A 57,671-nucleotide genomic window follows, 5' to 3' on the forward strand; every position below is an offset into this window, starting at 1 on the left:
GAACTGCGCCAAGGGTTGCGCCAAGGACTGGAGCAATTGCGCCTTCGTGACATCCGAGGCCATGACCGCGCACAGGTCTGCCAGCATTTTGGATTGTTGGGTGTTCAGGTACATGGGGGTCTTCTCACAAGCACTTCAAATTAACAAATCCAAGGGCAAGGTCAAGAGAGATTACCCGCTGTATGGGCGCCTTGAACTGGACCAACCATCAATTTTGAGGGTGTTCGCTACCGGCAGAAAACCCTAAAGTCCTCTGGTGTGTTTTTCAACTTTTGAATATCAAGGAAGCGCGATGAAAACGAAACTCTGGTTGGGCAGCTTGTTGCTGTTGTTGTCTGGGCTGGTGCAAGCCAACGACCCGGTGCCGCTCAAAGTGTTGGTGGGTTTTGGCGCTGGCGGCTCGGCCGACCTGGCCGCACGTCTGTTGGCCGAACGCCTCAAGGACGAATTGGGCCGCCCTGTGGTGGTCGAAAACCGCGTGGGTGCGGGTGGCCGCATCGCCGCTGAAGCCCTGAAGAATGCTGCACCCAACGGGACCACGGTCATGCTGGCACCGATTGTGGTGCCGGTGCTGGCGCCGCTGGTGTTCAAGAAACTCAACTACGACGTGCAAAAAGACCTTGCACCTGTGGCGCACATTGCCGACTTCCAGTTTGGTGTGTCGGTCAAGGCCGACAGCCCGATTCGCAGCATTGCGGACTTGGTGCCCGTGGTCAAAAAGAATCCCAAAACCGGCTCATTTGGCTCACCCGCCCCAGGCAGTTTGCCGCATTTCTTTGGCGTGATGATCGGTCAGAAGACCGGGCTAGATTTGACCCATGTACCCTACAACGGCGGCGCGCAATTGATGACGGCCCTCATCGGCGATCAAGTCACGCTGGGCATTGACACCTTGGTCGACCAGGGCGAGATGCACCGCGCAGGCAAAAGCCGCATCCTGGCCACCTCAGGCCCTCAACGCAACGCTTTGTTTCCGGATGTGCCCACGCTGCGCGAGTCAGGCTTCAAGGATTTGGTGGGCGTGGGCTGGTTTGCATTGTTTGCACCAGGCGGTACCGATTCCGCGCAGATCACCACTTTGAATGCTGCCGTGAACCGGGCGTTGAAAAACCCGGCCCTCAAGGACCGCTTCATCAAAATGGGCCTGGAAATCGGTGGCGGCAGCCCGCAAGACCTGCAAGCGCTGATCAGCTCAGAAACTGCCCGCTGGGCACCGGTGGTGAAGGCTTCGGGGTTCACGGCAGACTGATGCATCCACCGGGCAAACGTCGGACTCTTCGAGTACCGACCTACGATGCTGTATTTGTAGGTCGGCGGCTTCAGCCCCGACATGGGGCCTTTGACGGAGCGCGAAACGTCGGACTCTTCGAGTGCCGACCTACGGTGCTGCATTTGTAGGTCGGTGGTCGAAGACCCCGACATGGGCCTGTTGAAGCCCGCCAAAGTTGAATCAGGTTCAGCGCCCAAACGGGCAAACGTCGGACTCTGCGAGTGCCGAGCTACGATGCTGTATTTGTAGGTCGGCGGCTTCAGCCCCGACATGGGGCCTTTGACGAAGCGCGAAACGTCGGACTCTTCGAGTGCCGACCTACGATGCGGTATTCGTAGGTCGGCGGCTTCAGCCCCGACATGGGCCTGTTGAAGGCCGCCAAAGTTGAATCAGGTTCAGCGCCCAAACGGGCAAACGTCGGACTCTGCGAGTGCCGACCTACGATGCTGTATTTGTAGGTCGGCGGCTTCAGCCCCGACATGGGGCCTTTGACGGAGCGCGAAACGTCGGACTCTTCGAGTGCCGACCTACGGTGCCATATTTGTAGGTCGGTGGTCGAAGACCCCGACATGGGCCTGTTGAAGGCCGCCAAAGTTGAATCAGGTTCAGCGCCCAAACGGGCAAACGTCGGACTCTTCAAGTACCGTCCTACGGTGCTGCATTTGTAGGTCGGTGGTCGAAGACCCCGACATGGGCCTGTTGAAGGCCGCCAAAATTGAATCAGGTTCAGCGCCCAAACGGGCAAATGTCGGACTCTTCGAGTGCCGACCTACGATGCTGTATTTGTAGGTCGGCGGCTTCAGCCCCGACATGGGGCCTTTGACGGAGCGCGAAACGTCGGACTCTTCGAGTGCCGACCTACGGGAGCCGTGTCTCTGTAGGCGCTTGCCACGCAAGCGCCTACAAGACAAACCGATCCGTCAGATCGCGGGAGCCTTGAGCGAGCCCCAAACCGCCTCGATGCCCATGCCGATGGCCAGCAGATTGCTGTCTGAGCCCAAGGGGCCGTCGATTTGCATGCCCACAGGCAAACCGCCTGCCGTCAAACCTGCAGGGATCGACACGCTGGGAATGCCAGCATTGGTGCAGGGGTCGGTGTTGCGGATGCAAGTGCCAAAGGTGTCTTTGTCTTTTTGCACCACACCGCCGACCGTGTAGCTGAGGTTTTTGGAGCCATTGGCGGCGTCGATCTTGGGCGCGGCCAAGAGGGTTGTTGGGAACAACACGCACTCCACACCTTGCGCTGCAAAATAGTCTTTGTAGAGTTTTTGCAAAGCTGGGCGCTTGGTGGCCATGATGCCCAGATAGGCATCACGGAAAGCGGCTTCACTGAAGGGGCCTTGAATGGCACCAAAGGCTCCTGCCACATCCGGGCTGGCGAGTTGATCCGCCACTTCCTTGACGGTTTTGACAGGCGCATTATTGGCCGCCAGATAGGCCGGAATGGCACGTACGGGTTCATGCAGGGCAATCGGAAACGACATCTCCCCATTGAGCGCCATGATGCCCGCCAGATCGGCATCCACAAACACCACACCGGCAGCCGCCAGCTTTTTCTTGGCAGCATCGGCCACGGTCTTCACACTGTCATCCAAGCCGGCCCAGAAGGTGGCAGGAATGCCGATTTTGAGGCCTTTGAGTGATTTGGCCACAGGCACATTGCTGCCTGTTATCACGGCATCCAGCAATGCCAAGTCTGCCACTGTGCGGGCCATAGGTCCCACCGTGTCGCGGGTGGTGCTGATGGGCAAGGCATCGTTGACGGTGTCGGGGTAGCGGCGGCCTTTGCCTTCGCCATCGCCCACCGAGGGACGGAAACCGGCCACGCCACAGAAGGAGGCTGGCACGCGGGTCGATCCCCCCGTGTCTGTGCCCAGACCGGCTGGAGCCATTCTTGCGGCAATGGCTGCAGCCGTGCCGCCCGATGAGCCGCCAGGAATGCGGGTGCTGTCATAGGGGTTTTTGCAGGGGCGTGCAGCGCCGCCAGATTGGTCTGTGCCCAGCGTGAAGTTGGTGCTGGTGATGCCAAAAGCCCATTCGTGCAGATTGGACTTGCCCAGGACAATGGCGCCTGCATCGATCAACTTTTGAACGGAGGGTGCATTTTTGCTGGGCTGGAAATTGCGCAGCGAGGGTGTGCCCCCCGTGGTTTTCATATCTTTGGTGTTGATGTTGTCCTTGACGACAATCGGCAAACCGGCCAAGGCACCGAGTTTTTTGCCTGCGGCACGGTCTGCATCGACCTGACGGGCCGCCGCCATGGCTTTGTCTTCATTCAGGTAAATCATGGCATTGAGGCTGCTGACGGCCTTGGCACGCGCAATCATGGCGGCCATATAGGTCTCGGCCTTGAGCTTGCCGTTGCTGATGTCGCGAACCACTTGCGTCGCGGTTAACTCAGACAGCGCATCCTTCGTTTTGGCATGTGCCATGTGGCCACCGGTGGCCGTGAGGGCCAAGTCGCCCATGACGGCAGCTGCAGAGACAGCTGTGGTGTTTTTGAAAAATTGGCGTCTTGATGTATCCGTGCTCATGCGAGTCTCCTGTGAGGTGTTGTCATGCCTTCAATGGCATGTTCTGCATGCTAAAGAGCCCGCGCACACTCAACCATCCTACAAATTCAGGATGCACTTTGTGTGTGATCTTGTGTATAGGATCATTTCGCGGCCCATGCTTGGTATGAGGCTCGCATTTTCAAGGCATCACCCAAGCTGGTGACGCAGCCACTTCAACTCAATGCTTGTTGGACTTTGACAGGCCAGCAGGCCAAGAGGGTTTGACACCCCCTTGGCCTGTTGAACGTGTCATGCAACCGGCCCAAGGCCGGTCATCTGTCAGATCGCTGGTGCTTTGAGCGGACCCCACACCGCTTCAATGGCCATGCCGATCGCCAGCAAATTGGTGTCTGAGCTCAATGGGCCGTCGATCTCCATGCCCACAGGCAAGCCCTCTGCGGTCAGACCCGCAGGGATCGACAAGCTTGGAAGGCCGGCGTTGGTGCAAGGATCGGTGTTGCGGATGCAGGTGCCAAAGGTGTCTTTGTCCTTTTGCACCACACCACCGACGGTGTAGCTGAGGGTATGCGAACCTTTGATCGGATCGATCTTTGGCGCTGGCAAGATGGTCGTTGGGAACAACACGCACTCGACGCCTTGCGTTGCAAAGTAGTCTTTGTAGAGGTTTTGCAGTTGTGCGCGTAACCCTGTAACAGGGACCATGGCACGGGTATACGCGAGATTATTGCCGGGGTTTTTTGGGTCTTCAGGGAAGGCATCATAGTAGTCAATGCTGATAGCACCAAAAGCACCGATCACGTCAGGGCTGGCCAATCCAGCAGCCACTTGCGCAACGGTGGTGATGGTCGCATTGTTGGCGGTCAAGTAGGCAGGAATCGCCGCAATGGGCTCATGCAATGCAATCGGGAAAGACATCTTGCCGTTGAGTTCCATGATGCCTTTCAAATCGGCATCGACAAACACCACACCAGCATCTGCCAACTTTTTCTTGGCAGCTTCAGCCACAGGCTTCACGCTGTCATCCAGACCCGCCCAGAAGGCGGCGGGAATACCGATCTTCAGACCTTTGAGCCCTTTGGCTGTTGGCACGGTGCCGCCTGTGATGACGGCATCGAGCAAAGCGATGTCTGCAACAGTGCGGGCCATGGGGCCCACGGTGTCGCGTGTGGTGCTGATCGGTAGCACATCACTCACGCCATCATCGTAGCGGCGGCCTTTGCCGGCGCCATCGCCCACGGAGGGACGAAAGCCTGCGATACCAGAAAAAGATGCAGGCTCTCTGGTGGAGCCACCGGTGTCGGTGCCCAAGCCTGCTGGCGCAAAGCGTGCGGCCACGGCTACAGCTGTGCCACCCGATGAACCGCCAGGGATGCGGCTGTTGTCGTAGGGGTTTTTACAGGGTCGTGTTGCAACGCCTGACTGGTCGGTGCCCAGCGTGAAGTTGGTGGTGGTGATACCAAACGCCCACTCGTGCAGGTTGGATTTACCCAACACAATCGCGCCCGCATCGATGAGTTTTTGCACGGATGGCGCATTGGTTTTGGGTTGATGGTTACGCAGCGAAGGCGTGCCACCTGTGGTCTTCATGTCCTTGGTGTTGATGTTGTCTTTGACCACAATCGGCAAACCGGCCAAAGCGCCCAATGTTTTGCCAGCGGCTTTATCAGCATCAACGGCTTTGGCGGCCTTCAATGCCTCAGCTTCGTTCAAGAAGATCATGGCGTTCAAGCCGCTGGCCGCTTTGGCGCGGGCGATCATGGCGGCCATATAGGTCTCGGCCTTGAGCGTGCCATTTTTGATGTTTGCAACCACTTGGGTGGCGGTCAAGGCCAACAAGGGATCTTCAGGGGTGGCAGATGAATCGCCACCACAAGCTGTCAAGCCAGCGCTAACGCCAACGCCTCCCAGCATGGCCGCAGCGGACACGGCTCCAGTGTTTTTAAAGAAATTACGACGTGATGTATTTGTAGACAAAGTGGTCTCCTTTTCGGGGTGAAACGCCTGAATTGGCGTTCACTCGATGCTAGAGACCCGGCTGATGAGTCACCATCCTTTGTTTTCAGGATGCCGTTTTGGCGTCGATGGCCTTCTGGGGACCTTCAGGGCCTGAGTTTGTGCACCAGCGCTGCCCTGTTGCTCACGCCGACTTTGCGAAAGGCGTTTTCCAGGTGGGTGCGCACCGTGGTGGTGGAAATGGCCAGCGCCCGGGCAATTTCCTTGTCGGTCATGCCGATCATGACCAAACGTGCCGTGTCTTGTTCGCGGGTGGTCAAGCGTTGCGACAAGGTGTTCAGCGTCAAGGACTCGGGCTGATGCGTTCTTTGTGCTCGGGCCAATGCCGTTACAAAAGCCGGTTGCAACATGTCGAGCAAACGCATCTCGTCGGGTGTGAAGTTGTCCCTGCGCTTGTCCCGCCAGATGCGCATGTCACCCAGATTCTGTCCCTGGTGCCAGGCGTACAGGTTCACGCCCCAGTACAGGCCGTCTTTGCTCAAGAAATCGTTGAAAAATTCGGTTTTCTTCAGGTCTTCGATCGGCAAAACATCGGTGGCACGCACCGCCACCTGGTAACGCTGCATGAGCGGCGTGATCGGGTCATGGAACTGGTAATAACTCTCATAGGCCCGCAGATTCAGGGGGTCCATGTTGATCTGGATGGGCTGGGCAAAACTCTGGCTGCCCGGTTGCCAGACAAAGCTGGCGTAATACTGCGCCCCGAGCAGCTGCATGATCAGATCACCCATGATCTCGCGGATCTCGGTTTCTTCGTGCGGTTCGGCCAGGGTCTGCATGATCTGGCCGAGCAGCGTCGTTTGTTTTCCTGTCAGGTACATGCGTTTTGCCTTGTGCCTTTTATTAGTCTTGTGGATTAGATACCGATCAGCCACTTGCCCCAACCGGGTTTGCCCCATCCTCAATTGTCAGGATTTGGTCGCAGAATTACCAAAATTCAAGTTTTGCTCAGCAATTGGTCGATCTTGCCGCACAAGACCTCCGGCTCAAACGGTTTGAGCATGACATCACTCAAACCCGCCGCTTTGAAGCGTTCCAGATCCAAGGGATTGACGTTGGCGGTCATGCCCAGCACGGGCAGCGCATTATGCGGTGCGCCGAAGGTCTGGCGCAAAGTGCTTGTCGCCACAATGCCGTCCATCACCGGCATGACCATGTCCATCAAAATCAGGTCTACAGGCTGTTCACGCAGTGTATCCAGGGCTTTTTGACCGTCCACCGCCTCCAAAATGGTGCTGTTGGGCCAGGCGTTTTGCAGCACCTGTTTGACCAGCAAACGGTTCAGGGGATGGTCATCCACAATCAGGAATGACCAACGTTTGTGACTGGTTTGGACAGCGGTTTTGACCAGGTTCGGTTTGTGCTCTGGGGGCTTTGCAGCCTCCAGGGGCAGGCGCAACCAAAAACGCGATCCTTGCCCAGGCTCGCTTTCAAAACCGATCTCGCCACCCAACAGGTGCGCCAGTTTTTGCGAGATGGCCAGGCCCAGGCCATTGCCACCGTAGCGCGATTGAATATCACCCTCAGCCTGGCTGAAACGTTTGAAAATCTGGGCTTGGCGTTCTTTGGCAATGCCAATGCCGGTGTCTTGCACGGCAAAGAGCACGCCTGGGTTTTCCCATTGGAGCTTCAAGACCACCGAGCCTTGGTGGGTGAATTTGAGTGCATTGCCCAGCAAATTGACCAGCACTTGCATGAGGCGGTGGCGGTCGGTGTGCACCCACTGGGGCAGCGCCTCGTCGATCTCGATGTGGTAGTCGAGTTTCATGCTTTTCACACGAGGGCCAAACAACTCAAAGGCATGTTCAGCCACAGGGCGCAGCTCAAAAGTTTCGGGCTGTATGACCAACTGCCCGGCTTGCAGTTGTGAGTAATCAAGAATGTCATTGATCACGGTCATCAGGTGATCGGCCGATTGCCGGGTGTGGTTGAGCACCTTGAGCGCTTCTGGCTTGTCCTTGACGCGGGAGAGCAGCAAGCTGTTGAAGCCCAAGATGGCGTTCATCGGCGTGCGCAGCTCGTGGCTGACGGTGGCGATGAAGTGCTCACGCATGTGCAAGGTGTGTTCCAACTCCTGGCGTTTGGCCACCAGTTCTTGCTGATAGCGCAAACTTCTTTCCAGGGCCCTCAGGTGCATGCGGTCATAGATCAGGGGCACGATGATCAACACGCCTGTGACCAGGGTGTAAGTCACCCATGATGAGAGCGCATGCCGCAGGCCTTGCTCAAATGTGGGCAAAAGGCCGTAGTGGTTGCAGGCGGCCATGCTCAGTTGCATGAGCCACACCATGATCAGCCAAAAGGTGCCCGCTTTGCGCCCCATCACGTAGAAAGGGGTCAAAGGCAATATCAATAACCACGCCAGACGGGGTGAGAACACGCCACCTGAACTCCAGGCGCTGAAAAACAAGACCAATGCGCCTGCACAGGTGCCGATGTGCACGCCCCATGCCAACGGCATGCCAAAGTTCAGCAGGATCAGCAGCATCAACAAGAAGACCGCCATCGACAGGAACATCGGCGTCGCGTTTTGATAGGGACTGATGCCCACGTACAGCAAGAGCACGGTGACCACCAGCATCACGAACGAAAACACGTAAGGCATCTTGCCCTGCCGATAAAACACGGGCAGCGTGTTCATGACCTTGTCCAAGATCCTGAGCGCAAAGTTGGGACCGCTCATGCCTTTATCCTCTGGCACGCACGATGTGGCGGCTCACGCTGTTCACCAAGCTGGACAAGTCCATGGGTTTGGCCAGCACATCGTCCATGCCGGCATCCAGGCAGCGCTGCCTGTCCACCGGGTTGGTGTTGGCGGTTAAGGCGATGATGGGCATGCGTGCTGTCATGGCCGGAAACTGTTGTCGAATCTGTTGCGTCAATGCCATGCCGTCCATGTCGGGCATGATCATGTCGATCAGGGCCACATCAAAGCCTTGTTCATCGAGCAGCTGCAGGGCTTGGGCTGCGCTTTCGGCCGTGACGATGTGGGCTTTGGGCCAGCATTTTTGCAATTGCAAACGCGCCACCATCAGGTTCATGCTGTTGTCATCGATCACCAGAATGCGCAGGTCTTGTGCCAGCGGGGACAAGACCGCTGTGGAGGGCGTCTGCACGGTGCGCGCCACCTTCAGGGGCACCTGAAACCAGAATGCGGCACCTTCACCTGGCTGGCTGATCACCCCGATGTGGCCACCATGCAGGGTGACCAGTTTTTCACAGATTGACAAACCCAGTCCGGTGCCGCCATAGGTGCGGGTGGTTTGCACGTCGGCCTGCTCAAAGCGGCTGAAAATGTGAACTTGCTGCGACTGCGCAATGCCGCGCCCCGTGTCAATGACTTCGCATCGCAACTGATCTTGCCGGGCCAACAATCGCAGCTGGACCGAGCCACTTGCGGTGAACTTCAAGGCGTTGTCGAGCAAGTTGCTCAGAATTTGCAACAGCCGTTGACGGTCAGCGTGCACGCGCTGGGGCAGGTGAGGGTCGAGTTCTCCGCTCCAGCTCAGGCCTTTTTCCATGGCCTTTTGCTGGTGTGTTTGCAGCGCTTCTTGCATGAGGCCTGCCAATTCAAAGTCGACCTCATGCAGCATGAATTGGCCCGCTTGCAGCTGGGAAAAATCCAGGATGTCATTGACGACCCGCAGCAAATGCATGGTGGAGCGCCGGATGTGGTCCACCACTTCAACTTGCTGTGGCTGGTCGGCCAGCTCCTGTCGCAACACGCCGTTGAAGCCCAAAATGGCGTTCATCGGGGTGCGCAGTTCGTGGCCTACGGCTGCTACAAATTCGTCTTTGTGGGCCTGGGCTTGCAGTAATGCGTGGTGGGTGGCCTTGAGTTCTTCGTTGCGCTGATGTAGTTGCTTCAATTGTTCTTCATGCAAGTGCTCATACAAGCGCACACCCAGCATCAAATTGCCGATGGCCAGCATGTTGTTCATCAATGCCCAAGGTATGGCTTGCTGGGTGATCTCGGCCTGACTGTCCACCCAGCCATTGAGCGTGGCCAAATACAAAGCCAGGATCGTGCTCAGGATGACTGCAATCCAGATGACGGTGACTGCTGGCCCCAGCAATAGCAGGACGGGCAAGGCCAGTACATTGAGCCAGACAATGGACGTCGAATTGATCCCCCCTGACTGACTCGCAATGTAGATGATCAGCACCAAACTGCTGAGTGTGGCCAAGTGAACCAACACGCTGTAGAGCCTGCGTTGAGCTGCCAACAGCATCAAGACACCCATGGTGATGCTGATGGCCAAATTGGCGTTTCGGTTGTAGTAGCCCGGTGGAATCAGATAAAAAAACAGCGATGTCAGGCCCACAGCCAATAAATAGATGGCCAAGATCTTTCTTTTGGACAACTGCGCGTCTGCGACCAAAGATGAACGCCCTTTGCGCATGAACATCGGCGTGTTGAACATCAGACGGTGTTGCTTATCCACGCAACTTTTCGATCAACCCATTGAGTTCGTCGAGTGAGCCAAACTGGATGGACAACTCGCCCATCTCTTCAATTTTGCCCAAGCGCTTGACGCGTTTTTTGACCCGCACTTCGACCTGCGCCATCAGCAAATCGGACAGTTCTTCTTCCACCCGTCGGATGTCGCGGGATTTTTCCTTCTTGGGCTTTTGGGGCACCAGATTGAACTCGGCACCCAGTTTTTTGGTCAGACTTTCCGCCTCACGCACTGACAATTTTTTGGCAGCAATCTGATTGGCCGCGGTGATCTGCGCGGCCTTGTCCAGCGACAGCAAGGCGCGGGCGTGACCCATGTCCAGGTCGCCCGCCATCAGCATGGTTTGTACGGGATCGGCCAGATTCAGCAAGCGCAGCAAGTTGCTGGCTGCGCTGCGTGAACGGCCCACAGCTTGTGCGGCAGACTCGTGCGTGAGGCCAAACTCCTTGATCAAGCGGTGCAGGCCTTGCGCTTCTTCGAGCGGGTTGAGGTCTTCACGTTGAATGTTTTCAATCAGCGCCATGGCCGCTGCGGCCTCGTTGGGCACGTCGCGCACCAGCACTGGCACACTGGTCAGACCGGCCAGCTTGGAGGCGCGAAAGCGCCGCTCGCCCGCAATGATTTCGTATTTGCCCGCGTTGAGACCGTCAGTGAGTTGACGGACCAAAATCGGCTGCATGATGCCCTGGGCCTTGATGGATTCAGCCAATTCGTACAAGGCCCCCTCGTCCATGCGGGTGCGCGGCTGGTACATGCCGGGCACCATCTGGTCGAGCTTGAGCTGACTGGGCATGCCGCTTTCGGCGCTGAGCGTGGGCGTGTCTTCTACTGTGGGTCCGAGCAGGGCTTCGAGTCCTCGGCCAAGGCCTTTGGGTTTTTTGGTGACCATGGTCATTCCTTCATGAGTGTTTGCAAGAGCGCATGGCCTTGTGGCCAATGGCCCAGCGAGGTGTCTGCGTTGATGTGTCCGGCCTGCCCGGCGTCGACCCACTGGGCACCCCAGTCATGGGCCAGTGCTTGTGCCCGATCTGCACGGCAAAAGGGATCGTTTTGACTGCCCACCAAGATGCTGGCAAATGGCAGCCGCTGGCGCACGATGGGTGACCAACCGGGCAGTCGCTCTTTGAGTTCGGGCGCTTCTGTATCTCCGGGTGCCACCAGCAAAGCGCCTTGAACGCGCTGGGTGTGCGCGGACAATGCGGCCCACGCTGCCACCAAGATGCAGCCCAGGCTGTGGGCCACGAACACCACCTGGCCGGGCGCGTCGATGACCACTTCATCGAGCCGTGCCAGCCAATCGCCACGCCTTGGGCGCAGCCAATCGTTTTGAACCACTTCGGTGTATCCATGCGCGCGCACCCAATGCATTTGCCAGTGATCAGGACCACTGCCTTGCCAGCCGGGCAAAATCAAAACGCTTGTCATGGCTTGCGTGTCCGACGTGCTGTCAGAGGGTGGGGGCACGTCTGACCAACTCTTGCGCAAATTCCACATAGGCCTGGCTGCCCCGTGCAGCAGCATCGAACACCACGCCTGGCAAGCCATAGCTGGGCGCTTCGGCCAATCGCACATTGCGCGGGATGACGGAGTCAAACACCTTGTCGCCAAAATGCGCCTTGAGCTGGTCGCTCACCTGCATTTGCAAGGTGATGCGCGGATCGAACATCACGCGCAGCAAACCGATGATCTTCAGGTCGCGGTTCATGTTGGCATGCACCTGCTTGATGGTGTTGACCAGATCGGTCAAACCTTCTAGCGCAAAGTACTCGCACTGCATGGGCACGATCACGCCGTGGGCTGCACACAAGCCGTTCAAGGTCAGCATGGACAAGGATGGCGGACAGTCAATCAGCACAAAATCGTATTGGCCATCCACCAAAGCCATGGCATTTTTGAGTCGTTGGTCACGGCGTTCCAATTGAACCAGTTCCACCTCGGCACCCGCCAGCTCTCGGTTGGCACACAAGACGTGGTAGCCGCATTTATCAGCCAGCACCACCGCCTCATTGACCGACGCCGACTCCAGCAACACGTCATAGACGCTCAGCACCTGTTGGCGCTTGTCGATGCCCGAGCCCATGGTGGCGTTGCCCTGCGGATCCAGATCCACCAGCAAAACGCGTTGCCCCAATTTGGCCAGGCCTGCGGCCAGGTTGACGGAAGTGGTGGTTTTACCGACGCCGCCCTTTTGGTTGGCAATGCAAAAGATTTTCGCCATGGTGAGTCGTCCGATTCAGTTATTTGGAAATGGCCAGCTTGACGCCGAAACCGATGAGAAAAATGCCAGCCAGCTTTTCGAGCCAGCGTCCAATCTGTGGATTAGACCGCATGTGGGCTGCCAGATGGTGCGTCAACAGCGTCATGCCCAATCCATAAAGAAAGGTCAAACCCGCGATGGTCGCTGCCATGGCGGCAAAACTGATCAAACCCAGGTGATGCTTGGGGTCGACAAACAAGGGGAAAAACGCCATGTAAAAAACAATGGCCTTAGGGTTCAGCAGCGTGATCGCCACAGCTTGTTGAAAATAGTGCCGAGGCCGGATGTTCAAAACTGGCGCATCACCCGGTTTGGCCATCAACATCTTCCAGCCCAGCCAGGCCAAATAGAGTGCACCTGTCCATTGCACGGCCGCAAAAGCTGTGGGGTAGGTGGCCAATACTGTGGCCACACCAGCCACTGCCAGCCACATGAGCACCTGATCACCGGCGATGACGCCGAGCGTAGCACCCAGGCCCCCCGCAATTCCACCCTTTCCCGTTGACGTGATGAGTGCCAGATTGCCCGGGCCGGGGATGGCCAAAAACAAAATGATGGCGGCTACAAACGAACCGTAATCTGAAATACCGAAAAACATGCGCTGCTTTCTGGGTCAGGGAAAGTGGCAAGTGTAAGTGAATTGTCGACAGACACCGCCAAGAATCGCGCGTGTTTCACGTGAAACACAATTTGTTCAAGTCTTCCGTTTATCTGTCGGATTAGGAGAGCAGAAAATGTCTTGTGGCAATGTGTGTAAACCGCATCTTCTATGGAAGGTGATAGCGCTGCTGATGAAGATCGATCCGGCCCTTTGAAGTCTGCAGAGTGACTTCAATCTTGCACCTTGTTGGAGCTATGGATTCGGCCCTGTGAAGTTTTCAATTCCCAAAGATCTTGTAGGTCGGCACTCGTAGACCCCGACATGGGCCTGTGCCGAAGCGGCCAAACGTCGGACTCTTCGAGTGCCGACCTACGAGATGACATGTCTCACACATTTCAAACTTCAGCGTGCCTGATCAATAGCCCTGCTGGCGATCTGACGCTTGAGGACCACAGACTTTTCGCTTGAAGTTCAAGCTCCCACATCATTCGCCCAACTGGCAGCACTGCTAAGCGCTCATCAGGCTGAATCTGTAGAGAATTATGATTTTCGATCATCTCCGGAATTTTTCTTCAACCACGCTTCTGAAACTGGTGACGGATCAACCCTCAGACCAAGCTCAACGAAGGCTTCAACCAGACCATGCACCTTTCGACATCCAGGCCAGGTACGGTCAATGGTTCCACGTGAAACACCTTCACGTCTGATGGCAAGGCATCGATTTCGTCTTGCGGGTGTTTGCCTTTCATGGCCATCCACACCCCCCCATCAGCCAAAGCCGATCGAGACCAGTTCACAAAGTCAGGCAATGAAGCAAAGGCACGCGAACAAATGACCTGGTAAGGCTCTGTCAATGACTCAACGCGTGCATGCAAACCCTTCAAATTCGTCAACTTCAAACTCGCGGCCACTTGCTGGACAAAGGCCGCTTTTTTGGCCACTGTGTCCACACAGGTCACATGGAGTTCGGGCATGCAGATGGCCAAAACAACGCCTGGCAAACCCCCACCCGACCCCACATCCAAAACCCGTATGGGCTCGCCCAGCGTATGACGGGTCAATGGTGCAATGGCTGTGAGGCTGTCGAGCAGGTGGTGTGTGAGCATCTCCGCGGGATCACGCAAGGCTGTCAAGTTATAGACCTTGTTCCACTTCTGGATCAACCCCATGTAATCCAGCAAGCGTTGCTGCTGTTCAGCTGACAAGTTCAAGCTCATCGCCTGCACACCGGTGCTCAAGCCATGGGCCAAGGTATCGGTCATGCGTTTTGGCTTTCTTCCACAGGATTCATGAAACCCTTGAACCCACCCTTCTTCAGGTGAATCAACAGCAGCGACACACTGGCTGGCGTGATGCCAGAAATGCGTGAAGCCTGGCCCAAGGTTTCAGGGCGGTGCTTGGCCAACTTCTGGCGGGCTTCAATTGACAAGGCTGAGACCTGCATGTAATCCAGGGTTTCAGGCAATCGCAGGTGTTCATAAAAAGCCGCACGTTCCACTTCGCCCTTCTGGCGGTCAATGTAGCCCGAATATTTGGCGGCAATTTCAACCTGCTCGATCACCGTTTCACTGAGGTCACCCAGTGTTTCACGTGAAACATCTGCACAAGCCATGCGACCACCATCCAAAGACATCAGCGCTTGGTAAGTCACATTGGGTCTGCGAAGCAAGTCAAACAAGTTGTGCTCATGCTCAATCGCCTTGCCCAAAACCCGGATCGATTCTTCTGCTACCAAATTGCGAGGGTTAACCCAAGTGGATTTCAAGCGTTCTGTTTCACGTGAAACAGCATCGCGTTTGCGGCTGAGAGCGTCCCAGCGGGCATCATCAACCAGACCCATCTGACGGCCCACTTCTGTCAGGCGGGCATCGGCGTTGTCCTCACGCAATTGCAATCGGAACTCGGCACGGCTGGTGAACATGCGGTAGGGCTCGGTCACGCCTTGCGTGACCAGATCATCCACCAACACACCCAGATAAGCCTGATCGCGTGCAGGCGTCCAGGCCGATTCGCCTCGACATTGCAGCGCGGCATTGATGCCCGCAAACAAACCTTGGGCTGCAGCTTCTTCGTAACCGGTTGTGCCGTTGATTTGACCCGCAAAGAACAAGCCTTGTATCTGCTTGGTCTCAAAGCTGTTTTTCAGCGCACGCGGGTCAAAGTAGTCGTATTCGATCGCGTAACCCGGGCGCAGGATGTGGCAGTTTTCCAGTCCCTTCATCGAACGCACCAGGTCGTACTGGATGTCAAATGGCAAGCTGGTCGAAATGCCGTTGGGGTAGTACTCGTGCGTAGTCAGACCTTCGGGCTCCAAGAAAATCTGATGACTGTCCTTGTCAGTAAAGCGGTTGATCTTGTCCTCGACGCTCGGGCAATAGCGCGGGCCCACGCCTTCGATCTTGCCGGTGAACATGGGGCTGCGGTCAAAGCCGGAGCGGATGATGTCGTGAGTGCGCTCGTTGGTGTGGGTGATCCAGCAAGGCATTTGCTGAGGGTGCATTTGCGCATTGCCCATGAAGCTGAACACGGGCACGCCATCATCAGGGTTCATGCCGCCAGGCATGCCGTCGCCGGGCTGCTCGCTGCACTTGGAAAAGTCGATGGTGCGGCCATCCAGACGCGGCGGTGTGCCGGTCTTCAAGCGCCCTTGCGGTAACTGGAGTTCTTTCAAGCGTGCCGACAGGCTGACAGCCGGCGGGTCGCCCGCTCGGCCGGCAGCATAGTTCTGCAAGCCCACATGGATCTTGCCATCCAAAAAAGTGCCGGCCGTCAGCACCACCGTGCGCGAACGAAAACGGATGCCCACTTGCGTCACGGCGCCCACCACGCGGTCGCCTTCAACCATCAAATCATCGACTGCCTGCTGGAACAGCCACAGATTGGGCTGGTTCTCGAGCATGCGGCGGATGGCTGCTTTGTAGAGGATGCGGTCGGCCTGGGCTCGGGTGGCACGCACAGCCGGACCTTTGGAGCTGTTGAGAATACGGAACTGGATACCGCCCTCATCCGTGGCCAGCGCCATGGCACCACCCAGGGCGTCGACTTCTTTGACCAAGTGGCCCTTACCGATGCCGCCAATGCTGGGGTTGCAGCTCATCTGCCCCAGCGTCTCGATGTTGTGGCTGAGCAAGAGCGTCTTGCTGCCCATGCGCGCTGCGGCCAATGCCGCTTCGGTGCCGGCATGGCCGCCACCGACCACGATCACGTCGAATTCTTGAGGGTAAAGCATGAAATATCTGCCTCGTTGAAAGGCCAAAAAATAGGCGCCGCCTGCGCCATGGGCCTGGCCTGCCACGGGCCGGGCTGATCTGCTTATTTTACAGGCAGGTATTTAGTCGCAGATCGTTACTCGCAGAATCCAACATTTTTGGTTTCTGCACAAGCCGATGTCGGGGTCTTTGACCGCCGACCTACAACATGCTTGAGCATTGAAAACTTCACAGGGCCGAGTCCACCGGTTTATGCACAAAGCGCATGATCTAACAGCCAAGAAGCCTTGGACAGGGCACCATGGTCTCCATAACATCTCGCATCACTGACGATCGGTCAGATTCACGAAAGACCAACCATGTCCAACCCTGTCGCAGGCCATACCGCCACAAGCCAACACGCCCTGCCCTCTTACCTCAATGCCGATCATGTCGGTCCCTGGGGCATTTACCTTCAACAAGTTGACCGCGTCACGCCCTATTTGGGCAAGCTTTCACGCTGGGTCGAAACCCTCAAACGACCCAAACGCGCATTGATCGTGGATGTGCCCATCGAACTGGACAACGGCACCATGGCCCACTTTGAGGGTTACCGTGTGCAGCACAACACCAGCCGAGGCCCCGGCAAAGGGGGCGTGCGCTTTCACCAGGATGTGACCTTGTCCGAAGTCATGGCCCTTTCGGCCTGGATGTCGGTCAAAAACGCTGCGGTCAACCTGCCTTTTGGGGGCGCCAAAGGCGGCATCCGCGTCGACCCCAAAACGCTTTCACGCGGTGAACTCGAACGCCTGACGCGCCGCTACACCAGCGAGATTGGCATCATCATCGGTCCCACCAAAGACATTCCTGCGCCTGACGTCAACACCAACGAGCAAACCATGGCCTGGATGATGGACACCTACTCGATGAATGAAGGCTCCACGGCCACAGGCGTCGTCACAGGTAAGCCCATTGCCTTGGGTGGCTCACTGGGCAGGCGTGAAGCCACCGGCCGGGGTGTGTTCACCGTGGCGCAAGAAGCGGCACAACACATCGGCATGGACATCCAGACCGCCCGTGTCGCCGTCCAAGGGTTTGGCAATGTCGGGGGCATCGCCGCCAAATTGTTTGCCCAAACAGGCGCTCTGGTGGTGGCTGTGCAAGACCATGGCGGCACGATTTATAAGGAAGCGGGTCTGGACGTGCCTGCCCTGCTGGCGCATGTGGCGCAAGCGGGCAGTGTCAAAGGGTTTGAGCTTGCAGAAGTGATCCCTGATGAACAGTTCTGGAGCGTGCGCTGCGACATCCTGATTCCGGCCGCCTTGGAGCAACAAATCACAACCGCCAACGCCTATCAAATCCAGGCACGCATGGTGATTGAAGGGGCCAACGGGCCCACAACGCCAGAAGCTGACGACATCCTGCATGAACGGGGCATCCTGGTCGTGCCCGACGTGATTGCCAACGCAGGGGGCGTCACGGTCAGTTATTTTGAATGGGTGCAGGATTTTTCGAGCTTCTTCTGGAGCGAAGACGACATCAACGGCCGACTGGTGCGCATTCTGCGCGAAGCCTTTGCCGCCATCTGGCACGTCGCCGATGAACACCAGGTCAGTCTGCGCACCGCCACATTCATCGTGGCGTGCTCGCGCATTTTGCAAGCGCGAGAGTTGCGGGGCTTGTACCCTTGACCTTCATTTGAGAGCATACAAAGGCAAGGCCCCTGCGGCCTTGACCTCGCCCAGGGAAAAGCTGGTGTGCAGGTCTTTGACATTGGGCAAGTTCAGCAACACGTCACGAGCGAACACGCTGAAGGCATTCAAATCACGGCACACCACTTGAAGTTCAAAAGTGCCGGTGCCGCTGATGTAGTGACAGGAAATCACCTCCGGTATTTTGAGGATCGCTTCTTCGAGTTGACGCGTCACGTCACCCCGGTTTCGCTCAGCATCCAGCCGCACAAAGGCAAACACATCCAGGCCCACCTTTTGCCGGTCAATTTCAGCGCGATAGCCCTTGATCACTCCGGCCACTTCCAATGCACGCACACGCCGCCAACAAGGCGCAGCCGACAAGCCCACACGCTGCGCCAATTCGGCATTTGTCAATCTGCCATCTTTTTGCAGTTCATTCAAGATGGCCCAGTCAAATTTATCCAATGTTTCCATAATTCAACTTTTTTAGCAAGATTCTTTCAAATCATAGGGCAAATCCTGTCACATAAAGCAAGCCTATGTCTGGGGCATCGGCCTACACTGTTCCACAAGTTTCATCTGCAGGACATCCCCATGAACGCCCCATTGCCCGATTCGATCCGCCAGGCTTTAGAAACCGTGACGCTGGACGACAAATACAGCCTCGACGTAGGCAGCGCCTTCATGAGCGGCGTGCAGGCCCTGGTCAAACTGCCGATGCTGCAACGCCAGCGCGACGCTTTGCAAGGCAAGAACACTGCCGGCTTCATCAGCGGCTACCGGGGCTCACCGCTGGGCAGTTATGACCAGTCCCTGTGGAAAGCCAAAGACCACCTGAAAGCGCAAAACATCGTCTTCCAGCCCGGTGTGAACGAAGAACTGGCCGCCACCGCACTGTGGGGCACACAGCAACTGGGCTTTGCACCCGCAGGCTCTAACCGGTTCGATGGCGTGTTCGGCATTTGGTACGGCAAAGGCCCAGGTGTGGACCGCTGTTCGGATGTGTTCAAACACGCCAATATGGCAGGCACCACACCCTGGGGTGGTGTGCTGGCCGTCGCTGGCGATGACCATGTGGCCAAAAGCTCAACAGCAGCGCACCAGAGCGACCACATCTTCAAGGCCTGCGGACTGCCTGTCTTTTTCCCGGCCAGCGTGCAAGACATCCTCGACCAAGGCTTGCATGCCATTGCCATGAGCCGCTATGCAGGCGTCTGGTCAGGCATGAAAACCATTCAGGAAATCGTCGAATCCAGTGCCACCGCACACATCGACCCTGAACGCGTGCAGATCGTGTTGCCCGAATTTTCCATGCCGCCGGGTGGCGTGCACATCCGCTGGCCCGATACCGCGCTGGAACAAGAAGCGCGCCTGTTCGACTACAAATGGTATGCAGCGCTGGCCTACATCCGCGCCAACAAACTCAACCACAACGTGATTGAAGGCCCGAATGATCGCTTTGGCCTGATCGCCAGTGGCAAAGCCTACAACGACACAAGGCAAGCCCTGCTCGACCTGGGTCTGGATGACGAGCGTTGCCGCCAATTGGGCATACGCCTGCACAAGGTGAATGTGGTCTGGCCGCTTGAAGCCCAAACCACACGCGAATTTGCCACCGGGCTGCGCGAAATACTGGTGGTCGAAGAAAAACGCCAGATCATCGAATACCAGCTCAAGGAAGAACTCTACAACTGGCGCGACGATGTGCGCCCCAACATCCTGGGAAAGTTTGATGAAGGCGAAGGCGACGTGTCAGGCGGTGAATGGTCCATCCCCAACCCGACCGAGCGCACTTTGCTGCGAGCCAATGCCGACTTGACGCCCGCCATCATTGCCCGGGCGATTGCCAAGCGACTCCAGAAAATGGGTCTGGACAGCGACACCACGGCACACATCCATGCCCATCTGGCGGTGCTGGACAACAAAGAACAAGCCATGCAAACGCTCACCTTGGGCGCTGCAGCCGAACGTCAGCCCTGGTTTTGCTCGGGCTGCCCGCACAACACCTCCACCAAAGTGCCCGAAGGCTCGCGCGCCATGGCCGGCATTGGCTGCCACTTCATGAGCATCTGGATGGACCGCAGCACCGTGGGCTTTACCCAGATGGGCGGCGAAGGCGTGCCGTGGACAGGACAACAACCATTCAGCAACGAACAACACATGTTTGCCAACCTGGGTGACGGCACCTACTTCCACAGCGGCTTGCTCGCTATTCGCCAAAGCGTGGCGTCGGGTGTGAACATCACCTACAAAATCCTCTACAACGACGCCGTGGCCATGACCGGCGGCCAGCAAATTGGTGAACGCCCCGAAGGCCACAGCGTGCTGCAGATTGCACAAAGCATGAAAGCAGAAGGTACTCAGCGCACCGTGGTCGTGACCAACGAACCGGAAAAATACCAAGGCGTGACGCTGGCTGAAGGCGTGCAGGTATTTCACCGCGACGAACTCGACCGCATCCAGCGTGAGATGCGCGAAATCAAAGGCACCACCGTCATCATTTACGACCAGACCTGCGCCACTGAAAAGCGCCGCCGCCGCAAACGCGGCACCCTGCTTGACCCGGCTGTTCGGGTCATGATCAACGAAGAAGTCTGCGAAGGCTGTGGCGACTGCAGCGTGCAATCCAATTGTCTGTCGGTAGAACCGCTGGACACCGAGCTGGGCCGTAAACGCACCATCAACCAAAGCACCTGCAACAAGGACATGAGTTGCCTCAAAGGCTTTTGTCCCAGCTTTGTCACCGTGGAAGGCGGTCAGTTCAAAAAGAAATCGACCCTCGTCACACACTCCCTCGCACCCGCTTTTCTGGGCACCTTGCCTGAACCCACACTGCCAGACACCACGCACCCCTGGGGCATGGTGGTGGCAGGCGTGGGGGGCACAGGGGTTATCACCATCGGCCAACTGCTGGGCATGGCGGCACACATGGAAGGCAAAGGCATCGTCACGCAAGACGCGGCAGGCTTGGCACAAAAAGGCGGTGCCACCTGGAGCCATGTGCTGGTGGCCAACAGACAAAGCGACATCCGCACCACCCGGGTGGGTATGGCTGCAGCCGATCTCATTTTGGGATGCGACCCGATCGTCACCGCGTCCAAAGAAACGCTGTTGCGCATGCGCCCAGGCCGCACCCATGTGGCCCTCAACAGCAGCAGCACGCCCACAGCAGCGTTCGTGAAAAACGGCAACTGGGAAAACCCGGCGGAGCAATGCCTGGTTGAAATCAGCCAACAGGTGGGTGAGCAAGGCGTCGGCACCTTCAATGCCGACTTGCTGGCCAAACAACTTATGGGTGACACCATCTACGTCAACCCCATGATCCTGGGCTATGCCTGGCAAAAAGGCTGGATTCCCCTGCACCATGAATCCCTGGTGCGTGCCATCGAGCTCAATGAAGTCGCAGTTCAAAACAACCTGACGGCCTTTGAATGGGGACGCCACGCGGCGCACCATCTGGACAAGCTCATGCAGCAAGTGCAGCCCGCACAGGCCATCACCTTCAAAAAGCGTGAAACCCTCGATAAGATCGTGGCCCAGCGCGTTGCGCGTTTGACCGACTACCAAAATGCGGCTTATGCCGAACGCTACCGTGTGTTCGTGGAACGCGTCAAAATGGCAGAAACCCCTTTGGGCAAAACAACGCTGAGCGAAACCGTGGCGCGCCAACTCTACAAACTGATGGCCTACAAGGACGAATACGAAGTCGCCCGCCTACACACGCAAACAGCTTTTCTGGACCGCATTGCACAAAGCTTTGAAGGCGACTTCAAGGTGCATTACCACCTGGCGCCCCCCCTGCTGGCCAAGCGCAACAACAAGGGTGAATTGGTCAAACAAAAATTCGGCCCCTTCATGCAAACCGCTTTCAAAGGGCTGGCGCCTCTCAAAGTTTTGCGCGGCACCGCTTTCGATGTGTTCGGTTACACCGAAGAGCGCCGCACAGAACGCGCCTTGATCAGAGAATACATGCAGCACATTGAAAAAGTCATGTCCAACATAGGCCACGACAGCCACGCACACGCCCTGGCCGTGGCGCAAGTGCCCGAAAACATCAAAGGTTTCGGCCACGTCAAGGAACGAAACCTCAAAGCCGCACGGGCGATGTGGGCCTCTCTGTCAGCCATTTGAAGCTGATGCCTGGCGGACACTTTTAGATCCGGCACAGTGAAGTTTGAGATGTGTGAGAAGTGATATCTCGCAAGTCGCCACTCGCAGACTCCGACATGGTTGGCTTCGGATCAGGCCCCATGTCGGGGTCTGCGACCGCCCACCTACAGCATCATTGATGCATTGATCTCGTAGGTCGGTACTCGAAGAGTCCGACATGGTGGGTTTCAGCACACGCCCCAAGTCGGGGTCTGCGACCGCCGACCTACAGCATCATTGATGAATTGATCTCGTAGGTCGGTACTCGAAGAGTCCGACATGGTGGGTTTCAGCACAGGCCCATGTCGGGGTCTGCGACCGCCGACCTACAGCATCATTGAGCATTGATCTCGTAGGTCGGTACTCGAAAAGTCCAACATGGTGGCTTTCAGCACACGCCCCATGTCGGGGTCTGCGACCGCCGACCTACAGCATCATTGATGCATTGATCTCGTAGGTCGCTACTCGAAGAGTCCGACATGGTTGGCTTCAGCACACGCCCCATGTCGGGGTCTAAGACCGCCGACCTACAGCATCATTGAGCATTGATCTCGTAGGTCGGTACTCGAAGAGTCCGACATTGTTGACTTCAGCACACGCCCCATGTCGGGGTCTGCGACCGCCGACCTACAGCATCATTGATGCATTGATCTCGTAGGTCGCTACTCGAAGAGTCCGACATGGTGGGTTTAAACAAAGGCCCCGTGTCGGTGTCTTTGACCGCCGACCTGCAAAATCTTTGGATATTGAACACTTCACAGAGCCGAATCAATCATGTCCAACCCACAAAAAAGCCATGCTCTCGCATGGCTTTTTATCAGGACTTGACGATCGTTGTCAGCGAGAGTCAGGCAACTCAATCTTGACTTCCAAAACCTCAAGATTGTCCTGACGCTCCAGATTGACTTTGATGTCCTCCAAATTGATCTTGATGTACTTGCTGATCACGGCCACCAACTCCCGTTGCAAGTCAGGCAAGTAGTCAGGCTCAGCGGCATTGCGGCCGCTGCGTTCGTGCGCCAGGATGATCTGCAGGCGTTCTTTGGCCACACTGGCCGTTTGCTTTTTTTCGCCTGCAAGAAATGAAAGGAGGGACATGACTTAGCCTCCAAAAAGACGCTTGAAAAAACCTGCCTTCTCAGCGTCAATGAAACGCATGGGTTTGTCTTCACCCAAGAAACGATCGATCACATCTTTGTAGGCTTCAGACACATCCGTGTTGGCCATGTGGATCGCTGGTGTGCCCTGGTTGGAAGCTTGCAAGACCTTGTCACTCTCTGGAATGACGCCCAGCAGTTTGATGCGCAAAATATCCTGGATATCTTGCAAAGACAACATCTGACCATCTTCCACACGATGGGGGTTGTAGCGGGTGATCAAAAGATGTTCCTTGATCGGCTCAGAACCATCGATAGCACGCTTGGTTTTGCTGCCCAGCATGCCCAAAATGCGGTCTGAGTCACGCACTGAAGACACTTCAGGGTTAGTCACCACCAAAGCTTCATCGGCAAAGTGCATGGCCATCAAGGCACCGGTTTCAATGCCGGCTGGCGAGTCGCAGATGATGTATTCAAAGCCCATGGTGCTCAGATCGTTGAGCACTTTTTCAACGCCTTCCTGAGTCAGAGCGTCCTTGTCGCGTGTTTGAGAAGCGGCCAGGACATACAGGTTTTCACATTGTTTGTCCTTGATCAAGGCCTGGTTCAAATTGGCCTCACCCTGTATCACGTTGATGAAGTCATAGACCACACGGCGCTCACAGCCCATGATGAGGTCCAGATTGCGTAAGCCCACATCAAAGTCGATGACCGCAGTTTTGAAGCCTTTGAGGGCCAAGCCTGTAGCGAAACTGGCACTGGTCGTGGTTTTGCCCACACCACCTTTGCCGGAAGTCACAACGACGATTTTTGCCATGGGGAATCTTTCTTGGACAAAAGGAAAAAAATTTCAAGGTTGCAAAGGGGTGATCAACAACTTGTCACCCTCAGCACCAGATTGCAGGCAAACCTGTGCAGGCAGGCCCAAAACATTTTTTGACAGTGCATTTTCGCTGGTGCGATAAACACCAGCAATCGATACCAGTTCTGGCTCCATCGATTGCGCAAAGATTCTGGCATTCACATTGCCGCGCGCACCTGCAATGGCTTTGCCACGCAAAGCCCCATAAATATGGACACTGCCATCAGCAATCACTTCGGCACCTGGATTGACAACCGCCAACACCACCAGATCACGACCTTTGGCATAAACCTGCTGGCCTGAACGCAAAGGCTTGTCAATCACCAAAGCACCCAAAGGCGCAGCAGGTGCAGCAGGCGGTGGGGGCGTGGTCACCGCTTCAAGGGCTTCAGCAGCAGGCACAGAACGCCGTATACGGGCATCTGATGCATTGACAAGCCCCAGGGCCTGGGCAGAGGCCAGCAGCGCCTCCTGAGCACCTTTGATGGCCAATGGCACCAATGCATGTTCACGAAGGAGATTCAAAAGTGATGGCAAATCCAAAACTGGCGCTTGCGGGTCTGTTGGCAAAGCGCTGACATCAATGATGACGGGTTCTTGGTCAAAAAAACCAGGACTGTCAGCCAATTGCTGCGTCAAAGCTCGACCAAGGCTTTGAATGTCCGTGGTTTTGAGCAACAAAGCCAGCACTGGCAAGTCAGCGCTTTTGATGTCGTAACAGTGAGAAATTGGGGCTTCTGAAACGATGGCCATGGTGCCGTAAACGGTAGGAAAGGAGCAAATCTTAACAGCGCAGTTGTTCTTTGTTGTTTCTCTATAGTTTTAAATATCAAAATAGCAGTAGTAGATAAGGGAAGCGCTTGGGTGTGGACAAGGCATTTTTCTTTAAATCTGACAATCACTTAGTGCATCCGCAAGCATGTGGGTGCCCGTGCTTTTGAGATGTCTTCAAAATATGAACAACTTGGAAAGTTGCCAACAGCCTGTGGATAAGTTGAGACTTACCCTTTTTTTATCCACAGGGTTGTGGATACACGGGGATCAGCTCGAGATCACCCATTGAATGATGCCTTTGGCCACAAAGCCGAGCATGCCGAAAGCCAGACCCAGGAAAATGACAAAGGTTCCAAATTTTCCAGCTTTGGATTCCCAAGCCAATTGGCCAATGATGAACAACATGTAGAGCATGAAAGCCGCCACACCCACTGTCATGCCAAACAGGGAAAATTCTTCTTCTGTGAAGCCGAACATCACCGTTCACCCTGCGCATTCAATCGTTCTTGAAGTTCACTCACATCCACCAGCGCACGGTAGGCGTGCCAGCTGCCGTGTCCAAGCATGGGCACGATGAGAATCAAACCCAAAAACAGCGAAAAGATGCCCAGCAGACAAAAACCCATCAGCAAAAAAGCCCACAGTGCCATGGGAATTGGGTGAGTCAGCAAGGCATTCCAGCTCGTCAGGACCGCTTGCAATACCGTCACACGGCGGTCCAGCAGCATAGGCATGGACACCACACTGGAGGCAAACACCGGAGCGGCCATCATTGCGCCCAGTCCGAGCCAGATTTCAAACAAGGGGTTGTCTTTGCTGAGCACGACCAGGCGGATGAAGTCGATGGGGGTGTGAATGGGGGCGGGTGCCAGCCAGGTGATCAGGGCCGCAGACGTGATGACCCAGCCGGTGCCCGCCAAGCTCAAAAGAATGCCAAAGCGGATCAGGCTCCAATAGCTGTCCGGTTCATGGCGCAGCTTCAATTGCCAATGCGTCCAGGTGTCGATCAATAAACCCAAATCGACCTTTTCCCCCTTTTCCATGGCGCGGCTCATGGCATACAGGCTGGTGGCCAATACCGGTGCGATGACCAAAAAACCAGACAGGGCCCCAGCGAGCAACCAAAATCTGTCGTGCGCCAACAAGGTGATCAAAGCACCCCAAATGGCCAAAATCAGACCATGCATCATGCTCAATAGGGGCGAGCGCGTCATGTCCTTGAAACCCAATGCCAACCAATGCAGAGGTTGGTCCATCGTGATGGGCAAGATGAGGGGTAAATGGCGTTCAGAACGTGTCTGATCCGTCTGTGGCGGGTGGTGTTGCGTCATTGGGCAAGCCTAGCCAAGCACTGATGTTCAGGTATTGATGTGTGTCAATTCATGAAAGTGACATCCAATACGCTAACCGTTCAGAACGGGTAGCTGTGTTTTGAAGTCATGTCAAACACAAGGCGCTTGATTGACCATGCGCTTCAATAACGCCAATAACGCCCTCCACCAAAATAGATGTTGCCGCGTCTGTCATGCATGTGCTTGAAGGTTTCCGCATCAAAAATCTTCTTTTGTTCGGGATTCAGATCGGCATAAAAATTTTTGGTGATGTCCACGTGTTTTTGAATCACAGCGTCTCGCTGCGCTTTGTGCGCAAGCATTTGGTCAAGGCGTTCGGGTGTGCTGAGTTTGGCCATGGCGACAGGATCAGGCCGTGGAAAAACCGGAGCTGTTGATTGCAAGTGTTGTGAAAAAGCTTGCCAGGCAGCGGATTGCCCAGGAGCCAATTTCAGTTTGTCATGGAGATCAGCCAAGTCTTTGCTGTTGAACTGTTCCATGTTCTGGCGCATGTGTTGCATGCGATCTGGGCGTGCTGAAGGCGCTGTGGGTGAATTGGAAGGTGCGTTTTGCGCCAAGGAAAACCCCGACAGGCTGAGCATCAGACTGGCGGTGATCATGGGGGAGCGAAGAAATTTCATGGCAAACATCCTTTCAGTGATAGACGCAGTCAGTGTGCTGCACTCATGAGCTGGGCATGAGTTGTGCAGACACTCGTGTGTCATGTTCGGCGACCTGCAGAAGATGACAGCTCAAACAACTATGGATTCGGCCTTGTTAAGTTTTGAATGTTTGAAGATGTTGTGGGTCAGCGGTTGAAAACACCGACATGGGCCTGTGACAACCCCCATCATGTCGGACTCTGCGGGTGCCGACCTGCACATTGACATGTTTCACACATTCCAAACTTCAGGGTGCCTGATCAATGTTGTTTGGTTTTGCAGGTGTTGATGCCCAGCAAGCTGTAGGGCGGGCACCAGCCGATCAGGCCAGTGGCTATTGGCACCAGTCCCAACCAGCCCCAGACGCCGATGTGGCCGGTCAAGGTCAAGCCCACCAGAATCAGGCCTGCCAGCACGCGAACGATGCGTTCAATACCACCAATGTTTTGGGTCATGACGACTCCTTCAGAGTGAAAAAATCAAACAGTGACGCGATAACCTTCCTCAGCAATGGCCTGTGCCAAAGCGTCACGGGGCTTTTCAGATTCAACTTGCACGGTGTTGTGTAGCCGGTCAATCGTGATTTTGGCCTGGCTGTCCACAGCCAACAGAGCCTGGGTCACGGCCTTTTCGCAATGGCCGCACGTCATGCCCTCAACAGTGAAAATCTGGTTCATGATGTGTGATTCAAATAAACCCTCACGGGTATCTATCAAGCATAGATAAAAAAAGGTGCTTTGAACATGACAAAGATCAACAACGAACCCCAAACCATCGACATCGGCATTGGGGGCATGACCTGTGCCTCATGCGTGTCGCGGGTTGAAAAGGCGTTGAACAAAGTGCCTGGTGTGACCTTGGCCACCATCAACCTGGCCACTGAATCGGCCCGCATTACCGTGAAATCAAAAGAAGTCAGTGAGGCCCGTTTGCGGCGAGCTGTTCGCGATGCAGGTTACGAGCCCCTCACCCCACAGGCGGTGCAGGCGGCGCAAAACGTGTCCACTTGGTCGGGCTTCATGCCGGTGGCGTTTGGCCTCCTGCTCTCAGCGCCTTTGGTCTTGCCTATGCTCGGGAATCTGTGGGGACAGCACTGGATGGTGCCACCTTGGCTGCAGTTTGCCTTGGCTACGCCCGTGCAATTCATTTTGGGCGCACGCTTTTACATGGCTGGGTGGCACGCCCTTAAAGCCTTCACGGGCAATATGGATTTGCTGGTGGCCTTGGGCACCACGGCCGGGTGGCTGCTGTCGGTCTGGTTGTGGCTCACGGCCCATCCGGGTCACGCGCCGCATCTGTACTTTGAAGGCTCAGCCGTGGTCATCACCCTGGTCCTGCTGGGCAAGTGGCTGGAGGCGCGAGCCAAACGTCAAACCACTCAAGCCATTCGAGCCCTGCATGCGCTGCGCCCTGACAAAGCCCACTGGATCAGCAAAGACGGCGAAGTCGATGTGCCTGTGGATGAAATTCTGGTGGGTGATCTGATTGTGGTGCGCCCGGGCGAGCGCTTTCCCCTCGATGGCCAACTGGTTGAAGGCCAAACCCAGGTGGATGAAGCCATGCTCACGGGCGAGCCCTTGCCGGTCTCCAAAGCCATGGGGTCACAACTCACGGGGGGCTCCATCAATGGCGATGGCCGGGTTTTGATGCGCATCAGTGCCGTCGGTCATGAAACCGTGCTCTCGCACATCATCCGGCTGGTGGAAGACGCGCAAGCGGCCAAAGCCCCCATTCAGCGCCTGGTGGACAAAGTGGCTGAAATTTTTGTGCCCGTGGTCTTGGTGGTGGCATTGATCACCCTGGCGGTCTGGATGTTCATGGGGGCCTCATTTGAGACCGCCTTGATCCATGCGGTGGCTGTGCTGGTGATCGCTTGTCCTTGCGCATTGGGCTTGGCCACACCGGTGGCCATCATGGCGGGCACGGGCGTGGCGGCCCAACACGGCATCCTGATCAAGGACGCTCAAGCGCTGGAGATTGCACACCAGGTGCAAACCGTGGCTTTTGACAAGACCGGCACCCTCACGGTGGGCCAGCCACGCCTGACGCACCAAGTTCCAGCACCTGGGCAAGATGGCCAAACCATGCTGGCCTGGGCTGCAGCGGTGCAAAGCGGCAGCGAACACCCCTTAGCCCGTGCAGTGCTGAGCGCTGCACTGGAACAAGGCCAAAGCTTGATGAGCGCGCAAGAGGTGAGCGCTGTGCCAGGCAAAGGCGTGAAAGCCACGGTCGATGGCCACCACCTGATGCTGGGCAGCCTCCGATGGCTGCAGCAAGAAGGCCTGGACAGCGCCTTGTGGGCAGATGAAATCAAGTCATTGCAGCCGGTTGGCGCCACGCTGTCAGCACTGGCTGAGCGCAGTCACACAGGCGTGCAGGGTCTGCTCTTGATGGCATTTGGCGATGAACCCAAGCCCGGCGCTGCGCAGGCCCTGGCCGCATTGCGCGAGAGGGGTTTGAAACTCGTCATGATCTCTGGCGACAACCAGGCTGCAGCAGAGGCCATGGCGCGCCGTTTGGGGCTGCGTCCTGAAGACGGCGAAGTTCTGGCCGATGTGCTGCCCGGTGACAAATCCGCGCAGGTGCAAAAACTGCGAGAAGGCGGCCGCATTGTGGCCATGGTGGGCGATGGGGTCAACGACGCACCAGCCCTTGCCGCCGCGGATGTGGGCTTGGCCATGGGCAACGGCACCGATGTGGCCATGCATGCGGCAGGCATCACCCTGATGCGTGGTGATGTCGCCCTGGTGGGCGCGGCGCTCGACATTTCGGCGCGCACCGTGGCCAAGATCCGGCAAAACCTGTTTTGGGCATTCGCCTACAACGTGGCGGGCATTCCCCTGGCGGCCATGGGCTTCCTGAATCCGGTGATTGCAGGGGGGGCCATGGCCCTGAGTTCAGTCAGCGTGATGGGCAACGCCCTGCTGCTCAAACGCTGGAAGCCCAAAGGCTGAGCTGCCCACAACAGGCCTTTTCCAGCCTGTTGGGATCCGGTACGCTCAAGTATGAAATGTGTGAGAAATGTCATCTCGCAGGGCACCACTCGCAGAGTCTGACATGGTGGGTTTGGGCACAGGCCCATGTCCGGGGTCTTCGACCGCCGACCTGCAGCATCTTTGATCATGGATCTTGTAGGTCGGCACTCGAAGAGTCCGACATGGTGGGTTTGGGCACATGCCCATGTCGGGGTCTTCGGCCGCCGACCTGCAACATCTTTGAGCATGGATCTTGTAGGTCGGCACTCGAAGAGTCCGACATGGTGGGTTTCGGCACAGGCCCATGTCGGGGCTTTCGACAGCCGACCAACAGCATCATTGAGAATGGATCTTGTAGGTAGGCACTCGCAGAGTCCGACGTGGTGGGTTTGGGCGCATGCCCATGTCGGGGTCTTCGACCGCCGACCTGCAGCATCTTTGAGCATTGAAAACAGCACAGGACGGTATCAATAGGGCCTTCTGTACCGAAGATGATGGTTTCAGTCCCGGCTGATCATGTTGGCAGAAAGTGCTTGTAAAAGATCAGACGCCAAAGCGGCCTTGCGTTTGGCTTCGGCGCGCTTGTTGGAAGCCACGTCGCTGAAATCCTGGGGCAAGGACACGATCGGGCTCAAGGCAAAAAAACCATCGGCCTGGGGCGTGGCACCCAAGTCGCGCCACAGGCCTTCCAAATCGGTCTTGATTTTCAGTCGGCGCACCGGATTGAGGGCCACCCGTTGGGGGTTGGAGACCAGCAACACGCGCTGGCAAGCACACAGGTGAGCAAATTGCCGTGCCGCCTGCACAAGCAGCATGGACGGGCGGTAACCATGAAAGCTCTTGGTCGCCGTGCGGAGCAGGTCTTTGGCCCCATCGACTTTGTTGCTTTGCAAACGCGTGACCACCATGTCGGGGGTGGACGGTTCCCCGATCAAGGAAAAAGTCAAAGAATACAAAAACCGATCACCCAGATACAGCTGCAAACTCATTTCGCCTTCTCGGTGACCGTCGCGCAAGGACTGCAAATACAACTTGGCAGTGTCTGTCGATTTGGTTTGCACACTTCCAATCAGCAGGGGTTTCACGGCGGATTGCTTCAGCAAAGTGAGCAAACCGTGTTGATCGAGCACTTCGTAGTGGCGAATCATCATCTCAACACGCTGCTGGCAATTCAAAGTGCTAAAACCGTAAGGTCGGTAAATGCGAGTGAGTAATTTGGGGAAATCAGGTAGTTGCGACCACAACACGGCGTGTGAGCGCACAAACGAAACCCACTGGTGCGTGCTGGAGGGGTAAAGCAGACGTCCCAGAATCATTTTGACCCGCTCACGCGGGTGGTGTTTCAGTGCAGTCCAGGAATCTTGCCAAGCGTTCATCGGTACTCAGGGGAGAACTTAAAGAAAAAATAAGTATTTAATATAAACAATATTAATAAATGGATTATCACAAAGGTTATTTAAATGTAACAAATTAGATTCTTGGTCCCGTCTATTTCTCTAGGCTTGGATGTTGAAGGTATTGATCCGGCACGCTGCAGTGTGAAATGTGTGATGCATGTCATCTTGCAGGTCAGCACTCGCCGAGTCCGTCAGGATAGGTTTGGGCACAGGCCCATGTCGGTGTCTTCGACCACCGACCTGCAACATCTTTGAACATTGAAAACTTCACAGGGCCGAATCCATTGAAAACGCAGTTGACCGCATTGAACCCGCTGGAAGCCCCTGTGCATCGTGAACGCTGTGATGAAAAAACCCCGCTGACCTGGGAGGTTGGCGGGGGCTGGGGGCGGTATTGCCTGGCGTGCGGGCCGCCAGGGATCAGCCGGACATCAGGCAGCGTTGGTGCTGGCCAGGGCTGCGTTGAAGGTGGCGCTGGGGCGCATGATGGCGGCCAGTTTGGCTTGGTCGGGCATGTAGTAGCCGCCAATGTCCACTGGGTGTCCCTGCACGGCGTTGAGCTCGTCCACGATCTTTTGCTCGTTCTCGGTCAGTTGCTTGGCCAAAGGTGCGAACTGGGCGGCCAAGTCCTTGTCTTCGGTTTGCTCGGCCAATTCCTGCGCCCAGTACATGGCCAGGTAAAACTGGCTGCCACGGTTGTCGAGCTGTCCGGTCTTGGGCGAGGGATTCTTGTTGTTGTCCAGCAGTTTGCCCGTGGCGGCGTCCAGGGTTTTGGACAAGACCACGGCTTTTTTGTTGCCGGTTTTCATGCCCAGGTCTTCCAGCGACACGGCCAAGGCCAGGAATTCACCCAGCGAGTCCCAGCGCAAATGGTTTTCTTCGACCAGTTGCTGCACATGCTTGGGGGCAGAGCCACCCGCGCCCGTTTCGTACATGCCGCCACCGGCCATCAAAGGCACCACTGAGAGCATCTTGGCCGAGGTGCCCAATTCCATGATCGGGAACAGGTCGGTCAGGTAGTCGCGCAAGATGTTGCCGGTGGCGCTGATGGTGTCAAACCCACGAACCACGCGCTCCAGCGTGTAACGCATCGCACGCACCTGGCTCATGATTTGAATTTCAAGACCCGAGGTGTTGTGCTCATGCAGGTACATCTTCACTTTGGTGATCAGCTGAGCTTCGTGGGGGCGGTACTGATCGAGCCAGAACACCACGGGCATGCCCGAGTTGCGGGCGCGGGTGACGGCAAGCTTGACCCAATCGCGGATCGCAGCATCCTTGACTTGGCACATGCGCCAAATGTCGCCAGCTTCCACGTTTTCAGACAAGAGCACCTCGCCGGTGTTGATGTCGGTGATGTTGGCCACGCCGTCTTCTTGGATTTCAAAGGTTTTGTCGTGCGAGCCGTATTCTTCGGCTTGCTGGGCCATCAGGCCGACGTTGGGCACAGTGCCCATGGTCTTGGGGTCGAAAGCGCCGTGCCATTTGCAGAAGTTGATCATCTCCTGGTAAATGCGGGCAAAAGTCGACTCGGGCATCACGGCCTTGACGTCTTTCAGACGGCCGTTGGCGTCCCACATCTTGCCGCCGTTGCGGATCATGGCGGGCATGGAGGCGTCCACGATCACATCGTTGGGTGAGTGGAAGTTGGTGATGCCTCTGGCCGAGTCCACCATGGCCAGCTCGGGGCGGTGCTCGTGACAGGCGTGCAGGTCACGCTTGATTTCGTCTTGCTTGGACTGGGGCAGGCTGGTGATCTTGTTGTACAGATCGGCCATGCCGTTGTTCACGTTCACGCCCAGCTCCTTGAACAGGGCGCCATGCTTTTCAAAGGCTTCTTTGTAGAAGATCTTGACGCAGTGACCGAACACGATGGGGTGCGAGACCTTCATCATGGTGGCCTTGACGTGCAGCGAGAACATCACACCGGTCTTGCGTGCGTCCTCGATTTCCTTTTCGTAGAACTCGCACAGGGCCTTTTTGCTCATGAACATGCTGTCGATGACTTCACGGTCGAGCAAGGAAACTTTGGGTTTGAGGATGATGGTTTTGCCGCTTGTGGTGATCAGCTCCATCCGAACGTCGCGGGGGCGGTCCAGGGTCATGGACTTTTCACCGTGGTAGAAATCGCCAGCGTGCATGTGCGAGACGTGCGAGCGCGAAGCCTGGCTCCACTCGGCCATGCTGTGCGGGTTTTTGCGGGCGAACTCTTTGACGGCGCGGGGCGCGCGGCGGTCGGAGTTGCCTTCGCGCAGCACGGGGTTCACCGCCGAGCCGGTGCACTTGGCATAACGGGCCTTGATGGCTTTTTCTTCGTCGGTTTTGGGGTTTTCGGGGTAGTCGGGCAGGGCGTAGCCTTTGCCTTGCAACTCTTTGATGGCGGCGGTCAACTGACCCACCGAAGCGCTGATGTTGGGCAGCTTGATGATGTTGGCTTCGGGCCTGAGGGTCAGCTTGCCCAGTTCAGCCAGGTTGTTGGGGGCGCGCTGTTCGGGCGGCAACACATCCGAGAACTCACCCAAAATACGGGCGGCCACTGAGATGTCGCTCTCTGCCACTTCGATGCCGGCGGGGGCCGCAAAGGTGCGGATGATCGGCAAAAACGAGGCCGTGGCCAACAAGGGTGCCTCGTCGGTCAGGGTGTAAATGATCTTGGATTTGTCAGCAGCCATGGGGTGTCTCACTTTTGGTCGAGGATGATGCGGAGGTCGAGAACGAGTAGGTTCTGACGCTCACTGGGGCTTCTGCGGTCTCAGTCGAGGCAGATGAAGCGCACTATTTTAAGAGAGCCAAAGAGTGGTTTTTCTTACGCAAGGCTGTTCATGGGCGTGCCACGCCACAGAACAGGACAGTTTGAGAGTGAACTTTTTGCCGATAACCTTGAGAGGAATGGGCTTTGTCATGGCCCCAGAGGGAATGCGAGTCGCCCGAATGGCAGGGCTTGGTGGGTCAAAGCTTTCACACTGCGAGCGGGCGCTGAGCCTTTTTCCGTCGGCAAGGCACGCCAAGCGGGCCACACGGCATGAAGCACATGCACTTTGACTTTTCACCCAAACTGCAGGCCCTGAGCAAGCGCACCCGGTAATTCATGGCCGAACCGGGGACTCCGCTGGAAAAAGCCCACAGTTCATACCCTGTAGGTCGGTGGCTTCAGCCCCGACAAGTGCCTGATTCACCGCCACTCACCGTCATCGCCTCGAATGGCAAATCCAGGGCTGTCGCAGCTGAAGCGGCCGACCTGACAAAGTGCATGACTCGGCTTGCAAGCTCCAACCGCTGGGGTGTCAACTGCCGGTGAAGTCTTTGACCATCTTGGCGTACCACTGCAGGTCTTCTTGCCACAGGGCGGGGCGTCGGAAGTTGTCGTCGGTGACGGTTTGCAGCAAGTGGCCTTCGGTGCCCATTTTGTAATCAAACTTCACGCTGATGGCTTCGAGCGGTTCGGTGTTGACCAGCATGAAGCACAGGTTGTCGATGATGAGCGGCTTCATGGCCTGGTTTTTGGATTGCTGCGCGATGTAGGTCGACACGCTGCGGCCCATGCGGTTGGCCACATGGCCGCTCTTGGGGTAGTGGCCAAACTGTGGCGACACTGCGCCCACGCTGTCGCCGATCACAAACACGCTCGGGTCGTCCTTCAGGTTGTAGAACTCGGGGTGCACCGCCGCCCAGGTGCTGGGCTTGCCGTCCGGGGTTTTGCCAATGGCGCCCATTTTCCAGACCAGATCCGCCGCCTGGTGGTGGCCCATGAAGATGGCGTCGTCAAACTTGAAATCGCCCGCCTGGGTCTTGACGACTTTGTTGTACGGGTCCAGTTCTTTCACACCCGCGTTGGAGACATAGGTGATGGTGTCGTGGTACAGCTCGTCAAAGGCCATGCGGTAGCCGCCGCCAATGGGCATGATGCGGGGCTTGGGGTCGAGGATCAGGATCTTGGCGGGGATCTTGTTGCGCTGAAAATAATCGGCCATGAGGCAGGCACGCTCATAGGGCGAGGGTGGGCAGCGGTGCGGCGGTGGGGGCAGCGTCATGACAAAGGTGCCGCCTTTGAAACCCTTGATTTTTTGCTTGAGCGCCAGGTGCTCGGAGCTGGGCACATAGGCGCTGGAAAAATGCTTTTGGGTGTAGGCGGCGGCCGCGCGGTCGTTGCCAAACCAGGGCTCGTAAGTCACGCGAATACCAGCAGACACCACCAGCCAGTCGTAGTCGACAAAGCCTTGCGCCGTGTGCACGCGCTTTTTGTCGCGGTCGATGTCGGTGATTTCAGTCTGCACAAAGGTGTAGCCCATGCGCTCGGCCGCAGCTGTGTACGAATGCACCAAAAAAGAGGTGTCCACCACGTCCACCAGCCATTTGTTGCTCAGCGGGCAGGACCAGAAGATGGGGTTTTTCTCGAGCAGCACCACTTCCAGGTCGGGTGCGTCTTCACGCAAATGGCGGGCAGCGGCCAGGCCCCCCCAGCCGCCGCCCAGAATGAGCACTCGGCGCTTTTTGCCCTTGGGCATCAGCTCGGTGGTGGGTGAAAACAAAAATGGCTGAGCGATGACAGCAGGGGACGCAGCAGACAGCGCGCCCAGTGCTGCCGCGCCCTTGATGAGGGTGCGACGTGCGGGGGTCATGAAGGACTTCCGTGAATGAGAGGAGAAACCTGTCGGCGCATACGAGGAGCGGGGCTCCAATGCCTCGAAGGCAGGTGTTTCACGCGCCGGGGTGCGTGAGTGGGGGATATTACGCGAACCATCGGGCGTTGCCGGACTGGCTTTGCCCGCATCCATGCGTTTGAAAATGACACCGAAATCCTGCGTCAGGGCGTTGTCAGCGCTTGAAACAAGCGCCAAAGTGCGCGGCGTACGCTTGGCTCTGTGGCAAGCCCCGCCCCCAAGGCGATGGGTTTCACTGCTCCTTGAGCACCCGGCGGTATTGCACGGCTTCGGCCACATGGCTGGTTTCGATGGTGTCGCTGCCGGCCAGATCGGCGATCGTGCGGGCAACTTTCAGACTGCGGTGGATACTGCGGCCGCTCCAGCCGAGCTTGGCGGCGGCTTTTTGCAGCAATGCCGTTGCCGCATCGCTCAGCCTGGCTTGCGCATCGATGGCCTGGCCTTGCAGCGCGGCATTGGCGCAGCCCTGACGTGCCAATGCCTGCTGCCTTGCGGCCAGACTGCGGGCGCCGATGGCCCCGGTGCTTTCGCCCGGCGGTGCGTTCAGCAGGTCTTGTGCGGGCAGACTGGGCACTTCGATGTGCAGGTCGATGCGGTCCAGCAAAGGGCCGCTGAGCTTGCCCTGGTAGCGGCTGATCTGGTCGGGCGAGCAGCGGCAGGCCCGTGTTGCACTGCCCAAATAGCCGCATGGGCAGGGGTTCATGGCCGCGACCAGCTGAAAGCGCGCAGGAAACTCGGCCCGCCGGGCCGCACGGGCGATGGTGATGCAGCCGGTCTCCAGCGGCTCGCGCAGGGCTTCCAAAGCGGCGCGGGGAAATTCGGGCAATTCGTCCAGAAACAAAACACCGTTGTGGGCCAGCGAAATTTCGCCAGGCCTCGGCGGCGAGCCGCCGCCCACCAGCGCCACCGCACTGGCCGAGTGGTGCGGTTGACCCGTGGGGCGCTGCGCCCACCGGTCCAGATTAAACCGCCCGGCCAAGCTGGCCACGGCCGCTGATTCGAGAGCTTCTTCGACCGACATGGGGGGCAGCAAACCTGCAAAGCGTTGCGCCAGCATGGACTTGCCTGAACCCGGGGGGCCGACCATGAGCAGTGAATGCCCTCCGGCAGCGGCAATTTCCAGCACACGCTTGACGCCCGCCTGACCTTTCACATCGGCCAGGTCGGCGTAAGGTGGCGGGACGCTGGGTGTGGTGGCGGCCATGCGGGCCCAGCCATCACCGGGCTCGGGTGGCGTTTCATTCGATGGCGGCAGGAATTGCTGCACCACATCCAGCAGATGTTTTGCCCGAAACACCTCAGCGTCGGGCACCAAAGCGGCTTCTTCGGCGCTGCCCGGTGGCAGCACCAAGCGGGTGCGCACATTTTGCTGGCGAAGCACCAGGCTCATGGCCAAGGCACCACGCACCGGCCTCAGTTCGCCCGACAAAGACAATTCACCCGCAAACTCATGACCTGCCAGCCGGGCCGCGTCAATTTGGCCGCTGGCCGCCAGGATGCCCAGCGCAATGGGCAAATCCAGGCGCCCAGAGTCTTTGGGCAAATCGGCAGGCGCCAGGTTCACGGTGATGCGTTTGTTGTGAGGGAAGTCCAGACCGCTGTTTTGCAACGCTGAGCGCACCCGCTCGCGGGCTTCCTTGACCTCGACATCGGCCAGGCCCACCAGCGTGAAGCTGGGCAAACCATTGGCCAGATGCACCTCCACGGTGACTGCTGGGGCCTGCAGGCCCACCAGTGCACGGCTGTGCACCAAAGAGAGACTCATATTTCCTCCCTGCCCCATGTTGGTGCATGGTGTGTGCATGGGCACGCAGTCTTGACGCACCCGCCTGTTTTTAATGCGATTCAAACATGCACAGCGCTCCACTGCACGGGTGAATGCCCGAAGTCATGGCCAAGAAGAGTTGGCACGGTCCCTGCTTAGGAGAGTTGTCCTCAACAACTTTTCCAGGAGTTCCGCATGAAAAAGATCCTCGTTCCTTCCCTGATCGCTTGTGCAGTCAGCGCTTTGGCTCCCGTGGTGCACGCCCAAACGGCTCCTGCCGCGGCCGCCAGCAGCCTGTCGTTCAACGCCGGTGTGGTGTCTGACTACCGCTACCGTGGCATTTCTCAGTCGCGCCTGGAGCCTGCTTTGCAAGCCGGTGTGGATTACGCAGACAAGAGCGGGTTTTATGTCGGTGCCTGGGGTTCTTCGATCAAGTGGATCAAGGATGCCACTGCGACAGATGGCTCTGTAGAGATTGACCTGTATGGCGGTTACAAAGGTGCCATCGGTAACGTGGCCTATGACGTGGGTTACCTGCGTTACGAGTACGTGGGCAATAAATTGGGCAATGTGGCCATCGAAGGAGTCCCCTTGTATGGCACTGCCAACACAAATGAAATATACGGCGCAGTCACCCTGGGTGCTTACACCGCCAAATATTCCTACGCCTTGTCCAACTTGTTCGGTAACCTGAACAGCAAGGGCAGCTACTACCTGGACCTGAGCGCCACGTATGACCTGGGCGGAGGCTATTCATTGGTGCCACATGTCGGCTACCAAAAAGTCGCCAACACGCCCGATGGCACTTACACTGATTACGCACTGACCTTGGGCAAGGACTTGGGCAATGGTCTGAGCGCAACAGGCGCGATCATGGGCACAAACGCCAAAAAATCTTTCTACTACACACCACAGAACAAAGCCACAGGTGACACTGGCCTGGTTGTTGGTCTAAAGTACACATTCTGACCTCCCCCCTCACAACACAAGGAGCCATCATGAAACTGGTGACCGCCATCATCAAACCCTTCAAGCTGGACGAAGTGCGTGAAGCACTCTCGGGCATTGGCGTGCAGGGCATCACCGTGACCGAAGTCAAGGGCTTTGGTCGTCAAAAGGGCCACACCGAGCTGTACCGGGGTGCCGAATACGTGGTCGATTTTTTGCCCAAGGTGAAGATCGAAGCCGCCGTGTCTGACGAACTGGTCGAGCGCGTGATCGAAGCCATCGAGTCCGGTGCGCGCACCGGCAAGATCGGCGACGGCAAGATCTTCGTGTACGACCTCGAACAAGTGATTCGCATCCGCACCGGTGAAACCGGCGGCGAAGCCCTCTGATTGACAAGAAAGAGAGTCGACCCATGAAAAAACTACTCGCTACCTTGGCCTTGGGCCTGAGTTTGAGCCTGGGCCTGTTGGGCACCAGTTCGGTGGCCACCGCCCAGACCGCACCGGCCGCCGTGACGGCACCAGCTGAAGCCAAAGCCCCCGCAGCGGCCCCAGCTGCGGCTCCTGCTGCTGCGGTAGTTGCTGCACCCGCTGCACCCGCAGAAGCCGCCCCGGTGCCTGTGCCCAACAAGGGCGACACCGGCTGGATGCTGCTGTCCACCTTGCTGGTGCTCATGATGGCTGTGCCTGGTCTGGCCCTGTTTTACGGCGGCCTGGTGCGCAGCAAGAACATGTTGTCGGTGCTCATGCAAGTCATGGTCACCTTCTCAATGATCCTGGTGCTGTGGTTCGTGTATGGCTACAGCCTGGCGTTCACCGAAGGCAATGCCTACATCGGCGGGCTGGATCGACTGTTCATGAAAGGCATCTGGGACAACGCCACAGGCACGTTCGCGAATGCCGCCACCTTCTCCAAGGGGGTCTACATTCCTGAAGTCGTGTTCGCCGCATTCCAGGCCACTTTTGCGGGCATCACTTGCGCGCTGATCGTGGGTGCCTTTGCTGAGCGTGTGAAGTTCTCTGCTGTGCTGGCTTTCATGGTGCTGTGGTTCACCTTCAGCTACCTGCCGATCGCCCACATGGTCTGGTTCTGGATGGGTCCTGACGCTTACGCATCCAAAGAAGTCGTGGACGAGATGACTTCCAAGGCCGGTCTGCTCTGGCAGTGGGGTGCGCTGGACTTCGCGGGCGGTACCGTGGTGCACATCAACGCCGCTGTCGCCGGTCTGGTCGGTGCCTTCATGATTGGCAAGCGCGTCGGTTACGGCCGTGAATCCATGGCGCCTCACAGCCTGACATTGACCATGGTCGGCGCTGCCTTGCTGTGGGTAGGCTGGTTTGGCTTCAATGCAGGTTCCGCGCTCGAAGCCAACGGTTTCGCGGCTTTGGCCTTCATCAACACCATGATGGCCACCGCTGCCGCTGTGCTGGCCTGGTGCATGGGTGAAGCCCTGATGCGTGGCAAAGCCTCCATGCTGGGTGCTGCCTCTGGTGCTGTGGCTGGCTTGGTCGCCATCACGCCAGCGGCTGGCAACGTCGGTATCGGCGGTGGTGTGATCATCGGTTTCATTGCGGGTTTCGCCTGCCTGTGGGGTGTCAACGGCCTGAAGAAACTGCTGGGCGCTGACGACTCGCTGGACGTGTTCGGTGTGCACGGTGTGGGTGGCATCGTGGGGGCCTTGCTGACGGGCGTGTTCAACTCGCCATCCTTGGGCGGCCCCAGCGCCGTGGGCGACTGGGTCACGGTGAGCATGGTGACCGCTGACGCCTACTCCATCGCTGCACAAGTGTGGACACAGGCCAAGGCCGTGCTGCTGACCATCGTCTGGTCGGGTGTGGTGTCGGTCCTTGCCTACAAGATCGTTGACCTGACCATCGGACTGCGCGTTACGGAAGAAGAAGAGCGCGAAGGTCTGGACATCTCCTCGCACGGCGAGTCGGCCTACCACGGTTGATGCCTTGAATGTCGGGTGACGCTTGTCACCCGTCTTCTCAAAAAGCCCGCAGCGCTTGCGCTCTGCGGGCTTTTTTCATGGCTGATCAGCACGCATGGGGTGTGTCACCAGTCTGACCACCCGCTCACTGAAGCCAGCCCTGCTGGCGATTCAAGCGCTGTTGGTGCGCAGACATTGCTGCAGGGCAAGCTCTGTCAATGATCAGTTGTGTTGCGGCACAGGTCAGACGGAGCGCTGTTATTAAATAATCACCTGAATGGCAACGGAATTCAACCAAATATCCGAAGCGGAAGAGGGCTGTAACAGTGGATCATTTGCATAGATAACTGAATGCCACTCAGCTTGAGTATTTGTGGCTGACCAGTAAGGATCTACATGACTCCATTTGTCGTCAGTCGGATTGAGTGCAGCCAACAAATCATGCAATTCTGTCTCGGTGGGAAGTACCAGCGTAAATCCATTGATAATCACCGACCGTTCATCATCGATTCCTAATGCGGCACCATTGATTTGGGTGTCAAAAGTGTCGGCACCTGCATTGAACAAATTATCGAGTTGATCATGGGTGATTTGATCGTCTAGATTGTCATTTGCATCGCCATTGCCAGTCAAGTCCAAATAATAATACCATTTACCATTATCTAATTTGGTGCCGCCAATCAGGTGCAGATTAATGTCATTGTTGTTTCCAAAATCCAGGGTGCTGGGTAAGGCCACCGTAAAGTTAAAGCTGGTGTCATCAGTAATGGCAGCAGAGGAATTGCCCGCCAAATCGGTGATGACCCCAGCATCTGCATGAATGGCATAGTGGTGCCCGGGGGTCAAATCATTTGCCGGGTCAATGATCAAGCGCCTGTCCAGCACATGAAGCTGTCCAGCCGGATTGGCCAGATCAATGTCGAAGCTTGTGCCATCGGTCAAATCCTTAAAGACAATATGTCCATTGTCACCCAAAACCACAGTTTCATTGAAAACGAAAGTGAAATTGCCATCACTCACATAATCTTGTTGATTATCAAGAGGGGCGCTGGTGTCTAGCACTGGCGCTGTGGTGTCGACGGTCAATGCCAGCGATTCATCCATCAGTTGATCAGTTGCATCGAATCGTAAGGTGTGTACAACATGATCGCCAACTTCAGGCAAGGCTTGATGGACGGTTGCAACATAGCCCCCATCATTTAAAGCCGTCAAACTTACGGTGGACATATTGTCAAAGTTTGGTGTTATATCCTTGACACTGCCTTTCAAATTGCCATCAATATCGAAACGTTGAGTAAAAATGTGACTGCTCCCCCCCCCGCCCCAGCTCACTAAATAATCCCCTCCTGTGAGTGAGACAATTTGAGGGTATGAATCTTCTAGGCCATCCCCACATTGCAAGCGTGCCACGGGCATATCAGCAGCATTGGTGCTCCCATCAAAATGCTGTACGAAAACATCCGAAATTTGATTGTCTAAAGTACCCTCCGACCAAGTCACTACATAATCTCCATTATTCAAAACAGCTATTTTGGGGGAGGTTGTAGAAAGCCGATTTAGACTCACAGGGGGTTGAAGCAAATTGCCAGTTGCATCGCTACGCAGCAGGTAGATATCTTCATTATTTCCTGCGACATAAGCCATCAAAAAGCCGCCATCACTCAAGGCTTGAACGGCAGTCCATTGGCCAATCGATTCGGTCAGATTGATCTGACCAACTAAATTATGGTCATTGTCAAAAACCCTGGCCATACTGGAGACATTGGGCGGATTTGAGTATGAACCACTCACTACATACCCACCGTGGTGCAATGCCACAACATCCAATTTACTGGCGTTTCCCAAAACACCCAAGGCTTGCGAGCTACCCATCAATTGATGATGACTGTCAATGCCTTGAACATAATAATCCGAGCTTTCATCAGACCAAACAACTGCACACCCAGAATAAGCGCCACCATTTTCCAGGGCAACGATCCGGGGGGACTTGATTTGGCCCTGCAGAGGATTGGAACTGGCCGAGAATGACAATAGACTGGCTACTGCCAAATTGTCAGCGTCATAGCGCTGCACATACAAGTCTGTTCCTGTTGACGACTCTCTGTTCCATACCACCAAGTACCCTGCATCTACGGTAGCGGCTATATCTAAATTCATATTCTGGAGAAGACCATCGTTTGGCAACTCCACAGGATTGCCAATCGCCCGGTTGCTACTGTCATAACGTTGCGCGAAGCCCCCCCAAACAAGTCCTTGCTGTGAAAACAACTCACTTTGCCAAGCCACCACATAGCCCCCATCGCTCAAAGCTACGACTTTCGGCCATACATTGGCACCATCTGACAAGTTGTACAAAACAGGCTGTACACGCGTGCTTGTGCTGTTCAATGCAACGTGATCACTGGTGTTGTTTGCGGCGTCAGTTTGCCTGACCAACACACTGCCCTGAACATAAGCCCCCTGCGTTGCTACAAAACGGTCGGTGGTGGTGGTCACCGCTGTACCACCGTTGCCAGGATTCCAAGAATTCCCCCCGTCGAGCGAATATTCCCAGGTGGCGCCAATTTCCAAGCCGGAAACATCAATGGTCCCATTGGCCGTTAACAGATCGCTGCCACTGAGTCCCATATCCTGATGCAAAGCCAGCACAGGGGCTGAAACCGATGTATCAATCGTGAGTTCTTCTGCTCTCAGATCGCTGCTGCTGCCCAAGACGTTGATCACTGTGGCATCTACGCTGTAGCTGTGACCATCGGTAAACGTCAGTAATTGCCCCGAGCTCACAACCGCTGTTGCGGTATCAATGCTCCAATGACCTGTGTTGCTCACGAATACATCGTTATAGACGGCGCCATTGATCACGACCTTCAAGTGATCTTCTGCTTGCAGCGTGGCTGTTCCTGTGATGATGGGCGTCAGATTGTTTGTGATTTGGATGTCAACAGTAGGTGCCGCAGGACTATTGCCCAAAAATACATCTGTCTGGACCGCGCCACCCGTGGCCGGGTTGCCCGCGGCATCGGTGTAGGTGGTGGTCACGGTGGCGGCGCCTTGGCCAGCGGCGCTCACATCGGCAGCAGGCAGCAACACACTCACAGTGCCTGAAGGGTTGAGCGAAGCGCTCACGTCACTGGCGGTGACGGTGTAGGAGACGGGTGTGCTGCCGTCGATGCTGACGGTGATGACATCACCGACAGCGGCGCCCTGAGGCAGCGTGACGACCACGCTCAGGCCGTCAGCCGCTTCAGCGGCATTGACGCCGTTATTGGCTTCGGGGATCGCCACTGTGGGGGCGTTAGCAGTTGCAGATGCTTCATTTTTTGCGGCTTGAGATGCAACAGCAATTGCTGTGGGGACTGCAACTGCCGTCGTTGTAAACAATGAGCTTGCAGCAACTTGAGCAATCGCGGCGCCACTGTTTTCGGCGTAGATCACCCCTTCGCTCAATTGCCGTAATTGGCTGGCATCTGCTATGACCCATTGATCACCCATCAGAATTGCATCTGGCTCTGTATAAAAGTTCTTCAACTCCACATATTCTTGAGCATCATCTTCACTTTTGATGATCAAGTCACGATCCATTTTGATCAGCTTGATCTTTTGGTTTGCAACCGTTTGACTTCCAGTCAAGGTAATGCCGTCAATGATGACGGTGATCTTTTCACCGAGGCTGACCGTGTGCTTGACGGGTGTTTGTCCTGCCTGCCGTTCAGCGATTGTGACTTTGGTTGTATTGGAAGTGTCCTTGATTTCGAGTTGAATTTTCATGGCCAGATCGGTGAATGAAGTGAATGGGATGGGTTGTGTCTGATTACGAAGTGAAGCAATTCAACGGTTGACTGACTGACAGTGTTTGTGTGGTGTGGGCATCAGTCTGTACTCAGCACACAAGCCAAATGTTTGTCCAAACCGATGTTGGAAAAATTTGTGGCAATGTGAAGAGTCGCGGACTTGATCGAAGTTATTTCTTGACGAACATGTGCATTGCTCAGCTTGTCTATGCAGGCATGGATAAACGCTGTATGTCGTCACGAATACCCAGCCAAATCGCTGGTTTGTATCAATATTTAATAATAAATAGGTATTTTTATTATTTGTCATTTGATTGTAAGGATTCAGATGGGGTTGTCAGATGCGGTCTTGGAAAATTGATGAATGTTGCTGAAAAGTGATAATTTTACCATTGTAATTAAATCATATATTATTGATCTTTGTGTCGATTTCAGGAAGTCCAAGAAGTCGCGAGGCTAATCTGAATCTTTCAATTTGTTGCTGCCAGCCCGATGGGCTTGACAAGGCCCACTGAACCTGCGGCCGGCGGACAATTAATGAGGTAATCCCTGTGTCCCCCGGATCGCTTTTCACGCTTTTCTGGGGGCATGCGGCTGGGGGGGCGACATGCTAACTCGCTGGACGTGTTCGGCGTGCACGGTGTGGGCGGCATCGTGGGGGCCTTGCTGACGGGTGTGTTCAACTCCCCATCCTTGGGCGGCCCCAGCGCCGTGGGCGACTGGGTGACGGTGAGCATGGTGACCGCTGACGCCTACTCCATCGCTGCACAAGTGTGGACCCAGGCCAAAGCCGTGCTGCTGACCATCGTCTGGTCGGGTGTGGTGTCGGTCGCCGCCTACAAGATCGTTGACCTGACCATCGGCCTGCGCGTCACGGAAGAAGAAGAGCGCGAAGGTCTGGACATTTCTTCGCACGGCGAGTCGGCCTACCACGGTTGATACCTTGAATGTCGGGTGACGCTTGTCACCCGTCTTCTCAAAAAGCCCGCAGCGCTTGCGCTCTGCGGGCTTTTTTCATGGATGATCGGCGCCTCTGTCATGTGCCTGGCCGCACGCGCCCCGTAGGAGCCAGCCTTGCTGGCGATGGGGCGTTTGGGCTTTTGCGACCCATACAAGGATGCGGGCGGTGGTCAGTAATTGGCGGCCAGCGCACATGTTGATGCCATTGAGTAGGGCCAGATTAAAGGTCAATGGATCGGTAAGAGTCTAGCCATTTAAGCGTGACGCCAAAGCTTCTTTGAACTGAATAAACTCGGAAAGGCTTTGGAAGCCAATAGACAAAACGCGGCCCCGCCCTGAAGAGGAATAGGTGGTGATGATTTGTTGGTGGTGGATAGTTTGTAGTGAAACTTGATGAATTTTTGAATATTGATCCGGCCCTGTGAAGTTTTATTGATTCGGCCCTGTGAAGTTTGACATGTGTGCAACATGTCATCTCGCAGGTCGGTACTCGCCGAGTCGGACATGATGGGTTTCGGCACAGGCCCATGTCGGGGTCTTCGATGGCCGACCTGAATCATCTTTGTGCATTGAATACCTCACAGAGCCGAAGCAACAGGCGCAAACATTTGCGAAATCAGCGTGTCTGATCCATAAGAAAGCCCGGTCAGGTCGTGAAGTTCTTTTGGGTTACAGCCCGGCGCATGGTGCCCAAAGGCAAGGCAGGCAGGGGCACAATGAGCAGCCCCTGCAAGACCAGCCCTGAGCACACCATGACCCTGTCCATTTCTTCTCCCTGGCAAGCCTTGACCCGCGAGCCCGACGGCCTGAGCGAATCCCCTTTTTGGCACCCGCATGAGCAGCGCCTGTATTGGGTGGACATCCCCGGGTGCCGCTTGGCACGGGTCTTGGTTGAAGGTGCTCAGGCCAAAGGTCCGGTGGAATACTGGCCCCTGGCTCAGGAGCCCGGCTGCATCGCGCCGGTGCAAGGCGGCGGTCTGGTGATGGCCCTGCGCGATGGCATTTACCTGGCCCGCGAATGGGGCGGCCCTTTGCAAGCACTGGCAGCTGCGCCCTACGACACGGGCCGTTTGCGCTTCAACGACGGCAAATGTGACCCGCAAGGCCGATTTTGGGCGGGCAGCATGTACGAGCCGCGTGACCAGGCCCTCGGTGTTTTGTATGCCCTGCAAGGGCACGATGTGCAGGTCATGGCGCACGGTGCCACCACCGCCAACGGCCTGGCCTGGTCACCGGACGCCCGCACCCTGTACTGGGCAGACACCGCCGCGCACCGCGTGCGGGCCTGGGACTTTGACGCGAGCAGCGGCGCTGTGACGAACGAGCGGGTGTTCCACCAATTTGCCAGCAAGCCTGCAGCCTGGGTTTGGGGTCAGCGCGACCCGTCGGTTTACGGGGGCCGCCCGGATGGTGCCGCTGTGGATGCCGAAGGTGCCTATTGGTCAGCCCAATACGAAGGCCAGCGCTTGGTGCGACTGTCGCCTCAGGGCGAAGTCCTGGACGAAATCGACACCCCCGTGCCCTGCCCGACCATGCCCTGCTTTGGCGGCCCGGATTTGCGAACCCTGTTCATCACCTCCTCGCGGCAAGGGCGCAGCGACGCAGAATTGGCCCGCTACCCCTTGGCGGGTTGCATTTTTTCGACCCGTTTGGATGTGCCAGGACTGCCTGTCAATTTCTATCGTCCGCCCGCCTATTGATCCGGCACGCTGAAGTTTGAAATGTGTGAGCGATGTCATCTCGTAGGTCGGTACTCGCATAGTCCGACATGGCTGGTTTCTGCACAGGCCACATGTCGGAGTCTTCGACCACCGACCTACGAATACACAGCCCTCGTAGGTCGGCACTCGCAGAGTCCGACACTGCCCGCTTCGGCGCCGATCCATGTCTGGGTCTTCGACCACCGACAACAGCTTTGCGCATTGAAAACTTCACAGGGCCGAATCAATAAGCCTACGCGGGCCTACTCGGTCGGCGCAAACCTGTAGGGGCGTAAGCCGCCGAGGGAATACAGCGTGCCTCGTGGTAGGTCGGCACTCGCAGAGTCCGACGTGGCTGCCTCAGGCGGCAGGGCTCATGTTCAGCTGCAGGCGTTCACGCGCCATGACGCGGGACACAGCGGGCACGGCCGCCACCTTCTGCACAAAGGCCCACAGCTCGGGGTGCACCTCGGGCGCAATGCCTGCAAGAGTGCCCCAGCGCGTGAGCGTCAGGCTGTAGGCGTCCAAGGGGCTGAAGTGTTCACCGGTCAGCCAGGTTCGGCCTTGGGCCGCAGCAGCTAGGACCAGCGACTGCAGCTCGCCCAGCATGCCGTGAAACACTTGCGTGTTGTAGGTTTTCAGCGCTGCCTGCACATCGGGCTGGTCCGAGAATTTTTGCGGCATGAAGATGTGGGTGAAGGTGGGATGCACCGTGTTGTTCATCCAGGCCAGGGTCGAGAGGGCCTGCGCACGGGCGATGGGCTCGGTGGGCAGGAAATGCGCATCCGGAAAAATCTGGTCCAGGTGCAGCACGATGGCCACAATCTGCGTCACCACCTGACCCTTGTTCACCAGCACAGGCACCTGACCGCGTGGGTTGATGGCTTTGTAGTCGTCGTTGTTTTGCTCGCCTTTGTGCAGCTTGACCATGTTGGGTTCAAAGGCGGTGCCGCTCATTTCCAGCAGCACATGCGGTACAAACGAACAGGCGCCAGGGGCGAAATACAGTTTCAGGCTCATGCAGAGGTCTCCAAAAGGGGGTTATCGGACAGCTTTGGCATCAGAGCGCACAGCGGCCGGGGTGGATGGCGTAGATGAAGGGGCGGCAGTCGGTGTGGCTGCCGATGTGGTGAGTGCTTGCGATGCGGCTGGAGACGCTGGCACTGAGCCCGCATCTTGGGACGCCTCGGCGGGCGAAGGAGTGGATGCATCGAGACCAGGGGCCGGTGAAGGTGCAGCGGCGGACTCGCTGGCGGCCGGGCGTGGCGGCAATGTGAGGGTCACGGCCTCAGGGCGAATCTGTTGTTGCAAGCGCTCGGGTTCACGTTTCACATTGGGGCCCCAGCCCCAGCGGTCGAAGACGTCCCGCTGCCAGGCCAGCGCCACGGCGTTGCACAGCAGCAAAAATCCAAACAACCAACGCATCATGAAGAGGTGTCCTTGGGCAAGGGTCGCACGCTGACTTCGGCGCTGTGGATCTCCTGCACGCCCAAATCGGTTTGCAATCGTAGCGCACCCCCAGGGGTGAGGCCCAGGCACAGCCCTTGCTGGCCATCGCTGGTGTGAACGCGCTGGCCTTTGAGCACATCACGCACTTCAAAGCGTGACAGCAAGGGGGCAAAACCTGTGTGTTCAAAGTCCAGCATCGCCCGGATCAAGGGCGGCACCACCTGCGACAGGCAGGCTGGTGCGGTGAGTTGGGGCAACAATTCCGTCAAGGCGGCAGGCGCAGTGCTCAGGCCTTCAGCGGGCCTGGGGCGGATGTTCAGCCCCACGCCGATGACCACTTGGCTGCGCCCACCCATGCTGGCTGCTTCCACCAGAATGCCCCCCAATTTGCGGGATTGGAACCACAGGTCATTGGGCCATTTGAGGCCCACCTCGGCGTGCAGGCTTTCGGCCAGGCTCAGTCCCACCGCCAGACTCAGCCCCGACCAGTCTTGGGGGGACATGGGCAGGCTCAGCGAAAACGTGAGCGAATCACCCGCCTGGCTTTGCCAGACGCGGCCCATGCGGCCCCGGCCTGCGCTCTGCCGTTCGGCCACGAGCAGGGTGGGTTCGTGCTGACCGGCTCGGGCGCGGCGCATGAGTTCGCTGTTGGTGGAATCGATTTCCGGCAGGATTTCGACCGTGAAATCGGGCAGAAGCGGGAAAACCTGCTCCCAAATGGCTTCGGCAGGCCAGGGGGTGTGGAGATCAGGTGGCGTCATCGCAGGATTCATAGGTTGAGGCATTGTTCGCCAAGCGGGACCCTCCAGAAATGGGTGATCAAACAAGACTTTAACGCCAGAATGGCGCGAGGCAGTTCTTTGCCCTGTCGGCGTCCTGATCCCGCAATGATCGGCAGGGCTTCGAAACCTTGGGGTTTGTGGCCAGTACATCCACTGAAGGGTGTGATTGTCGGATATGACTGCTGCATGGCGATGATCTTTTTCGAATGGGGGCTGTCGTGATGTTCAACATGGCCTCTCAGATGAGTGGTGAAGCAGAATTTCCCCCTTGATACGAGTAACAAAGAAGACAAAGACAACGGGTTTACCCTTGCCAATAAAGCATTCATTCCACATACATTTCAAAATCCATTGAAAGTAATGAAGGAAAACAGAGATGAAAATTGGCGTTTTGTTCGTGGCTTTGACCATGGTGTCTGCTCATGCTGTGGCTCAGTCAGGCAATGCACCCCCCGCATTTCTGGATGCGCAGGCCAGTGATCCCGTGACCATGGGATGGATGGTGGGGTCACCGCCACCGCCCAATCGGGTGATTCGTTTCGCCGATGGGAGCTATTTCAGGTTCCCGCAAACGCGTTGGACTTTTTCCAATTACCGCCAACTGGTGCCCACGCGCCCAGTCGAGCGGGGCGCGATGCCAGCGATCCCCCTGAAGTCGGCTTTGCGCCCTGAACTGGAGGCCGTGCGGTTCAAAAAGCTCGACAGCGATGAGACCTTCAGCTTTGGCGATATGTATGCCAAAACCTATGCGGACGGCATTGTGGTGATGCACCGTGGTCAAGTGGTCTATGAAAAATACACAGGTGCTTTGAAGCCCAACGGCCATCACGCTGTGGCCTCGCTGACCAAGTCTTTTGTGGGCATTTTGGGCGCCAGCATGGTGGCTGACGGCACGCTGGACGAAAAAGCACCCGTGAGCAAATATTTGCCCGAACTCAAAGACGGTGGCTTTGGAGATGCCACGATTCGTCAATTGCTGGACATGACCACGGGTCTTCAATATTCAGAAAATTATGCCGACCCTAACGCGCAGGTTTGGAGCCATGTGCGTGCGGGTGGCGTGTTGCCCAAGCCTGCCAATTACACAGGCCCTCAGACTTTTTATGAGTTTTTACTCACCGTGCAAAAAGAGGGTGAACACGGCAAGGCCTTTGCCTACAAAACTGTCAATTCGGACGTGATGGCTTGGGTGATTGCGCGTGTCACAGGCAAGTCCATGAGTGACATGTTCTCGGAGCGCATCTGGAGCAAATTGGGCGTGGAGCACGATGCCTATTTCACAGTCGACTCCATCGGCACCGAATTTGCCGGGGGTGGTTTGAACACCAATTTGCGTGACATGGCCCGTTTTGGCGAAATGATGCGCAACAAAGGCCGCGTGGGTTCTCAACAGGTGGTGCCGCAGTCGGTGGTGGCCGATATCGTCAAGGGTGCCAGCCCCGAGCAGTTCGCTCAAGCGGGCTACCCGTGGTTGAAGGGTTGGTCGTACCGCAACATGTGGTGGATTTCGCACAACAGCCACGGCGCTTACATGGCGCGTGGTATCCACGGGCAGTCGCTCTATATTGATCCCAAAGCTGAAATGGTGATTGCACGTTTTGGCTCGCATCCCATCGCTTCAGGCAATGCCAACGATCCATTCACCTTGCCCGCTTTTGCGGCCATGGCCGATGCGCTCATGAAGCGCCCATAAGGGGCATGCCACCCGCACAGGGGCATTCAGACATCAGGGGCTTCGGCCCCTGTTTTTTATCCAATACTGCGTGATCGGTGGGGAAGAGGGCGGGACGCGGCAAACCAGCAGCGACGCTTTTAATAGGCTTTTCACCAACTCGACCACAGCAACTGGATTGCCACGCTTCGCTCGCCATGACGGTGCTGAGGGTTTCCTGTCGTTGCGAGGAGCTTGCGACGCGGAAAATGAGCAGCGACGCCCACAAAAGGCGGTATCACCCACTCGACCAAAGCAACTGGATTGCCACGCTTCGCTCGCAATGACGTTGGTGAGGGTGTCACGTCATTGCGAGGAGCCTGCGACGCGGCAATCCAGAAAAAGCGCACGCTCAGGCTTTGGCTCCAGAATGAGCTCAGCAACTGGATTGCCGCGCTTCGCTCGCAATGACGGTAGTGAGGACTCGCAATGACGGCGAAAGGGGTCAATGACGAGAAGACGACATGCGGGATTGCAGTAACGGGTTGACCGCTCAGCGCTTTTTGGGGACTTTGTCTGCCAGCTTCTTCTGGGCTTTGGCCTCGGTCTTCGGTTTGGCATTCACCTGGGTCTTCGGTTTTTCATCCCTTTTGGACTTGGATGTTGCGTCGACCTTGGACTTGGCTTTGCCATCCGCTTTGGGCTTGGCCTTCTTCTTTTTCTGGCTGGGAATCTCGGGCGTGTCTTCACGCTCTTTGGGTGAGAGCAGCGTCCCCCGGCAGTTTTTGGCACCGCACCAGCAGGGGTACTCAGCCAGCAGTTCGGGGGTGTAAGGCTCGTCGATGATCAGGCCGTAGTCGTAGTTCAGCTCTTCACCGGCTGCAATGTTGCGCAGGGCCTTGATGAAGATGCGGTCGTTTTCTTCATCGGCTTCGCAGTTGGCGTCGCAGCTGTGGTTGATCCAGCGCGAGGAATTGCCGCCGTGCAGCGCATCAATCACCCGGTCTTCGTTCACATGGAAGTAGAAGGTGTGGTTCGGGTCATTGGGGTCGTGCGGGTGGCGGTCTTGCGCCTCGTCCCAGCTGATGACCTCGCCCACATATTCAATGATGGTCTCGCCTTCGGCCAGGTCCTGCAAGGCAAACACGCCCTTGCCGTGCACGCCGGAGCGGCGAACCTGGATGCGTTTGCCAGATGGCGAGGCGGAGCGAGGAGCAGGTGTTTTGGCCACGGCGTTGAAAAATTTGTTATGGTGAATTCATGTGGGCGTGCGCGTGAGCGCGCCCAGGCGTGCATGTGTGCGAGCGCGCGTGCACACGCGAGACAACGGATTGTATAGACATGAAAACTTTGATCATTGCGGAAAAGCCTTCGGTGGCCCAAGACATTGTTCGGGCCCTCACACCGGTGGCGGGCAAGTTCGAAAAGCACGAGGACCACTTCGAGAGCGACACCTATGTGGTGACCAGCGCGGTGGGCCATCTGGTGGAAATCCAGGCGCCTGAGCAATACGACGTCAAACGCGGCAAATGGAGCTTTGCCAACCTGCCCGTGATTCCGCCGCACTTTGATTTGAAGCCTGTGGACAAGACCAAAAGTCGCCTGTCTGCGGTGGTCAGGCAGGCCAAGCGCAAGGACGTGAGCGCCCTCATCAACGCCTGCGACGCGGGTCGCGAAGGGGAATTGATCTTCCGCCTGATCGAGCAGTACGCAGGTGGTGCCAAACCGCTCAACAAGCCGGTCAAGCGCCTGTGGTTGCAGTCCATGACGCCGCAAGCGATTCGCGACGGCTTCAACAGCCTGCGCAGCGAACAGCAAATGAAGGGCCTGGCCGATGCTGCCCGCAGCCGCTCAGAAGCCGACTGGCTGGTGGGCATCAACGGCACCCGCGCCATGACCGCGTTCAATTCGCGCGATGGCGGCTTCTTCTTGACCACCGTGGGCCGGGTGCAAACGCCCACCCTGGCCGTGGTGGTGGAGCGCGAAGAGCAAATCCGCAAGTTCATCAGCCGCGACTATTGGGAAATTCACGCTGAGTTCGCTGCCTCTGCGGGCACGTATCCGGGCAAGTGGTTTGACCCCAAGTGGCGTAAAGAAGAAGACGCCGAAAAGAAAGCCGACCGCAAGTGGACGGCTGCCGAGGCACACGCCATCGTTAACGCAGTGCGCGGACAAAAAGCCACGGTCACCGAAGAGGCCACACCCACCACGCAAGCGAGTCCCGGCCTGTTTGACCTGACCAGCCTGCAGCGCGAGGCCAATGGCAAGTTCGGCTTCTCGGCCAAGACCACGCTGGCGCTGGCCCAAAGCCTGTACGAACGCCACAAGGCCCTGACCTACCCCCGTACCGACTCGCGCCACCTGCCCGAAGACTACGTGCCCGTGGCCAAGCAAACCTTCGAGATGCTGGCCGACAGCGGCATGCGCCACCTGGCCCCGCACGCGCTCACGGCCCTGAACAACAACTACGTGCGCAAGATCCCGCGTGTGTTCGACAACAAAAAAGTCTCGGACCACTTCGCCATCATCCCCACGCTGCAAGCGCCCAGCGGCCTGTCCGATGCCGAGCAAAAGCTGTACGACTTGGTGGTGCGCCGCTTCATGGCGGTGTTCTTCCCCAGCGCCGAATACCAGGTCACCACCCGCATCAGCGTGGCCGCTGGCCACAGCTTCAAGACCGTGGGCAAGGTGCTGGTCAAACCGGGCTGGCTCGCCATCTATGGCAAAGAAGCCGCAGCCGAAGTCGAAGACGCCAAAGACGGTGACAAGGGCCAGAACCTGGTGCCCGTGCAGCCGGGCGAGCAAGTCGGCGTCGAATCGGTCGAGGCCAAGGGCCTGAAAACCCGCCCGCCCGCCCGCTATTCAGAAGCCACACTGCTGGGTGCCATGGAAGGCGCAGGCAAGATGGTCGACGACGACGAGCTGCGCGAGGCCATGCAGGAAAAAGGCCTGGGCACGCCAGCCACCCGCGCCGCCATCATCGAAGGCCTGATCAACGAAAAGTACATGCTGCGCGAAGGCCGCGAGATGATCCCGACGGCCAAGGCCTTCCAGCTGATGACGCTGTTGCGCGGCTTGCAGGTCGAAGAACTCTCCAAGCCTGAATTGACAGGCGAATGGGAATACAAGCTGGCGCAAATGGAGCAAGGCAAGCTCAGCCGCGCCACCTTCATGGCCGAGATCGCGGCCATGACCGAGCACATCGTCAAGAAAGCCAAAGAATACGACCGCGACAGCGTGCCCGGCGACTACGCCACCGTGAGCACGCCCTGCCCCAACTGCGGTGGCGTGGTCAAGGAAAACTACCGCAGGTACACCTGCACCGGGGCCGACGGCGCGAGCGACGGCTGCGGCTTCTCGTTTGGCAAGTCGCCTGCGGGCCGCACCTTCGAGCCGGCTGAAGTCGAGCAGTTCATGCGCGACAAAAAGATTGGCCCGCTGGACGGCTTCCGCTCCAAAGCCGGTTGGCCCTTTGTGGCCGAAATGGCGCTCAAGTACAACGAAGAAGAGAAAAACTGGAAGCTTGAGTTTGACTTTGGTGACGACAAGAAAAATGAAGAGAGCGGCGAGATCGTCGAGTTCAGCGACGAGGCCTTGGGCGGATGCCCCAAGTGCGGCAGCCCGGTGCACGAGCACGGCAGCAACTACCTGTGCAGCAAAGCCGTGCCGACGAATGAGCAACCCACGCCCAGCTGCGACTTCAAGACCGGCAAGATCATCTTGCAGCAACCGGTGGAGCGCGAGCAGGTGGTCAAGCTGCTGGCCACGGGGAAGACGGATGTGCTCGACAAGTTCGTCAGCAACCGCACCCGCCGCAGCTTCAAGGCCATGCTGGCCTGGAATCCCGAAGAGGGCAAAGTGACCTTTGAATTTGAGCCCCGCGAAGGCGGCAAGAAATACCCGCCACGCAAGACAGCCGCCAAGAAAACGCCTTTTGGCAAAGCAGCGGCCACCAAGACGGCCGCCAAAACCGCCAAAGCCCCCGCTGCCAAAAAAGCCGCCAAGCCCTCTGCAGCAAAAGCGCCGCGCAAGGCCGCAGTCGGCACCTTGAAGCCCAGCCCCGCCCTGATGGCTGTGATTGGCGACGGCAGTTATGCGCGCACCGAAGTCGTCAAGAAAATCTGGGACTACATCAAGGCCAACAACCTGCAGGACCCGGCAGACAAGCGCTCGATCAAAGCCGACGGCAAGCTGCAAGCCGTGTTTGGCAAAGACCAGGCCACGATGTTTGAATTGGCGGGGATCATTGGCAGGCACTTGAGTTGAAGGCGGATGCCTGTTGATCAGGCCCCAAAATGTTTGCACAACCCCCCTGTAGGCCCTGCGTCGCCCGGGCGATAGGGGGTGGTCTGCAAGTGCGCATCGCGGCGGAGGGGCTGCTTTCACCGCTAAAGCGCCGCTCAATGGGGCCGCACTGCCTTACTTGGCCACATTTTCCCGTCACCTAAAATTTCAGGATTCTGGATTCTTGATATGTCTATTCCTACGCCAATCGGGTCATTTGTTAAGCGCGAGACGTCTGTCGGCGCCGGTCATCCATGGCTCGGCAGTTGGCCATTTCTGATTGTCCTGGCCACCGTGACTTGGACGGTGATGCAACACATCGCCTACCCTGCGCTGGACCGTCACCACGACATGCTGGAAAACTATGCGTGGTCGCAAATTGCGGTATGGGGCACGCACAAGCACCCACCATTTTTTGCATGGGTGGTGGGGGCCTGGTTCCAGGTGATGCCTCACCAGTCCTTTTTTTACAAGCTCTTGGCCTATGTGAACGTGGCCGTTTCTTTGTGGGGTGTGGTGCGCCTGGCACAAGCCTTGAAACTTCCCCAGCTGGCCAAGCCTGCGGTGATTTTGTTGTTGTGGAGCTTGCCCTATACGACCTTGGCGTCCAAGTTCAATGCCAACAGCCAGTTGTTGTCTCTGTGGCCATGGACCGCTGTTTTCATGCTGCGAGCCTGGCAGGCATGGGGTTGGCACAAGGTCCTTTTTGCCGCTTTGCTCGGCTTGGCGGCGGCGGCTTGTTTTCTCAGCAAATATTACAGTGGCGTTTTTTTGCTGGGCCTGTTCATCGCCAGTGTGTTTCATCCTGAGGGTCGTGCCTGGCTGAAAACACCTTGGCCTTATCTGAGCTTGCTGGTCTTCGTGCTGGCCATGTGGCCCCATGCTCAATGGGTCATGGCGCATGACATGGTCACTCTGAAATACATGGATGAGCAAGGCGGCGCTCAGATTTACAAGCAGGGCCTCGCGGGTTTTGCCCTGTCGCCCATCTTGTATTGGCTGCCAGCCTGGTTGGTGACCGTTTTTGTAGGCGGTCGGGCACTTTGCAAGGCGCAAGCGGGCGCTTCATGGCTGGGCTCGGTGTCGCGCTGGGCATGGCAATGCTGGATGCCCCGCGCCTGGAATGACACCTTGTTTTGGTTGGCAGTCTTTCCGTGGGCCATGTCCCTGGGCTTTGGCATCACGGGTTACGTGAACCTGTCGACGGCATGGGCCATTCCCATTGGCTATGCCTTTCCTTTGTTGTGGTTGCGCAACTTTGAGCTTCGGATGCCTGTGTCTGAACATGAAGACAGCACGCCAGCGCCATCACCTTGGTCCCAATTGGACCGGTGGTTTGTTCCCAGCTTGTTGGGACTGGTGTTTTTTTCATGCGTGTTGGCATGGAGTCATGCCTCCCGTTCTGAAGTCAACTACTACCGCCCAAGCGAAGCGACGGCCACGGTCATCCTGAACGATTGGTCACAACGACACCCCGACACTCGCCTGAGCTGGGTCGGTGGCGACTGGGCAGAAAGCGCGCTGTTGTCTTTGTATGGAGACGCCTCATTGACCGTCATCCCCGACTTGCCGGGTTCAAAGGCTGCCAGCTTTTATGACACGCCTGATTGGAGCCGACAGCCCGGATTGATTTTTTGCAGCCTGGGCCTGTCGGCACAGCGCCGCGCCGATTCGCCACCAGGCGCATGTGAGCTGAACGCCCGCCAGTGGCTGGAAAAACACCAGATGCCGGTGCAGCCGATTTACTTTCAGGTCAGCCGCAGTGGCTGGCGTTTTCCCAAACCTGTGGGTTTTGAATATGTGGTGTTCCATGCCCTGCCCTGACTGGGTCTGAATCATCGCTCTGCCAAGGGCTGCTTTGCAGTGCTTCAAGCTATTGATTCGGCCCTGTGCAGTATTCAATGGACAAAGAAGTTGTAGGTCGGCGGTCGAAGACCCCGACATGGGCCTGTGCTGAAACCACTCATGTCGGACTCTGCGAGTGCCGACCTACGAGATGACATGTTTCACGCATTTCTAACTTAAGCATGTCGGCTCCATAGAAAACGCAGACATATTCAACGCTCAAGCACCCAGTGTCATCAAACTGGCGTTGCCTCCCGCAGCGGCTGTGTTGGTGCTGATGCTGCGCTCGCTCACCAGGCGCGCCAGCGGCACGGCGGCGTCGCCCGGGCGCAGGGCCGTGAGCGTGACGATGGCCCCCGGGCGCTGTGCCAGCTGCGCTTGCCAGTGCAGTGTGGTGGCTGCGTCGGCGTGCAGCAAGGCGGCGTCCACCGGGTGGCCGTTGGCGATCTCTTCCAGCGTCACCTGGCTTTGCACCGCCACGGGCAGCTGTGCGTGCAGCGCCTGGGCGGACAGGGGCCACACGGCGCAGCTGCCCACGGCCAGCACGGCGGCCACTTGCGTCAGGCGGTCGGCATCGGCCCCGGGCTGTTCGCCCGTCAGGCACAGCACTCGCCCACGGGCTTGCACACGGTAGACGTTGCGCTCGCCGGTGGGCC

The 57,671-nt window shown here is 57.2% G+C and carries 42 protein-coding genes and 1 pseudogene (2 of these 43 cut by a window edge); 12 read left to right on the forward strand and 31 right to left on the reverse strand.

What is annotated here, in order from left to right:
- Window positions 1-114: the 5' portion of a helix-turn-helix transcriptional regulator gene (locus H663_RS20985; protein ID WP_053173131.1), read on the reverse strand. It extends 666 nt beyond the left edge of the window; the window shows 114 of its 780 coding nt (coding positions 1-114); its start codon is at window positions 112-114; its stop codon lies beyond the left edge, outside the window.
- A 178-nt stretch (window positions 115-292) separates the two neighbouring features.
- On the opposite strand from H663_RS20985, the gene H663_RS20990 reads away from it, so the two are divergent.
- Window positions 293-1,249, forward strand: a complete 957-nt coding sequence (locus H663_RS20990) for a Bug family tripartite tricarboxylate transporter substrate binding protein (protein WP_053173133.1) — start codon at window positions 293-295, stop codon at window positions 1,247-1,249.
- Window positions 1,250-2,190: 941 nt separating this feature from the next.
- On the opposite strand, the gene iaaH (H663_RS20995) is transcribed toward H663_RS20990, so the two are convergent.
- From iaaH (H663_RS20995) to mnmG, 11 genes are all read right to left on the reverse strand, one after another.
- Window positions 2,191-3,702, reverse strand: coding sequence for an indoleacetamide hydrolase (gene iaaH / locus H663_RS20995; RefSeq protein ID WP_053173622.1), 1,512 nt, complete (start codon window positions 3,700-3,702; stop codon window positions 2,191-2,193).
- Between the two features lie 402 nt (window positions 3,703-4,104).
- Complete coding sequence (gene iaaH, locus H663_RS21000) at window positions 4,105-5,697, reverse strand: indoleacetamide hydrolase (protein ID WP_083451194.1); 1,593 nt, start codon at window positions 5,695-5,697, stop codon at window positions 4,105-4,107.
- Between the two features lie 188 nt (window positions 5,698-5,885).
- Window positions 5,886-6,620: a response regulator transcription factor gene (locus H663_RS21005; protein WP_053173139.1), complete on the reverse strand. Its 735-nt coding sequence runs from the start codon at window positions 6,618-6,620 to the stop codon at window positions 5,886-5,888.
- Between the two features lie 116 nt (window positions 6,621-6,736).
- Window positions 6,737-8,482: an ATP-binding protein gene (locus H663_RS21010; protein WP_053173141.1), complete on the reverse strand. Its 1,746-nt coding sequence runs from the start codon at window positions 8,480-8,482 to the stop codon at window positions 6,737-6,739.
- Between the two features lie 4 nt (window positions 8,483-8,486).
- Entirely contained in the window at window positions 8,487-10,244 is a 1,758-nt protein-coding gene (locus H663_RS21015) for an ATP-binding response regulator (RefSeq protein ID WP_133239931.1), read from the reverse strand.
- The gene (locus tag H663_RS21020) at window positions 10,237-11,148 is read right to left on the reverse strand and encodes a ParB/RepB/Spo0J family partition protein (protein WP_053173624.1); all 912 of its coding nucleotides are present in this window, start codon (window positions 11,146-11,148) and stop codon (window positions 10,237-10,239) included. The genes H663_RS21015 and H663_RS21020 overlap by 8 nt, the downstream gene beginning before the upstream one ends.
- Window positions 11,149-11,150: 2 nt before the next feature.
- Window positions 11,151-11,684: an RBBP9/YdeN family alpha/beta hydrolase gene (locus H663_RS21025; protein ID WP_053173144.1), complete on the reverse strand. Its 534-nt coding sequence runs from the start codon at window positions 11,682-11,684 to the stop codon at window positions 11,151-11,153.
- A 22-nt stretch (window positions 11,685-11,706) separates the two neighbouring features.
- Window positions 11,707-12,477 carry a ParA family protein gene (locus H663_RS21030; protein ID WP_053173147.1) on the reverse strand — a complete coding sequence of 257 codons (771 nt, stop codon included), beginning with the start codon at window positions 12,475-12,477 and terminating at the stop codon, window positions 11,707-11,709.
- A 19-nt stretch (window positions 12,478-12,496) separates the two neighbouring features.
- On the reverse strand, window positions 12,497-13,114 hold the full coding sequence (locus tag H663_RS21035) for a LysE family translocator (protein ID WP_053173149.1): 618 nt from the start codon (window positions 13,112-13,114) through the stop codon (window positions 12,497-12,499).
- Window positions 13,115-13,725: 611 nt separating this feature from the next.
- Window positions 13,726-14,379, reverse strand: coding sequence for a 16S rRNA (guanine(527)-N(7))-methyltransferase RsmG (rsmG, locus tag H663_RS21040; RefSeq protein ID WP_053173151.1), 654 nt, complete (start codon window positions 14,377-14,379; stop codon window positions 13,726-13,728).
- Window positions 14,376-16,346: a tRNA uridine-5-carboxymethylaminomethyl(34) synthesis enzyme MnmG gene (gene mnmG, locus H663_RS21045; RefSeq protein ID WP_053173153.1), complete on the reverse strand. Its 1,971-nt coding sequence runs from the start codon at window positions 16,344-16,346 to the stop codon at window positions 14,376-14,378. The genes rsmG and mnmG overlap by 4 nt, the downstream gene beginning before the upstream one ends.
- Before the next feature lie 339 nt (window positions 16,347-16,685).
- On the opposite strand from mnmG, the gene H663_RS21050 reads away from it, so the two are divergent.
- Complete coding sequence (locus tag H663_RS21050; protein ID WP_053173155.1) at window positions 16,686-17,996, forward strand: Glu/Leu/Phe/Val family dehydrogenase; 1,311 nt, start codon at window positions 16,686-16,688, stop codon at window positions 17,994-17,996.
- A 3-nt stretch (window positions 17,997-17,999) separates the two neighbouring features.
- Here the strand turns inward: H663_RS21050 and H663_RS21055 are convergent, their stop codons facing one another.
- Window positions 18,000-18,473, reverse strand: coding sequence for an Lrp/AsnC family transcriptional regulator (locus H663_RS21055; RefSeq protein WP_053173157.1), 474 nt, complete (start codon window positions 18,471-18,473; stop codon window positions 18,000-18,002).
- Between the two features lie 120 nt (window positions 18,474-18,593).
- Between H663_RS21055 and H663_RS21060 the strand changes: the two genes are divergently transcribed.
- Window positions 18,594-22,130: an indolepyruvate ferredoxin oxidoreductase family protein gene (locus tag H663_RS21060; RefSeq protein WP_053173159.1), complete on the forward strand. Its 3,537-nt coding sequence runs from the start codon at window positions 18,594-18,596 to the stop codon at window positions 22,128-22,130.
- A gap of 855 nt (window positions 22,131-22,985) precedes the next feature.
- On the opposite strand, the gene minE is transcribed toward H663_RS21060, so the two are convergent.
- The 8 genes from minE to H663_RS21100 all read right to left on the reverse strand — a co-directional run bounded on the left by minE (window position 22,986) and on the right by H663_RS21100 (window position 27,551).
- Window positions 22,986-23,246, reverse strand: a complete 261-nt coding sequence (minE, locus tag H663_RS21065) for a cell division topological specificity factor MinE (protein WP_053173161.1) — start codon at window positions 23,244-23,246, stop codon at window positions 22,986-22,988.
- A gap of 3 nt (window positions 23,247-23,249) precedes the next feature.
- Window positions 23,250-24,062 carry a septum site-determining protein MinD gene (minD, locus tag H663_RS21070; RefSeq protein ID WP_053173163.1) on the reverse strand — a complete coding sequence of 271 codons (813 nt, stop codon included), beginning with the start codon at window positions 24,060-24,062 and terminating at the stop codon, window positions 23,250-23,252.
- 33 nt (window positions 24,063-24,095) lie between these two features.
- Window positions 24,096-24,860 carry a septum site-determining protein MinC gene (gene minC / locus H663_RS21075; RefSeq protein WP_053173165.1) on the reverse strand — a complete coding sequence of 255 codons (765 nt, stop codon included), beginning with the start codon at window positions 24,858-24,860 and terminating at the stop codon, window positions 24,096-24,098.
- 288 nt (window positions 24,861-25,148) lie between these two features.
- The gene (locus H663_RS21080; RefSeq protein ID WP_205872658.1) at window positions 25,149-25,358 is read right to left on the reverse strand and encodes a DUF2788 domain-containing protein; all 210 of its coding nucleotides are present in this window, start codon (window positions 25,356-25,358) and stop codon (window positions 25,149-25,151) included.
- Window positions 25,358-26,212: a DUF2189 domain-containing protein gene (locus tag H663_RS21085; RefSeq protein ID WP_053173169.1), complete on the reverse strand. Its 855-nt coding sequence runs from the start codon at window positions 26,210-26,212 to the stop codon at window positions 25,358-25,360. The genes H663_RS21080 and H663_RS21085 overlap by 1 nt, the downstream gene beginning before the upstream one ends.
- 143 nt (window positions 26,213-26,355) lie before the next feature.
- Window positions 26,356-26,853 (reverse strand): Spy/CpxP family protein refolding chaperone, encoded by a 498-nt coding sequence (locus tag H663_RS21090; RefSeq protein ID WP_165803834.1) that lies wholly within the window; start codon window positions 26,851-26,853, stop codon window positions 26,356-26,358.
- A 281-nt stretch (window positions 26,854-27,134) separates the two neighbouring features.
- Complete coding sequence (locus H663_RS21095) at window positions 27,135-27,329, reverse strand: YgaP family membrane protein (protein WP_053173173.1); 195 nt, start codon at window positions 27,327-27,329, stop codon at window positions 27,135-27,137.
- Between the two features lie 24 nt (window positions 27,330-27,353).
- Entirely contained in the window at window positions 27,354-27,551 is a 198-nt protein-coding gene (locus tag H663_RS21100) for a heavy-metal-associated domain-containing protein (protein WP_053173175.1), read from the reverse strand.
- Between the two features lie 66 nt (window positions 27,552-27,617).
- Here H663_RS21100 and H663_RS21105 point away from each other — a divergent pair, with 66 nt between their 5' ends.
- Window positions 27,618-29,828 carry a heavy metal translocating P-type ATPase gene (locus H663_RS21105; RefSeq protein WP_053173176.1) on the forward strand — a complete coding sequence of 737 codons (2,211 nt, stop codon included), beginning with the start codon at window positions 27,618-27,620 and terminating at the stop codon, window positions 29,826-29,828.
- A gap of 521 nt (window positions 29,829-30,349) precedes the next feature.
- On the opposite strand, the gene H663_RS21110 is transcribed toward H663_RS21105, so the two are convergent.
- The 4 genes from H663_RS21110 to H663_RS21125 all read right to left on the reverse strand — a co-directional run bounded on the left by H663_RS21110 (window position 30,350) and on the right by H663_RS21125 (window position 37,672).
- Complete coding sequence (locus H663_RS21110; protein WP_083451197.1) at window positions 30,350-31,225, reverse strand: DUF535 family protein; 876 nt, start codon at window positions 31,223-31,225, stop codon at window positions 30,350-30,352.
- A gap of 452 nt (window positions 31,226-31,677) precedes the next feature.
- Window positions 31,678-33,918 carry an NADP-dependent isocitrate dehydrogenase gene (locus tag H663_RS21115; RefSeq protein ID WP_053173180.1) on the reverse strand — a complete coding sequence of 747 codons (2,241 nt, stop codon included), beginning with the start codon at window positions 33,916-33,918 and terminating at the stop codon, window positions 31,678-31,680.
- 612 nt (window positions 33,919-34,530) lie between these two features.
- Window positions 34,531-35,865, reverse strand: a complete 1,335-nt coding sequence (locus tag H663_RS21120) for an NAD(P)/FAD-dependent oxidoreductase (protein ID WP_053173182.1) — start codon at window positions 35,863-35,865, stop codon at window positions 34,531-34,533.
- 274 nt (window positions 35,866-36,139) lie between these two features.
- Window positions 36,140-37,672, reverse strand: a complete 1,533-nt coding sequence (locus tag H663_RS21125) for a YifB family Mg chelatase-like AAA ATPase (protein ID WP_053173626.1) — start codon at window positions 37,670-37,672, stop codon at window positions 36,140-36,142.
- A gap of 195 nt (window positions 37,673-37,867) precedes the next feature.
- On the opposite strand from H663_RS21125, the gene H663_RS21130 reads away from it, so the two are divergent.
- The 3 genes from H663_RS21130 to H663_RS21140 are packed head-to-tail and all read left to right on the forward strand — an operon-like array spanning window position 37,868 to window position 40,574.
- The gene (locus H663_RS21130) at window positions 37,868-38,641 is read left to right on the forward strand and encodes a TorF family putative porin (RefSeq protein ID WP_053173184.1); all 774 of its coding nucleotides are present in this window, start codon (window positions 37,868-37,870) and stop codon (window positions 38,639-38,641) included.
- A gap of 29 nt (window positions 38,642-38,670) precedes the next feature.
- Window positions 38,671-39,009 (forward strand): P-II family nitrogen regulator, encoded by a 339-nt coding sequence (glnK, locus tag H663_RS21135; protein ID WP_053173185.1) that lies wholly within the window; start codon window positions 38,671-38,673, stop codon window positions 39,007-39,009.
- A 23-nt stretch (window positions 39,010-39,032) separates the two neighbouring features.
- A complete protein-coding gene (locus H663_RS21140; protein WP_053173187.1) occupies window positions 39,033-40,574 on the forward strand; it encodes an ammonium transporter in 1,542 nt (513 codons plus the stop codon).
- A 240-nt stretch (window positions 40,575-40,814) separates the two neighbouring features.
- Here the strand turns inward: H663_RS21140 and H663_RS21145 are convergent, their stop codons facing one another.
- Window positions 40,815-44,321 carry an Ig-like domain-containing protein gene (locus tag H663_RS21145; RefSeq protein ID WP_053173188.1) on the reverse strand — a complete coding sequence of 1,169 codons (3,507 nt, stop codon included), beginning with the start codon at window positions 44,319-44,321 and terminating at the stop codon, window positions 40,815-40,817.
- A 635-nt stretch (window positions 44,322-44,956) separates the two neighbouring features.
- Here H663_RS21145 and H663_RS21150 point away from each other — a divergent pair.
- Together H663_RS21150 and H663_RS21155 are read left to right on the forward strand one after the other, a co-directional pair.
- A pseudogene (locus H663_RS21150) lies at window positions 44,957-45,283 on the forward strand (ammonium transporter); the annotation flags it as partial.
- Window positions 45,284-46,056: 773 nt separating this feature from the next.
- Window positions 46,057-47,004, forward strand: a complete 948-nt coding sequence (locus H663_RS21155) for an SMP-30/gluconolactonase/LRE family protein (protein ID WP_053173628.1) — start codon at window positions 46,057-46,059, stop codon at window positions 47,002-47,004.
- 360 nt (window positions 47,005-47,364) lie between these two features.
- Here H663_RS21155 and H663_RS21160 read toward each other — a convergent pair whose 3' ends face one another.
- The 3 genes from H663_RS21160 to H663_RS21170 are packed head-to-tail and all read right to left on the reverse strand — an operon-like array spanning window position 47,365 to window position 49,214.
- On the reverse strand, window positions 47,365-48,024 hold the full coding sequence (locus H663_RS21160) for a glutathione S-transferase family protein (protein ID WP_053173192.1): 660 nt from the start codon (window positions 48,022-48,024) through the stop codon (window positions 47,365-47,367).
- A 21-nt stretch (window positions 48,025-48,045) separates the two neighbouring features.
- Window positions 48,046-48,432 (reverse strand): hypothetical protein, encoded by a 387-nt coding sequence (locus H663_RS21165; protein ID WP_133239932.1) that lies wholly within the window; start codon window positions 48,430-48,432, stop codon window positions 48,046-48,048.
- Window positions 48,429-49,214, reverse strand: coding sequence for a biotin--[acetyl-CoA-carboxylase] ligase (locus H663_RS21170; RefSeq protein WP_053173195.1), 786 nt, complete (start codon window positions 49,212-49,214; stop codon window positions 48,429-48,431). The genes H663_RS21165 and H663_RS21170 overlap by 4 nt, the downstream gene beginning before the upstream one ends.
- 397 nt (window positions 49,215-49,611) lie before the next feature.
- On the opposite strand from H663_RS21170, the gene H663_RS21175 reads away from it, so the two are divergent.
- Complete coding sequence (locus H663_RS21175; protein WP_053173197.1) at window positions 49,612-50,928, forward strand: serine hydrolase domain-containing protein; 1,317 nt, start codon at window positions 49,612-49,614, stop codon at window positions 50,926-50,928.
- A gap of 511 nt (window positions 50,929-51,439) precedes the next feature.
- Here H663_RS21175 and H663_RS21180 read toward each other — a convergent pair.
- A complete protein-coding gene (locus tag H663_RS21180) occupies window positions 51,440-52,117 on the reverse strand; it encodes an SET domain-containing protein (RefSeq protein WP_053173199.1) in 678 nt (225 codons plus the stop codon).
- Between the two features lie 110 nt (window positions 52,118-52,227).
- On the opposite strand from H663_RS21180, the gene H663_RS21185 reads away from it, so the two are divergent.
- Together H663_RS21185 and H663_RS21190 are read left to right on the forward strand one after the other, a co-directional pair.
- Window positions 52,228-55,152: a DNA topoisomerase III gene (locus H663_RS21185; RefSeq protein WP_053173201.1), complete on the forward strand. Its 2,925-nt coding sequence runs from the start codon at window positions 52,228-52,230 to the stop codon at window positions 55,150-55,152.
- Window positions 55,153-55,479: 327 nt separating this feature from the next.
- Window positions 55,480-56,994 (forward strand): glycosyltransferase family 39 protein, encoded by a 1,515-nt coding sequence (locus H663_RS21190; RefSeq protein ID WP_053173203.1) that lies wholly within the window; start codon window positions 55,480-55,482, stop codon window positions 56,992-56,994.
- A gap of 240 nt (window positions 56,995-57,234) precedes the next feature.
- Here the strand turns inward: H663_RS21190 and H663_RS21195 are convergent, their stop codons facing one another.
- Window positions 57,235-57,671, reverse strand: partial view of a proline dehydrogenase family protein gene (locus H663_RS21195; protein ID WP_053173205.1) — the 3' portion only. Its footprint extends 3,694 nt past the window's final position; the window shows 437 of its 4,131 coding nt (coding positions 3,695-4,131); the start codon falls outside the window, past its right edge; it ends in the stop codon at window positions 57,235-57,237.

Source organism: Limnohabitans planktonicus II-D5 (assembly GCF_001270065.2).
In the GTDB taxonomy this organism is placed as follows: Bacteria; Pseudomonadota; Gammaproteobacteria; order Burkholderiales; family Burkholderiaceae_C; genus Limnohabitans_A; species Limnohabitans_A planktonicus.

Bases quoted from the DNA above. Each gene is read 5' to 3' on its own strand.
- H663_RS20990 (WP_053173133.1), top strand. From the start codon at position 293: ATGAAAACGAAACTCTGGTTGGGCAGCTTGTTGCTGTTGTTGTCTGGG.
- iaaH (WP_053173622.1), bottom strand. From the start codon at position 3,702: ATGGCACATGCCAAAACGAAGGATGCGCTGTCTGAGTTAACCGCGACG.
- iaaH (WP_083451194.1), bottom strand. From the start codon at position 5,697: ATGCTGGGAGGCGTTGGCGTTAGCGCTGGCTTGACAGCTTGTGGTGGC.
- H663_RS21005 (WP_053173139.1), bottom strand. From the start codon at position 6,620: ATGTACCTGACAGGAAAACAAACGACGCTGCTCGGCCAGATCATGCAG.
- H663_RS21010 (WP_053173141.1), bottom strand. From the start codon at position 8,482: ATGAGCGGTCCCAACTTTGCGCTCAGGATCTTGGACAAGGTCATGAAC.
- H663_RS21020 (WP_053173624.1), bottom strand. From the start codon at position 11,148: ATGGTCACCAAAAAACCCAAAGGCCTTGGCCGAGGACTCGAAGCCCTG.
- H663_RS21025 (WP_053173144.1), bottom strand. From the start codon at position 11,684: ATGACAAGCGTTTTGATTTTGCCCGGCTGGCAAGGCAGTGGTCCTGAT.
- H663_RS21030 (WP_053173147.1), bottom strand. From the start codon at position 12,477: ATGGCGAAAATCTTTTGCATTGCCAACCAAAAGGGCGGCGTCGGTAAA.
- H663_RS21035 (WP_053173149.1), bottom strand. From the start codon at position 13,114: ATGTTTTTCGGTATTTCAGATTACGGTTCGTTTGTAGCCGCCATCATT.
- rsmG (WP_053173151.1), bottom strand. From the start codon at position 14,379: ATGACCGATACCTTGGCCCATGGCTTGAGCACCGGTGTGCAGGCGATG.
- mnmG (WP_053173153.1), bottom strand. From the start codon at position 16,346: ATGCTTTACCCTCAAGAATTCGACGTGATCGTGGTCGGTGGCGGCCAT.
- H663_RS21050 (WP_053173155.1), top strand. From the start codon at position 16,686: ATGTCCAACCCTGTCGCAGGCCATACCGCCACAAGCCAACACGCCCTG.
- H663_RS21055 (WP_053173157.1), bottom strand. From the start codon at position 18,473: ATGGAAACATTGGATAAATTTGACTGGGCCATCTTGAATGAACTGCAA.
- H663_RS21060 (WP_053173159.1), top strand. From the start codon at position 18,594: ATGAACGCCCCATTGCCCGATTCGATCCGCCAGGCTTTAGAAACCGTG.
- minE (WP_053173161.1), bottom strand. From the start codon at position 23,246: ATGTCCCTCCTTTCATTTCTTGCAGGCGAAAAAAAGCAAACGGCCAGT.
- minD (WP_053173163.1), bottom strand. From the start codon at position 24,062: ATGGCAAAAATCGTCGTTGTGACTTCCGGCAAAGGTGGTGTGGGCAAA.
- minC (WP_053173165.1), bottom strand. From the start codon at position 24,860: ATGGCCATCGTTTCAGAAGCCCCAATTTCTCACTGTTACGACATCAAA.
- H663_RS21080 (WP_205872658.1), bottom strand. From the start codon at position 25,358: ATGTTCGGCTTCACAGAAGAAGAATTTTCCCTGTTTGGCATGACAGTG.
- H663_RS21085 (WP_053173169.1), bottom strand. From the start codon at position 26,212: ATGACGCAACACCACCCGCCACAGACGGATCAGACACGTTCTGAACGC.
- H663_RS21090 (WP_165803834.1), bottom strand. From the start codon at position 26,853: ATGAAATTTCTTCGCTCCCCCATGATCACCGCCAGTCTGATGCTCAGC.
- H663_RS21095 (WP_053173173.1), bottom strand. From the start codon at position 27,329: ATGACCCAAAACATTGGTGGTATTGAACGCATCGTTCGCGTGCTGGCA.
- H663_RS21100 (WP_053173175.1), bottom strand. From the start codon at position 27,551: ATGAACCAGATTTTCACTGTTGAGGGCATGACGTGCGGCCATTGCGAA.
- H663_RS21105 (WP_053173176.1), top strand. From the start codon at position 27,618: ATGACAAAGATCAACAACGAACCCCAAACCATCGACATCGGCATTGGG.
- H663_RS21110 (WP_083451197.1), bottom strand. From the start codon at position 31,225: ATGAACGCTTGGCAAGATTCCTGGACTGCACTGAAACACCACCCGCGT.
- H663_RS21115 (WP_053173180.1), bottom strand. From the start codon at position 33,918: ATGGCTGCTGACAAATCCAAGATCATTTACACCCTGACCGACGAGGCA.
- H663_RS21120 (WP_053173182.1), bottom strand. From the start codon at position 35,865: ATGACCCCCGCACGTCGCACCCTCATCAAGGGCGCGGCAGCACTGGGC.
- H663_RS21125 (WP_053173626.1), bottom strand. From the start codon at position 37,672: ATGAGTCTCTCTTTGGTGCACAGCCGTGCACTGGTGGGCCTGCAGGCC.
- H663_RS21130 (WP_053173184.1), top strand. From the start codon at position 37,868: ATGAAAAAGATCCTCGTTCCTTCCCTGATCGCTTGTGCAGTCAGCGCT.
- glnK (WP_053173185.1), top strand. From the start codon at position 38,671: ATGAAACTGGTGACCGCCATCATCAAACCCTTCAAGCTGGACGAAGTG.
- H663_RS21140 (WP_053173187.1), top strand. From the start codon at position 39,033: ATGAAAAAACTACTCGCTACCTTGGCCTTGGGCCTGAGTTTGAGCCTG.
- H663_RS21145 (WP_053173188.1), bottom strand. From the start codon at position 44,321: ATGAAAATTCAACTCGAAATCAAGGACACTTCCAATACAACCAAAGTC.
- H663_RS21155 (WP_053173628.1), top strand. From the start codon at position 46,057: ATGACCCTGTCCATTTCTTCTCCCTGGCAAGCCTTGACCCGCGAGCCC.
- H663_RS21160 (WP_053173192.1), bottom strand. From the start codon at position 48,024: ATGAGCCTGAAACTGTATTTCGCCCCTGGCGCCTGTTCGTTTGTACCG.
- H663_RS21165 (WP_133239932.1), bottom strand. From the start codon at position 48,432: ATGATGCGTTGGTTGTTTGGATTTTTGCTGCTGTGCAACGCCGTGGCG.
- H663_RS21170 (WP_053173195.1), bottom strand. From the start codon at position 49,214: ATGACGCCACCTGATCTCCACACCCCCTGGCCTGCCGAAGCCATTTGG.
- H663_RS21175 (WP_053173197.1), top strand. From the start codon at position 49,612: ATGAAAATTGGCGTTTTGTTCGTGGCTTTGACCATGGTGTCTGCTCAT.
- H663_RS21185 (WP_053173201.1), top strand. From the start codon at position 52,228: ATGAAAACTTTGATCATTGCGGAAAAGCCTTCGGTGGCCCAAGACATT.
- H663_RS21190 (WP_053173203.1), top strand. From the start codon at position 55,480: ATGCAACACATCGCCTACCCTGCGCTGGACCGTCACCACGACATGCTG.